Below are 41866 nucleotides of genomic sequence, written 5' to 3'. Positions count from 1 at the left end.
GCCCCCTGCCGATACGCGCCGACGACCATGTGGTGGATGCGTTCTCGCCGAGTCTAGGCGCGTGCTGCGGCCCGGCGCAGGCAATTGCCCGGCGGGGCCATGGGGCCGGTGCCCGGCGGGCCGTCGAGCGTCCGCCCCGCGCGGTCCGGACAGCGCTGCCGGTGAGACCATGGGTGCCGTGAGCACACCGCACGTCAATGAGTCGCTGCAGCAGTCGGGGCCGGGTTTGTCGGCCGCGGCGATCGACGCGGCCGCCGCACGCATCGAGCCCGCGGTCGCCCACACCCCGCTCGAGGCGGCCCCGCGGATCAGCCGTGATGTCGGCGCGCAGGTCTACCTCAAGCGCGAGGATCTACAGACCGTCCGGTCCTACAAGATCCGCGGTGCCTACAACGTGATGGCGCAACTGTCCCCACAGGAGCGGTCGCGCGGGGTGGTTGCCGCGAGCGCGGGCAACCACGCCCAGGGGGTGGCCTACGCCTGCCGCACCATGCAGACGCCCGGCCGTATCTACGTGCCGACCACCACCCCGAAACAGAAGCGCGACCGGATTCGTTGGCACGGCGGCGATTACGTAGAGCTATTGGCGGTCGGCGACACCTACGACGCGGCCGCGGCCGCCGCCCAGGCCGACGTCCTGCGTACCGGTGCGGCCTGGATTCATGCCTTCGACGATCCGCGGACCGCCGCGGGTCAGGGCACGATCGCCCGGGAGGTCGTCGATCAACTCGGCCGCGCACCGGATGTCGTCGTCGCACCCGTCGGTGGTGGTGGTTGTCTGGCCGGGATGGCCACCTACTTCCGTTCGGTCTCGCGCGAGACCGTCATCGTCGGGGTCGAGCCGACCGGTGCCATCTCCCTCGCCGCCGCCCTGGTCGCCGGCGGACCGGTGACGCTCGATCGGATCGACCCGTTCGTCGACGGTGCGGCCGTCAAACGCATCGGCGCGCTCGGGCACCGCGCGATGGCCGATCTCGACGCATCGGTCACCGCCCACCCGGTCCTCGACGAGGTCCGCGCAGAGACCACGGCGCACACTCCGGTTCGGATACTGCCCGACGAGCCGGTGTCGTTGCCCGCGGGATCGGCACACATCACCCACGTCGACGAGGGCGCGATCTGCACGACGATGCTCGAGCTCTATCAGAACGAGGGCATCATCGCCGAGCCGGCCGGAGCACTCGCGGTGACCGGCCTCTCGCAGCTGAAGCTGCCCGACGACGCCGTCGTGGTGTGCCTGGTCTCCGGCGGCAACAACGATGTCTCCCGCTACGGCGAGATCATCGAACGCTCGCTGGTCCACCAGGGGCTCAAGCACTACTTCCTCGTCGACTTCCCGCAGGAGCCGGGGGCGCTTCGGCGTTTCCTCGACGAGGTCCTCGGACCCGACGACGACATCACCCTGTTCGAGTACGTCAAGCGCAACAATCGCGAGACCGGCGCGGCACTCGTCGGTATCGAGCTCGGGGACCGCGACGGACTCGCCGGCCTGATGGACCGGATGGATCACTCGCGACTCAATTGTGAACGGCTCGAACCGGATTCGCCGGCATATCAGTATCTGACCTGACAGTGCATATCAGTACCTGACCTGACCGTGACGGCTACGAGATCTCGGCCGATCACGGGTGACGGTTATGAGCGGCGGCGGCCGATCACCACGTTGTGGCCGGGGCTGCGTATCCCGTCGTCGACCGATTCCACCGGCTCCCACCACAACACCGGCTCGAGGTCTATGGGCACGGTGAGCGGCTCGTCGGCCAGCACGCAGACGACCGACCACTGCGCCTCGGACGCGTCATCGCCGCGGTGCATCGCGAACCATCCCCCGGTGTCGTCGTGGTCGGTGTCGATGGATTCGAAATCGCTGCGGGAGAAGGCATCTGTGGACTTGCGCAGCGCGATCAGGTCGCGGTAGAAGTCCCGAACCCGGGAGTGTTCCGGCGTGTCGGGTTCCGACCAGTCCAGTTTGGAGCGCAGAAACGTCTCCGGATCCTGCGGGTCGGGGATGTCGTCGGTATCCCAACCGTGGTCCGCGAATTCGGCCTTGCGGCCGTTGCGGGTGGCCTCGGCGAGCTCGGGTTCGGGATGGGAGGTGAAGAACGCGAATGGCGTACCGGCGGCCCACTCCTCACCCATGAACAGCATCGGGGTGAACGGCGACAACAGCACCAGCGCCGCCTTGATCGCGAGCCGGCCGTGGTCGAGGTAGTGGCTCGGCCGATCACCGATCGCCCGGTTGCCGATTTGATCGTGGTCGCAGGTGTAGGCCACCAGCGCGGTGGTCGGGACCGTCTCCGGGATCGGTCTACCGTGGTGTCGGCCGCGGAAGGAGGAGTACGTCCCGTCGTGGAAGAAGCCGCCGCGCAACACCTTTGACAGACACTCGAGACTGCCGAAATCCGCGTAGTAGCCCTGTCGTTCGCCCGAGACGGCGGTGTGGATCGCGTGATGGATGTCGTCGTCCCATTGAGCGGTCAGACCATGGCCGTTGACCGTTCTGGGCAGGATCAGTCGCGGATCGTTGAGGTCGGACTCGGCGATGAGGGAGCAGGGACGGCCCAGCGAATCCGACAGTGCGTCGGCACCGACCGCGAGGGCTTCGAGCAGCGGATAGGCGCGGTGATCGACGAGGGCGTGTACCGCGTCCAACCGCAGTGCGTCGACGTGGAATTCGGTGAACCAGCGCAGCGCGTTCTGCAGGATGTAGGTGCGCACCTCGTCGGAGGACGGACCGTCGAGGTTCAGCGACGCACCCCAGCCGGTCGAACCGGCACCGAGGTACGGCCCGAAATCGGGGAGGTAATTGCCCGACGGCCCGAGGTGGTTGTAGACGACGTCGAGGACCACGGCCAGCCCCCGGACGTGACAGGCGTCGACGAAGCGGGCGAAGGCATCCGGGCCGCCGTACGGTTCGTGCACCGCATACCAGCCGACGCCGTCGTAGCCCCAGTTGTACTCACCGTTGAAGGCGTTGAGCGGCATGACCTCCACCGCATCGACGCCGAGCTCCACCAGGTCGTCGAGGTGCCCGATGGCCGAGTCGAGGGTCCCCTCGGGGGTGAAGGTGCCGATGTGGAGCTCGTAGAGCACGGCACCGCGGATGTCGCGACCGGTCCACTGCGCGTCGTGCCAGATCGACGGGTCGACCACATGGAACGCGGAGAGGCCGTGGACGCCGTCGGGCAGACGTACCGACCTCGGGTCGGGCAGCGCGCGCTCCTCGTCGTCGATGAGGAATCCGTACCGCAGGCACACGGGATCGGTGTGTCCGAGTTCGCCGAGCGCCGTGGTCAGTACGGCCGGGTCGATCCGGTACCACCCGGGTGCGTCGGTGCCGATCATCGGCAGATCACGTGTGCCGGTCGGAGTGACGACCCGGGTGCGCATCCGTGTCGCCGCGGGCGCCCAGACCCGGAGGTCGGCCAGGCCGCGAGGCGGTAGGAAGGGAGTCGCGTCGATTCCGTTGGAACGATTCCCGTGTTTCTCCTCACCTTGGACGCGTGACCAAGTTACTGTGTCGGCACCCACACATGCGTGGCCCTCCACATCGGGGGGACCATCCTGAGGCTCGTCCACACACCTCACCGTATTGCGTGAGGTGCGAGGCCGCAGGCCACGCCAGGTGTGACCCGCGGCATACGACCCGTTCGGCGGTGCTGTATATTACTGCGGGCCAGGCCTGCCAGGGGGGCACGCGACGGATGACGTACGACGCAGGGATGGGTGTTGAGCAGCACTGACGCAGTGGCTTCGGAAGACGAGGCAACAGGGACGCGCAAGCCCGGGGGAGTGCGCAAGTGGTTTCGCGAACACATCGTGGCGAGTTTCGAGACCTTCGGTCGTCAGCTCGCGATGTTCGTCGAGGTGTTCAAGGTCCTCATCGAGGACATCCTCAAGCGCCGCTTCCCGTTCGGTGAGTTCATCCGCCAGTGCGCCTTCATGTCGAGCACCTCGGTGTTCCCGACCTTCCTGGTCGCCATCCCGATCGGCGTGATCGTCTCGATCCAGGTGTCCAACATCGCCGGGCAGATCGGTGCGACGTCGTTCTCCGGTGCCGCCACCGGACTCGGCGTCATCCGGCAGGGCGCCCCGTTGGTCACCTCGCTGTTGCTCGCCGGTGCGGTCGGTTCGGCGATTGCCGCCGACCTCGGCTCCCGGACCATCCGCGACGAGATCGACGCGATGCGCGTGATGGGTGTGAACCCCGTGCAGCGACTGATCTCGCCGCGCCTGCTCGCGACCATGGTCGTCAGTTTCCTGCTCTGCGGTTTCGTGTGTTTCGTCGGCTTCATCACCGGTTACGCCTTCAACGTTTATTTCCAGGGCGGCACCCCCGGTAGCTACACCGGCACCTTCGCCTCGTTCGCCTCGGTGTCGGACCTGTTGTTCGCCTTGATCAAATCGGTCATCTTCGGCGCGATCGTGGCGATCGTGGCCTGTGACCGCGGACTCAACACCAAGGGCGGGCCCGCCGGTGTCGCCAACTCGGTGAATGCCGCCGTGGTCAATTCGGTGCTGCTGTTGTTCACCGTCAACGTGGTGCTCACCCAGTTGTTCGCCATCGTCGTCCCGGCAAAGGTGGTGTGAGATGGCCGCATCCCGGTACGTCCCGCCCGTACTCCGGCCCGTCGAGGCCGCCAAGGGTGTCTACCGCGGGCCGCGTGACGCGCTGGCACGCATGGGGCACCTCATCACCTTCCTGGTGCGGTCGATCGGTGCGGTGCCCATCGCGTTCACCCACTACCGCAAAGAGGTCTGGCGTCTGCTCGCCGACGTGGCGTGGGGTAATGGCGCGATCGTGGTCGGCGGCGGCACCGTCGGCGTCATGGTGATCCTCGGCGTCATGGGCGGCGCGACGGTCGGTATCGAGGGTTACACCGCACTGAATCTCCTCGGGATGTCACCGGTGACCGGTGGTCTGTCGGCATTCGCGACGACCCGCGAGATCGCGCCGCTGCTGGCGGCGACCGCGTTCACCGCGCAGTCGGGTTGCCGCTTCACCGCACAGCTCGGGTCGATGCGGATCAGTGAGGAGATCGACGCGCTGGAATCCATCGCGATCCGGCCCCTGCCGTATCTGGTGACCACCCGGATGTCGGCGGCGGTGCTGGCGATCGTACCGCTGTACTCGGTCTCGTTGGCCGCGAATTACCTTGCGTGCCAAGTTATGTTCCAGGTCCAGAGTGGGCAGGGGCCGGGAAACTACCTCGCCTATTTCAACGCCTTCCTGGTCTCGAGTGACATGGTGTACTCGTTCATCAAGGTCATCATCTTCGTGCTGTTGACCACGTTCATCCAGTGCTACTACGGGTATTTCGCCTCCGGCGGTCCGGAAGGCGTCGGGGTGGCCGCCGGACACGCGATCCGGCTGGCGATCATCGTCATCGTCTTCGCGAATCTGGTCATGACGCTGGTGTTCTGGGGAACATCGCCCGGCATCAAGATCTCGGGGTGAGGGGCAGCCATGCTGATAGCCACCGACGGCCGTAACCCTTCGCTGGTGCAATATGTGTTGCGCGGCAGTGCATTCCTGATCGTGTTGGTGATCCTGTTCGTGCTGCTGTTCATGCGGTACGAGGGCGTGTTCAGCTCCACCGTCGCGGTCAACGCCAAACTCACCGACGTCGGTGACGGCCTGACCTCGGGTGCCGATGTCCGCTACAACGGCCTCATCGTCGGGTCGGTCAAGAACGTCGCTCTCACCGACGAGCCGGGCCAGTCCGGGGTGAACCTGCGCCAGGTCGACATGGACATCACCCCGGCACAGTCCGAGGGCATCCCGGCCAACGTCACCGCGCGCACGGTGCCCTCCAACCTCTTCGGTGTGAACGCGGTCGAGCTGGTGCAACCGGACCATCCGTCTGCCGACCATCTCTCGGCGGGAGCGTCCATCCCTGCCGACCGATCGCTACAGACGATCAAACTGCAGGACGCGCAGAACCAGCTGCGGACGCTGTTGCAGGCGGTGCCACCGGAGCAACTCGCCGGTGTCCTCGGCACCATCGCCGACGCGCTGCGCGGCGGCGGGACCACTTTCGGTCTGTTCGTCGGCGTCCTGCAGAACTATTTCGACACCATCAACGCGCAGTTCCCCCCGGGTGCGCCGTCCGGATTCGACAACTTCAACCAGTCCGTACAGGGCCTGTCGCGATCCGCGCCGCAGCTGTTGGATACGTTGGGCCGCAGCGTGATCCCGGCGATGACCATCGCGCAGTCGCGGGACGACCTGACTACGTTGCTCTCGGCGGCGCAGGGCCTGACCGACGAGGTGCAGGCACTGTTCGCGGCCAACGGTGACGGCGGCAAGCGCATCGTCGCCGACACCAACACCCTGCTCGGTGCGGCGGTCTACGAGCCGAATGCGTTGCCGCAGGCGCTGAGTGCACTGAACAATCTCGCGGCCAAGGTCCTCACGGTGTTCACCGGTGTCAACGGGCACGCGCAGCTCAACATCGGCGTGAGTTTCAGTGCCTTCCAGCGCTATACCCGCCAGAACTGTCCCGTGTACAACGGTGGGCCCTACGGTCAGCTGCGCGGTCCCGGGTGTGTCGGTCCGGGCACCGGCACCGGACCGACGAGTTCGGGTCCGCTGATGATCTATCCGTCCGACGGGATGCGCCGGATGTCGCCGGCGGGCATGGTCACCACCGGCGCCGACAACCTGACGCTGACCGCCGCACTCGATCGTGCGCCCAGTGCGGCCGACACCTTGATGCTCGGCCCGCTGGTGCAGTCGGTCTCGACCCAAACCGGTTCGACCCAGACCGGCACCTCGGGAGGGGGACGATGAGCGCCGCGCAGTCGAGTATCCGCAAACCGCTGATCGGGTTCGCGCTGTTCGCGGTCGTCGCGTTGCTGCTGACCTACATCATCTATTCGACGCTGGAACGATCGGTGTCGGGCAGTACCAACAACTTCAGCACGTTTTTCACCGACGCCTCGGGTCTGGCCAAGGGCGACGACGTCCGTATGGCCGGTGTGCGGGTGGGTCGCGTCGATTCGATCGATCTCGTCGACGGCCGCGCCAAGGTCACCTTCGAGGTGCAGGACAACCAGCCGATGTACACCACCACGCAGGCCGCGATCCGGTACCAGAACCTGATCGGCCAGCGGTATCTCGCGCTGTCCCTCGCCGACGGGACCCCGCAACCACTCTCGGTCGGGTCGACGCTCAAGGAGCCCTCGGAGGACTCCTTCGACGTGACCAAACTGCTCGCCGGATTCCAGCCGGTCTTCGACACCTTGACCCCCGAGCAGGTCAACAATCTCTCCAACGGTCTGGTCCAGGCGTTCCAGGGCGACACGGTGTCGTTGTCCAACACCGTCGCCCAGGTCGGCAAGTTCGCCTCCGACATGTCCAACCGGGACGTGGTGATCGGGGCGATCATCGACAATCTCAGCGGGGTGCTGCGTGACCTGTCGCGGCAGGGCGACCAGATCGGCACTCTCGTCGACAGCGTTTCCGACGTCATCAAGAACCTGAACGCGAATTCGGCGGCCTTCGGTACCGCCGTCACCCAGATCGGAAACACCGCAGCGGGATTCGCCGACGTCCTCACCCAATCCCGGGGGAATCTCGCCGACGCGGCCACCTCGGCCAACCAGGCGACCAGGATTCTGATCGGCAACGGCTCCAAACTCGACGGGATGGCCAAGAACCTGCCGATCTTCCTCGGACACTTCCCGCTCGTGCTCGGCCAGGGGGCCTACCTGAACATCTACGCCTGCGACCTCGACATCGCGATCGGTGATGTGTTGTTCCCGCCGGGGATCATCAACAAGATCGGTGGCACCAACCACTCGGTGGTGTGCCGATGAGAAGCCGCATGCGTCGGAGCTTCGACGACCACCGACTCCTCTGGTACGGGTTGGCCGGCACGGTGGTCATCGTGCTGCTCGTCCTGGGTATCACCGGAATCGGCAAGGCCGACATCGGCAAGAAAACCTATTCGGCGGACTTCGCCCAGGCCGGTGGCGTGCGACCGGGCGACAAGGTCCGGGTGGCCGGCATCGACGTCGGTGAGGTCGGCTCGACCGAACTGCAGGGCAACCACATCCACATCACCATGAAGGTCGACAAGGACGTCGACGTCACCGCCAACGGTTCGGCCGAGATCAAACTCTCGACCCTGCTCGGCCAGCGCTACATCGATATCTCGCTGGGCAATTCGCCCGATCCGGCGGCCAACAACGTGATCACCGAGACCAGGGTTCCCTACGATCTGCAGAAGACCATCGAGAAGGGCACGCCCATCCTGCAGGGCATCAACGACGAGGACCTCGGCCAGAGCATCCGAACGTTGAACCAACAACTCGCCGGGGCGCCCGCGGTCACCAAACCGACGCTCGACTCGCTGACGCAGATGTCGGAGATCATCACCGACCGTCGCGATCAGATCAATCAGCTGATCAGTGACACCAAGTCGGTGACCGCCATCGTGCAGGACAATTCGGCGCAGCTGGCGATCATCGTCGGTCAGGGAGCACAACTGGCGAACAAGATCGTCGCCCGCGAAGCCCTGGTGACCCGGCTGCTCGACGGCGTCGCGCAGATCACCGAACAGGCCCAACTCGTCGCCTCCGAGGACGCCGACCAGTTCGCCCCGATCATGGCCAACCTGAACACCATCACCCAGGGTCTGGAGAAGAACCGCGACAACCTCCGCAAGATGCTCGAGGTCCTGCCGGTCACCGCGCGCCTGACCAACAACATCCTCGGCGACGGTCCGTACGCCAACGGCTACCTGCCGTGGGGCATCTTCCCCGACAACTGGCTCTGCACGGCACGGGTGGTGGACGGATGCTGAACGCGCACATGGTTTCTCGGAAGGTCACGCGGCGGTCGATGATCCTCGCGGGGCTGATCGTGCTCGCCGTCGGTGTGCTCTCGGGGTGTTCGCTGATCCCGGCCGGCTGGAAGACCGCGACCGGTCAGGCCATCGAGGTCACCGCGTTCTTCCCGAACACCGCGGGCCTCTACACCACCAATGACGTTGCGGTACTGGGTATGCCGGTCGGTCAGGTCACCAAGATCGAGGAGCAGGGTAACCGGGTCATGGTGAAATTCACCATCGACAAGAACGTGCCCGTTCCGGTCGACGCGACCGCAGCCATCGTCAACACCTCGATCGTCACCACCCGGCACAGCGAGCTGACCCCGGCATACTCCAAGGGCCCCAAGCTGACCGACGCCGCGGTGATGCGCAACGAGGGCATGAGTCCGGTGTCGGTGGGTGACCTGTTCGACGCGGTCGACAAACTCGTCAGCAATCTCTCCGGCCAGGCGCCGGGAGAGGGGCCGGTCGCCGACCTGATGGACGTGACCTCGGGCATCACCAGCGACAACGGACAACGGCTGCAGGAGGCGATCAATCAGCTCGGCAGCGCCTCGCAGGTGGTGTCGGGTAACGGCGACGCGATCGTCGACATCGTCAAGTCGGTCCAGCAACTCACCGCCGCCCTTGTCGCGAATTACCCGAAGATGAAAGACTTCTCGAACTCCATCAATCAGGTCAGCGAGATGCTCGGACGTCAGTCACCGGGTCTGGTGGCGACTCTGGGCGATCTGAATCAGACACTGCTCAACACCTCGGAGTTCCTGCACAACAACGCAGGCACGATCGGCGCGTCCACCGGGCGACTGGCCGCACTCGCGGAGAACCTGAGCGACTACTCACGTCAGGTCGTCGAGACCATCGACCTCGGGCCGCTGCTCTTCCAGAACCTGAGCAATTCCATCTCCGCCGAACAGGGTGCCTGGCGTGCCCAGGTGCTGCTGGACAAGTCGTTGCTCGACACCCAGCTGGTGTCCCAGTTCTGCAAGGCGATCAATCTACACAAGAACGGTTGCGAGACCGGTCAGCTCCAGGGCTTCGGGCCCGATCTCGGGGTCTTCTCGGCATTGGAGGCCCTGACAAAATGAGCCCAGCATCCCTCTCTCGTCCGTCTGTCTCTCGCCGATCATTCTCCAGACGCCTTCTGGCGCCGGTTCTTTCATGGACCCGCAAGCTGGTGGTGACTGGGATCGTCGCGACCGTGTTGGCCGTCACCGGTTGTTCGGCGATACCCGGTCTGACCGTCGAGCAGATCCCGCTGCCCGCCCCGGGCAATCTCGGCGACACCATGACGTTGAACGCGAGTTTCGACAATGCGCTGAATCTGCCGACCCGGGCCAAGGTGAAGCTCTACGGCATGGACGTCGGCGAGGTCACCGGTATCCGCGCCGAGAACTACAAGGCGATCGTCACCATGGATGTCAGCACCTCGGCCAAGGTGCCCAAGGGCACCGGCGCCGAACTGCGGCAGGCGACCCCGCTCGGTGACGTGTTCGTCGCGTTGCTCCCACCGTCGAATTCCGACGCCGGCTACATGTCCAACGGCCAGACGCTGACCGGCCCGCGGTCGGCTGCGGCGACCGTCGAGGATCTCCTGGTCAGTCTGAGTGGATTCGTCGACAGCGGTTCACTCGGTTCCACCCAGCAGATCATCACCGAACTCAGCGCCGCGGTGTCGACCTCGCCGGACGATCCGCAACAACTCAACGGTGCCATCGCCGGATTGACCACGGCCCTGCGCAAACTGAACCAGAACTCCGCCGAGGTCGACGCCGCGATGCGCAACACACAGGTGCTGACCGGGCAGCTCGCGGCGGGACGCGCGCAGATCATGGCGTCGATCAACAAGCTCTCGCCCGCCTTCGACACCATCAACGACGAGATGCAGACGATCCTGACCACGCTCGACAAGACCAATCAGGTCACCGCCGCCACGAACGATTTCCTCGGCAGCGACGGACAGAATTTCGTCGAGCTCACCGGTCATCTCGCGACCCTCCTCGACGAACTCAAGCAGGGCGCGACGATCCTCGGACCGTTGTCGGACAATGTCGCCGAGTTGACCCCCAAGTGGGCCAAGTCGACCAGTTCGAGTGCGGCGTCGTTGTCGGCGAAGGTGTACTACCTCAACCCGGGCGCCGGGTTCGATTCGGCCAGCCGTCTTCCCGAGCTCGGCGATGTCGGTGCGGCGGGAGAGTCGTTGCAGCAGACGCTGACCCGACTGCTGGCCCGGCTGACTGCGACCCAGGGGTGCTGCGGATGAGTGGATTCATGGGGTGGCTGCGCAAACACTCGATCGTGCTGGGCAACCTGGCGCTGATCGGGGTGATGCTCATCGGGCTGGCCTACTTGTCGTTCGGCGCGCTGCGGTGGGCGCCGTTCCAGGGCCACTACACGCTCACGATCAATTTCCCGATCTCCGGTGGCCTGCAGGACACCTCGCAGGTGACCCTGCGCGGCGTCCCGATCGGCGACGTCAAATCCATTCAGGTGCAACCACAGTCGGTGAAGGTGGTGGTGTCGGTCGACGACGACGTGCACATCAACCGCAACACGACGGTCTCGGCACTCGGCTTGTCGGCCGCGGGTGAACAGTACGTTGATTTCTCCCCGCCCAGCGCCGAGGGGCCCTACCTTCGCGACGGCGACACCATCAACGTGAACCAGACCAAGGTGACCACGCCGTTCCCGCAGTTGCTCGAGACCTCGCTCGGCGTCATCGACCAGATCGATCCGGCCAAACTCGCGTCGATCGTCGACAACCTCGACGTCGCGCTCAATCCCAAGGGCGACACCAACGACCTGCGCGTGCTGTTCGACGCGGGCGGAACGATCTTCGCCGACCTCTACCGCGTGTTGCCGCAGACCACCAAGTTGATCTCCGAGACGGGCACGATCCTGCAGACCACCTCGCAGATCCAGCCCGATCTGCAGGGCACGGTGTCCTCGTTGAGTTCGGTGGTCAACGCGGCGGTTGCCGCCGACCGTGAGCTGCGCACGTTGCTGGGCAAGGGCCCGCAGCAGTTGTCCAGCCTGTCCGGCTCGATCAACGAGATCCAGGATCCGATCACCGATGTGCTCGGTCAGCTGCTGGACGTGACCCGCCAGGGTGCCCTGCGCGCACCGGCGGTGGTCAATCTGCTGCCGTCGATCAGGGACGCGTCGATCAAGTCCCTCACCATGTTCCACGACGGCGCCTGGTGGGCGTTCGGTTCGATCTACCCGCGTCCGTACTGCGACTACGCGGTCACCCCGGTGCGCCCCACCAAGATCCTCGAGTTGTCGGTGCCGACGAATCTGTACTGTGTCACCGAGGATCCCAACCAGCAGATCCGTGGCTCGGCGAACGCACCCCGTCCGCCGGGGGACGACACCGCTGGACCGCCGCCGAACTACGACCCGAATGCGCGGACGGTTCCGCTGGACAAGTGACGCCCGCCCTCCGGGGGCTCGCACCGCACCCGACTCCTCGCCGAGGGGAGTCGGGTGGGTCGGATCGGTGGGGACCGAGTGGGCGGCGAATGAGAACGGAAACACGCGATGACAGGTGAGCAGGACGACGTGCGCAACGAGGCGGCCGATGACGGCCGAGAAGGCACGGCGACGGATGAGCCGGGCGCCGTGGAGGATTCCGGCGAACCGGACTCAGCCGTCGCCGACGGGACCGACGCCTCCGATGCCGCGCCGACGAAGGCGTCGCTGACCAAGAAGCCGATCCCGCGTACCAAGAACGCGCGGTCCGGATCGTCGCGGCGCCCGGATCCGGAGGATGCGGATGCCGACAGGGCGGATGCGGCGAGTTCCGGCGAGCCCACGGCATCGTCTGCCGCCGCCACCGGAGGTGCTTCCGCGCGAGGCGCATCCGCCGGCGGTGCGTCCGCAGCGGCCACACCCGCACGTGGCAAGCAGATCTCGATCACGCTGTCGGCGCGCGCTCTGTGGCGATCGCTGGTGGCCTTGGTGGTCGTCGCCGCGATCGTCGGCGTGGGCTTTCTCGGCTGGTTCTTCCACCGCGATCAACAGCGCCTCAACGCCTTCGACGACGCCAAGAGTGCCTCGGCGATCTTCGCCAAACAGCTGACCAGCAGCATGAACGCCGACACGGTCGCCAACATGAAGGACATCGTCGGGCCACTGACCACCGGCGAGTACCGCAAACACCTCGAATCACAACTCGGCGACACCACCAAGGCGATCCAGTCGATCAACGTCAAGAACACCAAGATCGATGTCCAGAAGGTGTCGGTGATCGACTTCGGCCCCGACCACGCCTCAACCATGGCCGTGGTACAGGTGACCGGTACGAGTACTCTTGCGCCGCAAGGTGGTACGTCGCTGTTCATGTATTCGCTCAAGCTCGACAAGGTCGACGGCAAGTGGCTCGTGTCCGATCTCGACGCCATGCAGGCCGGCCTGTCCGATGCCGGTGAGGCCGGTGCCGGCGGCGCGTCCACGCCGAACGCAGGGCAGGCGAGTGCCCCGGTACCCACACCTGCGCCCGCTCCGGCACCCGGCGGCTGAGGTCGTCGGGGTCCGGTCAGATTCCCGAACGGGTCAGGATCGCCACCGGACCGGCGGCTCGTAGGGCCGCGAGGTCGACCGACCCGGCGTGCTCGGACCGTGACCCGGCATCGATCCAGGTGCCGGGCGGCAGGGCGAGCGTGGTCGTCGCGGCACGGTCGTCGTCGAGACTGTGGGTGAAGCGGGCGGTCACCACGATCACCCGCGGATCGCTCTCGCCGCGCACACCGCGGCCGAAGGCGATCGCGTGGTCGGCGGCCGACCCGTCGACCTGGAGCGGGCGATAGTCACCGTCGGGGCCGAACGCCGGGCGGTGTTCTCGGCGAACGCGCAGGGCGGCAGCCACCAGCCGCGTCTTGGGATGATCGAGCGACCGGCGGAAGTCCACGGGTCGACGATTGTCGGGATCGACCAGTGAGTCCTCGTACCACTCGGTGCCCTGGTAGATGTCGCCGACACCAGGTCCGAGAAGTGCGATGGCCTTGCGTGCCAACACTTCCTGTTCCCATGCCGGACCGATCCGAGTGACCAGGTCATCGATCATCCCGGCCACCGGTTCGGTGGTGAGCGCGCCGATCCAGGCATCGAGCGCATCCTCGAAGGCCTCGTCGACCTCGGTCCACGTGGTCCGCACACCCGCTTCGCGGGCGGCTTTGCGCGCATAGGCGCGCAGGCGATCACGCAACTCGTCGTCGACCTGCCCGTCGAGCGGCCACACCCCGATCACGTTCTGCAGCAAGAAGTATCCGGTCAGATGATCAGGTGGCGGAGCGGTGTCCCAGATCTGGCGGACCAGCAGCGACCACCGCTCGGGGACTTGCGCGAGCAGCGCGATGCGCGCCCGCACATCCTCGCCACGCTTGGTGTCGTGGGTCGAGGAGGCCGTCATGGCGCGCGGCCAGTCCTGCGCCCGGACGACGTTCAGTTCGTGGAAATGACGCAGTGACAGCGCCGGGTTGGCCGGGTCGCCGCCGACCTCCTGCGCCGACACGAGACGGGCCGTGCGGTAGAACAAACTGTCCTCGACGCTCTTGGCGGTGACCGCGCCGCACGTCTGTGCCAGCCGGGAGGTCGGGGCACCGGGCGTGGCGGTGGCGCGCACGATGAGCGTGACGGCGTCGGCGAGATCCGGTCGACGGCGTGCGATCTCCTCGGCCACACCGAGCAGACGGGATCGCAGCGACGGATAGTCGGCCCGGTAGACACCGAGATCGGCGATCATCTCGGCGACCGCGTCGGTGAGGGCGGCCGAATCGGCGGTCGGATCCGAATGGGTCAGTGCGCGCACGAGCCTGCGGTGTTCGGCGGGGAACATCTGCGCGAGCGTGGTCAGCTTGCGCTGCCGTTCGGTGTCGTGCAGCCAGTGGGCGTCGGCCGGCACCCCGGTGGTGTGTTCGTGGATCTCGCTGAGCTCGACGATCCCCGACGGGGCGGTGAACACCGACTCGATGAGCCGCAACTGGTCGTAGCCGGTGGTTCCCTCCACCGGCAACGTCGGCTCGAGGGCCTCGTCGGCGGCGAGGATCTTCTCGATGTAGAGCAGACGATCGGTACCGATGTCACCGCGCAATCGCTCGAGATAGGACATCGGGTCCCACAGCCCGTCTGGGTGATCGACGCGGACACCGTCGATCAGGTCGGCGTCGAGCAACTCACGAATCCAGGCGTGGGTGGCGTCGTAGACGGCGTCGTCCTCCTGGCGCAGTCCGGCGAGTTCGTTGACCGTGAAGAATCGGCGGTAGCCGATGACCCCGGAGTTCCACGGGACGAGTCGATAGTGCTGTCGCGCATGGACATCGGTTGCCGTCCCGCCGAGACTTCCCGGTGCGGTGGGGAATTCGTGGTCGTAATAGCGGAGAATGCCGTGCTGGTCGACGGTCAGCGGAGCCAGGTCACCGTCGGCGGCGAGGACCGGCAGGGCCAGCTTCCCATCACTGCCGTTGTCGGAGGAGAAATCGGCGTCGAAGTACCCGGCGTACCGTGAACCGGGGCCGTGCCGCAAGAGGTCGGCGAACCAGGGGTTGCGCAGGACCTCGGCCACTCCGGTGTGGTTGGGGACGATGTCGATGAGGATGCCCAGACCGACCGCGCGCGCCGCCGCGCGCAGTGCGGCCAGACCCTCGCGGCCACCGAGGGCGGGCGACACCTGTGGCGGGGGTACCCAGTCGTAGCCGTGGGTGGAGCCGGGCATCGCGGTGCCGATCGGCGAGAGGTAGACGTGGCTGACACCGAGGTCCGCCAGATGCCCGAGGATGCCGATGACCTCGACGAAACCGAAGTCCGGGGTCAACTGAACCCGGTAGGTGGCGATGGGTTCCGGGCGTTTGCCGCCGGCGGCGACCGGCGCACCGTCACCGGTGTGCGAGCCCGGGTGCGTACCGGCCATCGAGTCAGTGCTGCTTTCGCAGGACGAGTAGTGAGCGGGCCTGAACCGCGAATGTGGTGCCGCCACTGGCGTCCTCGATGTCGGAGTCACCCGTGGGTTGGGCGGTGTCGAGGACACCGGTCCATCCCGACTCCAGGATGGCCGGCAGCGTGAACTCGATCGGCTCGTAGTGGGCGTTGAAGCAGATGATGAAGCTGTCGTCGACGATCTTCTCGCCGCGCTCGTCCTTCTCGCCGATCCCGTTGCCGTTGAGGAACACCGCGAGACTCTTGCCGAACCCGCTGTCCCAGTCGGCGGTGGTCATCTCCTCGCCCGAGGGGGTGAGCCAGGCGATGTCGAGGTACTGCTGACCCCATCGGATGGGCTTGCCCGCGAAGAATCGGCGTCGGCGGAACACCGGGTGTTTGGTGCGCAGCGCGATGGCCTTGCGGGTGAATTCCAGGAGATCGGAGTTCTTCTCCGCCAACGACCAGTCCATCCAGGACAACTCGGAATCCTGGCAGTAGACGTTGTTGTTGCCCGACTGTGTGCGCCCGATCTCGTCCCCGTGCGCGAGCATCGGAGTGCCCTGCGAGAGGAACAGTGTGGCAAGGATGTTGCGTTGCTGCCGGGCACGCAGCGCATTGATCTCCGGATCGTCGGTGGGACCCTCGACCCCGCAGTTCCAGGACCGGTTGTGGCTCTCGCCGTCGCGGTTGTCCTCGCCGTTGGCCATGTTGTGTTTCTCGTTGTAGGACACGAGATCACGCAGAGTGAAACCATCATGGGCGATGACGAAGTTGATGCTCGCGAGCGGGCGCCGGCCGGTCGCCTCGTAGAGATCCGACGATCCGGTGAGGCGGGAGGCGAACTCGCCCAGGGTGGACGGTTCGCCGCGCCAGTAGTCCCGCACGGTGTCGCGGTATTTTCCGTTCCATTCGGTCCACAGCGGCGGGAAATTGCCGACCTGGTACCCGCCTTCGCCGACGTCCCACGGCTCGGCGATGAGCTTGACCTGACTGACCACCGGATCCTGTTGGACCAGATCGAAGAACGCCGAGAGCCGGTCCACGTCATGCAGTTCGCGGGCCAGCGTCGAGGCGAGATCGAACCGGAAACCGTCGACGTGCATCTCGAGCACCCAGTAGCGCAGCGAATCCATGATCAGCTGCAGGGTGTGCGGATGGCGGCCGTTGAGACTGTTGCCGGTCCCGGTGTAATCCATGTACATCTCGGGATTGTCGTCCACGAGACGGTAGTAGGCGGCGTTGTCGATTCCGCGGAAAGCCACGGTCGGCCCGAGGTGATTGCCCTCGGCGGTGTGGTTGTAGACCACATCGAGGATCACCTCGATACCCGCCTTGTGGAAGGCGCGCACCATGGCCTTGAACTCGGTGACCGCGCTCCCGGGCTGGTCGTGATTCGACGCATACTCGACGTGCGGCGCGAAGAAGCCGAAGGTGTTGTACCCCCAGTAGTTTCGCAAACCCTTGTCGAGCAGCACGAAGTCCTGCATGAACTGATGCACCGGCATCAGCTCGATGGCGGTCACACCCAACGACTTCAGGTGATCGATGATCACCGGATGACACAGCCCGGAGTAGGTGCCGCGCAACGCCTCCGGGACGTCGGGATGGGTGGCCGTCATGCCCTTGACGTGGGCCTCGTAGATCACCGTCTGGTGGTACGGCAGTCGGGGCGAGTGGTCGTTCTGCCAATCGAAGTACGGATTGATGACCACCGACAACATGGTGTGCCCCAACGAATCCAGCTGCGGCATCGACGGCGACGGTTGTGGCTCGGTGACCGGCTCCGGGGCCTGCGGCACGACGTCGGTGGTGTCGTCGGCGGTCAGCGGACCGGCGTCCGAAGGCCCTTCGCCACCCGACTGTTCGGTACCCGGCGCTGCTGCATCGGACCCCGCGGAGCCGAGTGCGCCCGTCTCGGTGGGGCTCGATTCGGTTGCCGACCCGCTCGACTCCGCACTGCTCGACTCTGCACTTGTCGATGCTGCGTTGGTCACTGCCACGGCACCCGTTGTCACAGAGTCGGACTCGTCGGCGGCCGTCGAATCGACGGTGGTGTCGGTGTCGGTGACCTCGGCAGCCTCGAACTCGGCGGTATCCGCTTCGTCGAGAGGGCTGTCCTCATCGTCGGAGCTCTCGTCGGTCCCGGTGCCGGCGTCATCGGCGTTGGTGGTGTCGGGCAGCGGATAGGAGAACAGCGACGCATCACCGTCGAATTCGCCGTGATAGGCCTTGCCGTAGGGATCGAGAAGCAGTTTGCTGGGGTCGCAACGTAATCCGCGTCCGGGATCGTACGGTCCGTGGACGCGGTAGCCGTAGAACTGGCCGGGACCGACATTGGGCAGGTAGCAGTGCCAGCAGTATCCGTCGACCTCTTCGATGCGGATGCGGCGTTCGCTGCCGTCGCGATCGATCAGGCACAGATCCACCGCCTCGGCGACCTCGGAGAACAGGGAGAAGTTGGTTCCCACTCCGTCGTAGGTGGCACCCAGCGGGTACGCCTGACCGGGCCACACCGGAATCGGCGCGGGCTCCGGCTCGACCATCGCCTCCGCCTGGGCGACGTCGGCGATGAGACTGTCCCTCGGATGCGGTCGGGTGCTGCTGCTCAGCGGGGCCGCGGTGGTGGCGGTACCCCTCCCGGTGGCAGACGACTCGGTGCCTGCAGTCTCGGTGGCAGCGGTCTCGGTCCCGGGGGCGTCATCGGCGGTTGGCGGTACGGTCATACCCACCTTCTGTCGGTCATGCACCGACAGTAGTCGCGATACGGCGCGCATTCATCTCGGAAGCAACCCACTCACCTCCGGTGCCTCACCCTCCCACGCCGCCGGCCCAGGGCAGCGCTCGTCGAAGCTGCACGCCGAGCCCGTCGGTGAGACTGCGCACGTAGGTGGCGCTGAGGTGGTGCCAGTCCTTGTACACGATGATGTTGCCCACGATGGCGGGACAACGTTCGGGAGTGCACACCCCGTCCGACAGATCGAGGGCGTGGAACAGCGGGTCGGTGGCGGCGAGCGCCTCTGCCGGGTCGCGGGCGTCGAGAGCCGAGGCGCGATCGGTTCCGCAGGACTCACCGTTGCCGCCGTCGGCGAGGCAGGTGGGGGTGTCGATGGCGCCCCGCGCGTCATGCGGCCACGGCGTGTCCCGCATACCGAGAACGGGGATGCCGGCATCGGTGAATCGTTCGAACACCGGCACGTACGTGTCCGGCAACACGTCGCCGGCAGCTGCGGTATCCGGGCGGGTCGAGGTGGTGAACACCGCGTCGGGGCGATCGGCGAGAATCCGGGGGATCACCCTCTGCACCCAGTCATGGCACTGCGGGTACGGCACGCCGTTCTGCATCGACGGCAGCTCCTCGGTCGAGAGCGGGCACCCCATCTTCAGGTAGGTGGTGACACGGAAGTGGTGTCTCTTGCCGAGCAGGTGCAGCGCGCTGATCCACATCTCGGCGTGCGAACCGCCCGCGAGTGCGATGGTCCGCTGCGCGTTCGGGTCGCCGTACACCCCGACGTGGATCGACGGGTCCTCGAAGCTGCTCATGTAGCCGTCCGTCGAGGTCTCCGGAAAGTCTTCGATGACGGCGAGCGGCGTCGGCTGCGGATCGAGTGCCGGCACCGGCGCACCGTCGAGCAATGCGCGGGCGCCGGGGTAGTCACGCGGATCGAGGTCGGCGGTGTCGACGGTCAGCGTCGAGACGTGCCGTTGCCACATCCCGATCGCGACCGCCCCCGACATGCTGAGCACGAGGAGGATCGAGGTGAGCACAGCGGTGTAGGAGGGCAGACGCCGTGTTGCTCGGCCCCGGCCACCGGGTGCGGTACCTGTGCGCAGCGGGTCCTCGATGTAACGCTTGGTCAGCCATGCCAGACCGATCGAGACCGCCAGCAGGCATGCGCCGTCGAGGAACGACGCATGCTCTTTCCCGCGCCAGTTGAGGAAGAAGATGAGCAGCGGCCAATGCCACAGATAGAGCGCGTAGGCGATGGTCCCCAACGAGACCGGCACTGAGGAGGCCAACAGCCGGCTGATCATCGGCAGCGGATGCACCGGACGTGCGTGTCGGGCACCGGAGCGCTGTTCGAGCGTGGCCGCGCCCGCCCAGATGAGGATCAGGGTGGACCCGACCGGAACCAGCGCCCACGGGCCGGGGTAGGAGTCCACCCCGTCGATCCACCATCCACAGGTGATGATCAGTCCGAGCGCGATCGCGCCGGCGAGGGTGCGCACCGCGCTCGGGATACGCCATCGGGGCAACCAGACCGCGAGCAGTCCTCCGGCCAGCGGCTCCCACAGACGGGAGAGGGTGTCGAAGTAGTTCCACTGCTGGTTCACGCCCATGCGCATGTCGGCCCAGTAGAACGAGATGGCCGACGCGCCGAGCAACGCCACCCCTACGCACACGCGGATGCTGTGCGGTGCGGCGATCGGTGCGATCACCCGCGCGGCGAGCTTGACCAGCCCGGCGAAGCCCAGCGCGACCAGGAGCGTGGCGAGAAAGAACTGTCCCTGCACCGACATCGACCAGATGTGTTGCAGGGGACTGTTCGCCGAGCTCGCCGCGAGGTAGTCCTGCGAGTTCAGTGCCAGATACCAGTTCTGGTAGTACAGGGCACTTGCCGTGAGCTCGCGACCGATGTTGGCCCATCGGGTCGGCGGCAGCAGGAGCACCGTCAGGATCAGCACCGCACCCAGGACGGTCAGCAGAGCCGGCAGCAGGCGGCGGAGGAGTCGGCGCAGACGGGGCCACGGGTTGATCGTCGCGGCAAGGCCGATCTCGCCGGACTGACTTGCGATGGTGTGCCGCAGGAGCGAACCGATGAAGAAGAAGCCCGACAGTGTCAGGAAGACGTCGACCCCGCCGGAGACCCGGCCGAACCAGATGTGAAAGCACGCCACCAGCGCGATCGCGATGCCCCGTAACCCGTCGAGATCGGTGCGGTAGGACTGCGCCGCAGGGGTCGCCGACCCGGGCCGGGTGCGGACTGCCTGGGTGGTGGCCACGATGGGAGTCGGACTTTCGTGCGGGGGAGGACATGTGTGCGCACCTTCGACGCTACCGGCGTCGACGGTTCTACAGGTGCCCGGCCACGCGGGCGCGACTGCGGGCGCCGTCGATGATCACCGCGAGCGCGCCGGTGAATTCCTCGTCGAAGTCCCGGTCGGACGGCTCGATGACTCCGAGCCGTTCCATCTGGGCTCGGGTCTGTTCCTCGATCGTCAGTCCGATCACCAGCTGGCAGATCGCGGTCGCGACCGCGCGGGCCCCGTGCTCGTCGAGACCACCGAGTGCGGCGGCAGCGGCCACGTCATCGGCGACAGCCCGCCCGGATAATGCGCTGGCCCAGCTCGACGAGACGACCTCGGCGCTGTCGGGGACGGCCAGCAGCGCCGTGCGCATGCCGGTCGCCAGTGCCTCGAGGCGTTCGTCCCACCGCAGGTCCGGACCGGGTTCGGCGATGTCGGTGAGGATGTCGTCGGCCAGTGCCGCCAACAGCGTCTGCTTGTTGGGGAAATGCCAGTACAGGGCGTTGGGGCGGACGCCGACCTCGGTTGCCAGCCGGCGCATGGTCAGGTCGGCGAGGCTGTGTCGGGTGAGCACGTCGCGGGCGGCGGCGAGGATGTCGGCGCGATTGTTGCTCACCCGGACAGCGTAGAGCCACGAGGCCGGACACCGCCGAGGCGGTCCTGTACACCGTCCAGGGTGGCCCTGTACAGTGTCCAGGCGAGGCTTACGGAGAGGCTGCCCCCTCCCGCACCTGTGGGCCGCCGGCCTCGGATCGACACGTCGCCCGCATCGACACATCGAAGGAACGTCCCCGTGGATCAGATGAGCATCAGCCGCATCGATGCGGACCACATCTGGCATCCCTACGGTGCGTTCCCACCGTCGACCCGGCCGCTCGTCGTCACCGGCGCATCCGGCGTGCGACTGGAGCTGGCCGACGGACGCACGGTCGTCGACGGGATGAGCTCGTGGTGGGCGGCCATCCACGGTTATCGTCACCCGGTCCTCGACGCCGCAGTGCGGCGTCAGCTGGACTCGATGTCGCACGTCATGTTCGGCGGACTCACCCACGAGCCCGCGGCGCGACTCGCCGAGCTGCTCGTCGACCTCACCCCCGAGCCGCTGCGCAAGGTGTTCTTCTGCGATTCCGGTTCGGTCTCGGTGGAGGTCGCGGTCAAGATGGCGTTGCAGTACTGGCGCGGTCGCGGCGAACCGGGCCGTACCCGGTTGCTCACCTGGCGCGGCGGCTACCACGGCGACACCTTCACCCCGATGAGCGTGTGCGACCCCGACGGCGGCATGCACAGCATGTGGACCGACGTCCTGGCCCGCCAGATCTTCGTGCCCGCGCCGCCGGAGGACGCCGACGACTCCTACGACGCCGACCTCGCCGACGTCGTCGCGGCCCATCGTGACGAACTCGCGGCGATCATCGTCGAACCGATCGTCCAGGGTGCCGGGGGCATGCGGTTCCACGACCCGGCGCATCTGCGCGCGCTGCGCCGCATCTGCGACGAGCATGGCGTGTTGTTGATCTTCGACGAGATCGCCACCGGCTTCGGTCGTACCGGATCGATGTTCGCCGCCGATCAGGCCGGTGTCGCCCCCGACATCATGTGTGTCGGCAAGGCGTTGACCGGGGGATACCTGACCCTCGCAGCGACCCTGTGCACCGAGGAGGTTGCCGAGGTGATCAGTTCCGGCGAGGCGGGCGGACTCGCCCACGGCCCGACGTTCATGGCCAATCCGTTGGCGTGCGCGGTCGCCGTCGCCTCGACCGAGCTGCTGGCGTCGCGCCCGTGGCGTGACGACGTCACCCGCATCCGGGACGGGCTGCGCCGCGGACTCGACCCGCTGCGCCACCTCGACGGTGTCCGCGACGTCCGGGTCCTCGGCGCGATCGGTGTCGTCGAACTCGACCGACCGGTCGACATGGCGGCCGCCACCACCGCCGCGCTCGACGCCGGCGCATGGCTGCGACCGTTCCGCACCCTGATCTATGCCATGCCGCCGTTCCTCTGCTCCGACGACGACGTCGACGTGATCACCCGCGGCATGGCATCGGCGGCGCGGGCCAGTATCGCCGCAACCCGAGAGGTGGTGTCGTCGTGACCACCACGGACACGATCATCGGCACGACCGGGCCCGCCCTTGACTGGCTGCATGCGGCCCAGCGGGCCACCGCGCAGGCCGGGCTGCATCGGGACCCCGTCGTCCGCGACGGTGGTGCGGGCCTGCTCGATCTCGCCTCGAACGACTACCTGGGGATGTCGCGGAATCCGGTGGTGCTTGCCGCGGCGCGCACGGCGATCGACGAGTGGGGTGCGGGCTCGACCGCCTCGCGACTGGTCGCGGGCACCACCCGGGCGCACCTCGACCTCGAAGGCGAGATCGCCGAATTCCTGGGATTCCCTTCGGCTCTGGTGTTCTCCTCCGGCTACCTCGCCAACGTCGGGGCGATCACCGCGCTCGTCGGGCGCGGCGACCTGATCGTCAGCGACACCGGTACCCACGCCTCCCTGATCGACGGCTGCCGGCTGTCGCGTGCGCGTGTGGTGGTCGTCGATCGCGGCGATCACGACGCGGTCCGCGCGGCGCTCGCAGCCCGGGACGAGGAACGCGCACTCGTCGTCACCGACTCGATCTACAGCGTCGACGGCGCCGCCGCTCCCGTGCGCGAACTCTACGACGCCGCACGAGCGCACGGCGCGGCGCTGCTGGTCGACGAGGCGCACGGCCTCGGGGTGCGCGGCCCGGGCGGGCGCGGCGTCATCGCCGAGGCCGGCCTCTCCGGTGCGCCGGATCTCGTGGTGACCACGGTCGCCTCGAAATCGCTGGGCGCACAAGGGGGAGTGGTGCTCGGACCGACGGTGCTGCGCGGCCACCTGATCGACCGGGCCCGCACCTTCATCTTCGACACCGGCCTCAATCCGGGGGCGGTCGGTGCCGCCCGGGCCGCCCTGGCATTGCTGCGGACGGACCCGGACATGCCACTACGGTTGCGCGACAACGTCCTTCGCATCGCAGGTCGTCTCGGCCTGGCCCTGCCGCTCGACCCGCACGGAATCCCGCAGACCTCCGCGGTGCTCTCGGTGATCGTCGGTGATCCGCAACCCGCGCTCGCCGCCGCCGCCGCCTGCCGGGCCCGCGGGGTGTTCGTCGGATGCTTCCGACCGCCGTCGGTGCCACCGGGTACCTCGCGTCTGCGGCTGACGATGCGCGCCGACCTCGACGCCGCCGACGTCGATCGTGCCGCCGACGTCGTCCTCGCCGCGCTCCGGGAAGCGGGTGTTCGATGACCGGTGGTCGGGTTGTCCCACAGGGTCTTACGGGTTCACATGGCCTTGCGGATCGTTGCCTGGTGATCACCGGCACCTCGACCGACGTGGGTAAGACCGTCGTCACCGCAGCGCTCGCCGCGACGCTGGCGGCCCGCGGTGTCGATGTCGCGGTGTGCAAGCCCGCCCAGACCGGCGTCGAACCCGACGAGCCCGGTGATCTCGCCACCGTCACTGCCCTTGCCGGAGCGCTGCCGACCCACGAGTGCGTGCGGTTCGCCGACCCACTCGCCCCCGAGACCGCGGCCCGACATGCCGGGGCGCCGCAGGCCGACCCCGGCACGATGGGCCGTCAGATCGCCGGATTTGTTGCGGCGCATCAGATGACGCTGGTCGAGGGGGCCGGCGGGGTGCTGGTCCGGTTGGCTCCCGAACACACGATCCTCGACGTGGCCGCCGCACTCGTCGCCGACGTGCTCGTCGTCGTCGACCCCGCACTCGGCACCCTCAATCACACCGAACTGACGGTTCGGGCCATTAGGTCAGCGGGGCTGCGGCCGGCCGGGCTCGTTCTCGGATCGTGGCCGCGCACACCCGATCTCGCGATGCGCTGCAATCGCGAGGATCTGCCCCGGCTGACCCGGGTGCCGGTGGTCGGGGTGCTACCCGCCGGTGCCGGCGGCCGTAGCCGGGCCGACTTCACCGAGTCCGCACCCGGCTGGTTCGACCCCGGCTGGATCGAGAGCCTCACCCCTGCAACGCCGGCGCCGTCACCTCAGTCCGTACCCGCACCACCATCCGTGCCCTCACATCAAGGAGTTCACCCATGACCCAGGCCACCGTACAGTCCGACGTCGCGGCCGGGACCGACACCGACGACATCCTCGCCGTCGCCCGCGCCCAGGTCCTCGAACGCGGTGAAGCGCTGACCCGCGATCAGGTGCTCACCGTGCTCCGACTCGGCGACGACCGGCTCACCGAGCTGCTGCAACTGGCCCACGACGTCCGCATGCGGTGGTGCGGACCCGAGGTGGAGGTCGAGGGCATCATCTCGCTCAAGACCGGCGGGTGCCCCGAGGACTGCCACTTCTGTTCGCAGTCGGGCCTTTTCGCGTCTCCGGTGCGCAGCGCCTGGATCGACATCCCGTCGCTGGTCGAGGCCGCCAAGCAGACGGCCAAGACCGGTGCCACCGAATTCTGCATCGTCGCGGCGGTCCGCGGCCCCGACAAGCGCCTGCTCTCGCAGGTGTCCGCCGGGATCGAGGCGATCCGCAACGAGGTCGACATCCAGATCGCCTGCAGCCTGGGCATGCTCACCCAGGAACAGGTCGACCAGCTCAAGGACATGGGCGTCCACCGCTACAACCACAACCTGGAGACCGCCCGCAGTCACTTCCCGAACGTGGTCACCACCCACACCTGGGAAGAGCGTTGGGACACGCTGCGCATGGTCCGCGACGCGGGCATGGAGGTCTGCTGCGGCGGCATCCTCGGCATGGGGGAGTCCCTCGAGCAGCGCGCCGAGTTCGCCGCCGACCTAGCCTCGCTCGAGCCCGACGAGGTGCCGCTGAACTTCCTGAATCCGCGTCCGGGCACCCCGTTCGGCGATCTCGACGTGCTCCCCGCAGCCGAAGCGCTCAAGGCCGTCGCCGCGTTCCGGTTGGCCCTGCCGCGCACGATTCTGCGGTTCGCCGGCGGCCGGGAGATCACCCTCGGCGATCTCGGGGCCAAGCAGGGCATCCTCGGCGGCATCAACGCCGTCATCGTCGGCAACTACCTGACCACGTTGGGTCGCCCTGCCGAGGACGACCTCGATCTCCTGCAGGACCTGTCGATGCCCATCAAGGCGCTCAACGACAGCATCTGATCCACACCGAGGACGAACGTGACTAGGCTCGCCAGCGTGAGTGGTGCGATGACAACAAGCCTGACCTCCGGTGCGGTGCCGATCCCGGGCCCGCTGGATCAGCCGTGCCGGTACGGCGTGTACACCGGGATCGAGGTGGAGATCGAGTCGGCCGACGCGATACCGCCCGCGGCCCGGCTCGGCCTCGAGCCGCCCCGATTCTGCGGGCAGTGCGGGCGGCGCATGATCGTGCAGGTCCGCCCGGACGGATGGGATGCGCGATGCTCGCGGCACGGCCGCGTCGACTCCTCCGCCCTGGGTCACCGATGACCGCGCCGGGGACGGTGTCCGCCGGACCCCGCAGGCACCTCGCGCACCGCACCCCGGCGACGCTGGCGGCGTGCGCAGTGGTGATCGGAGTGCTCGGGGTGGTCGCCGGTGGTCTGTGGGCTGTGATCACCCCGTCGATGAGCGCGCTGAAGGGCGCGCATCAGGTGTATCCGATTGACAGCATCGCCGGTGTCTCGGCATTCGCCTTCGTCATGCTCGGGTACGGCGCGCTGGGCGGTGTGCTCGGGTGGCTGGTGGCCCCGGGCTGGCGCGGGCTGCCCGGGTACGCGACCGTCTTCCTCACCACGGTGCTCGGGTCGGGCATCGCCGGATGGGCCGGGACGCTGATCGCAGCGCGTCGCTTCACCGACCCCGACTCGGTCGCGGTGGGCGCCCTCTTCCGCGCCGTCCCGCAACTGTGGCTCGACGGCGCCACCCGCGGAACCCCCAGTGGTCCATGGGCATTGGCGATCTGTGCGCCGCTCGCGGCCACGGTCGTCTACCTCGTGTTCGCTCTGGCGAATCGCCACGGAGATCTCGGCGTCGGCGACGTGGCGCCCGAAACCCCGGAGCCGCAACCGGTTCCCGCGCAGCCCGCCCCGCCCGCGTAGTCGCCGACGGCGCCCGTCCCGACGCCGACAGCGCCCGTCTCTACGCCGACGGCGCCCGTCACCACGTCGACGGCGCCCGTCGTCACTGCTACGCACCCCTACAATCGACCCCATGCCATCATCCGCGCGCGCCGAGGAGTCCGACGAGGCGTCCGTCTCGCCCTTGCGTGTTGAGGTCCTGACCGCGGTGTTCCAGGTCCGCGACATCGACCGCACCGCCCCGGAACTCTGTGTGCTCCTGGCCCGCGGCGAGGGATCGACCTGGTGTCTCCCCGGCGGGCGGGTCGGCGCCGAGGACACCCTGGAAACCTGCGCGCGGCTGGTCGTCGCCGACATGGTCGACATCGACACTCTCGCGCACCTCGAACAGCTTTCGGTGTTCTCCGCGCCGCATCGCGTGCCGGGTATCCGCACCATCGCGTCGACCTACCTCGGACTCGTTCCCAGCGATGCGCGCACCACCTCTCCGGATCGCGCCGACTGGCACCGTGTCGACGCGTTGCCCGAACTGGCCTTCGACCACGGCTCTGTCATCACCAAGGCCCGCCATCGGTTGGCCGCGAAGCTCTCCTACACCAACATCGCTTTCGCGTTGGCGCCGAGCAGGTTCCCGATGTCGGAGCTCTCCGAGATCTACGGCGCCGCTCTCGGCTACCGGGTCGACACCACCAATCTCCTGCGGATCCTCAGTCGCCGGGGTGTCGTCGTCGCCACCGGCACGTTGGGCCGGACGGGCCGGTCGGGGGGACGGCCACCGGCGTTGTATGCCTTCGCCGACAACGAACTTCGAGTCACCGACGAGTTCGCCACCCTCAAGCCGCCCATGTGAATTCACGAGTGTGAACTCTGACGGCTGTGCGCTCGTCCGGCGGTCGCCTCAGAGCTCGTCGAGCACGACCAGCCCGTCCTGGATGGCGCGGGCCACCAGCGATGCCTTGGTGCGTGCGGTGCGTCCCGCCTGGGCGTACTTGCTGCGAATCCTGGCCAGGTGGGTGTTGACGGTGCCCACCGAGATGTTCAGATCCGTCGCCGCCTCCGACTTGGAGTCCACGAGCAGCCAGGTACGCAACACCTCGACCTCGCGGCACGTCAGCGGGACCGCGGGATACTGCGGTGTGTGCGCCGCCTCGGGCACGAGGACAGGGCGCAACGCCTCCGGTTGTGGCATCGGGGGGACGATACGACGCGCGGCGAGACGTTCGAGCGCCTCCTGACGGCGGCGAACCGCCTGCAGAGGTGTGGAGTACGCCCGCCGCACCGGCATCACCGGGCGCGGTGCGGCGATGGGGACGATCGGGGCCCGGGATTCTCCGGCGGGGGTCAGGCTTGCGGTCATGGTGGTCAGGCCTCCTGTGAACATGCAGGTGAGGGGATGTGCGGCGACGCAGTACCGACGCTACGTTCGACGAGTCTCCGGCAAACGCGTAGTGGACTACTTGGAATGCGCTTGGAACTACTCGTGTGCGCCGGAATGTCCGCGCACGGGCCGGTGTTACGATGATCACCAGGTTTTCGATCAGTAGTCGAAAACCGGTCTCGGAGCACAGCCCGTGCCGCGAGCAGCAATGCCCGAGCGGCATGAAGGACGGAGTGGCAGATGAGCATCACCAGCGACCGCATCGCCGTCGGCGACACCACGCCGGCACTGATCGACGCCCGGTGGGTGGACGGTCCGGGGGGATACACCGGTGTCGAACCGACCGCGGAGTGGGCCGAGGAGATCCGACGCCTCGCACGTGCCCGAAATGCCACGCTGCTCGCCCACAATTATGAGCTGCCGGCCATCCAGGACGTCGCCGACCACGTCGGCGACTCGCTGGCCCTGTCGCGCATCGCCGCGGAGGTCGACTCCGACGAAATCGTCTTCTGCGGTGTGCATTTCATGGCCGAGACCGCGAAGATCCTGAGCCCCGACAAGCGTGTGCTCATTCCCGACGCCCGCGCCGGCTGTTCGCTGGCCGACTCGATCACCGCCGACGACCTGCGCGCCTGGAAGGAAGAGTTCCCCGACGCCGTCGTGGTCTCCTACGTGAACACCACCGCCGAGGTCAAAGGCCTCACCGACATCTGCTGCACCTCGTCGAACGCCGTCGACGTGGTCGCCTCGATCGATCCCGAGCGTGATGTGCTCTTCCTGCCCGATCAGTTCCTCGGGGCACACGTCAAGCGTGAGACCGGCCGCGACAACATCCACATCTGGGCCGGCGAATGCCACGTGCACGCCGGGATCAACGGCGATGAGCTGACCGCGCAGGCCAACGCCCACCCCGACGCCGACCTGTTCATCCACCCCGAATGTGGTTGCGCCACATCGGCGTTGTATCTCGCCGGTGAGGGTGCGGTTCCCGACGACCGGGTCAAGATCCTCTCCACCGGCGGGGTGATCGACGCCGCCCGCGCCACCGGTGCCAAGCAGGTCCTCGTCGCCACCGAGATCGGCATGTTGCACCAGCTGCGAAAGGCCGCCCCCGGCATCGACTTCCAGGCCGTCAACGATCGCGCTTCGTGCCCGTACATGAAGATGATCACCCCGGCTGCGCTACTGCGTGCGTTGCGGGAGGGCCGCGACGAGGTGTTCGTCGCCGACGACGTCGCCGAGCGTGCACGTCGCAGCGTCGAGCGGATGATCGCGATCGGCAATCCGGGCTCGGGGGAGTGACGCGATGAGTGCCACGTTCGTCGGGCAGGAAACGGCCACGGGCCGAGACGAACTCGAGATCACCGACGAGATCCGCGCACTCATCCGCACCGCACTCGACGAGGACCTGCGCTACGGACCCGACGTGACCACCGCGGCCACCGTGGCGCCGGACGCGAGCACCGACGCCGCGATCGTGTCCCGCCAACACGGCGTCGTCGCCGGAATCCCGGTGGCGCAGGCGGTGTTCGACGAGGTCATCGGTGTAGGGGCGTACACGGTGACCGAGGTTGTGCCCGACGGCACGCGAGTGGCACCCGGCGACACGGTCCTCGCGGTACATGCACCGACCGCGTCTCTGCTCACCGCCGAGCGCACATGTCTGAATCTGCTGTGTCACCTGTCGGGGATCGCCACCGCGACTGCGGCGTGGGTCGACGCGGTCGCCGGTACCGACGTCAAGATCAGGGATTCCCGGAAGACCTTGCCCGGCATGCGGTCTCTGCAGAAGTACGCCGTCCGCGCCGGCGGCGGTGTCAACCATCGGATGGGCCTGGGTGACGCCGCACTGATCAAGGACAACCATGTGGCCGCGGCCGGGTCGGTCCGCGCCGCGCTGGAGGCCGTGCGCGCGGCCGCGCCGGAGCTGCCGGTGGAGGTCGAGGTCGATTCGCTCGAACAGTTCGACGAGGTCCTCGAATTGTCGCCGCAACTGGTACTCCTGGACAACTTCGAGCCCTGGGCCACCCAGATCGCGGTGCAGCGCCGCAATTCTCGGTCCCCGCAGACCAAGCTGGAGAGTTCCGGCGGCCTGTCGCTCGACGTCGCTGCCGAATACGCCCGCACCGGCGTCGACTATCTCGCCGTGGGAGCGCTCACCCACTCGGTGACCGTGCTCGATCTCGGGCTCGACATCATCACCTGAAGCCAACCGGCGACTGGGGCGCCGAGCGCCTCGACCATCGGGGCGAACGACGAGCCTCGGGACCCCTCGCGCCGATCGGTGTGCGAACCCCCGGCCGAACCCGTGGTGACTGCGTCGACGGTGCTCTGATGCGTCGAGTGTGTTCCTATTCCACGAAAGTGCTATTTGTGCTGCCCCTGTCGGGGAATGTCCAACGCGCATGATGCTCCCTACGGTGTGGGGAGCATCACATCCGTGGTGTACACACCTGACTGAGGAGGACAACCATGTCGCGGTTCGAGGGCAAGGTCGCGCTGGTCACCGGCGGAGCTTCGGGTATCGGCGCTGCGGTCGGCCGAAAACTCGTCGACGAGGGAGCCTCCGTGGCTCTGCTGGATCTCAACGCCGACGGCGTCGCGTCGGTGGCGAAGGGCCTCGGGGACACCGTCGTCGGGGTGGCCGGCAACGTGGCACAGGAGGACGACGTCGCCGGTGCTGTCGCACTCGCCGTCGAGCGGTTCGGCCAACTCGACGTCGCATTCAACGTCGCCGGCATCGCGCGGATCGGCACCACCGTGGACGGGCCGACGTCGGACGGGGACGCCACGATCGATGTCGTGCTCAAGGGCACCTATCTGGTCACTCGACATGCTGCACGAGCGATTCGCGACGGTGGCCGCGGCGGCGCCATCGTCAATGTGTCGTCGCTCAATGCCCATGTACCGCTATATGGAGGCAGCTCGTACGCGGCAGCCAAGGCGGGCGTCGAGAGTTTCACCAAGAACGCGGCGCTGGAACTCGGAGCCGACGGAATCCGCGTCAACGCCGTCCTGCCGGGACTCGTCGATACGCCGATGACCGCACCGTTCCTCGGTATCGAATCGGTGGCCACGGACTATCTGAATCGGATCGTGATGAACCGGGCGGGCACACCCGAGGAGATCGCCGACGCCTGTCTCTTTCTGGCCGGCGAACAGGCGAGCTACATCAACGGCACCAGCCTCGTCGTCGACGGCGGCTGGGAGATCACCAATTATCCCGACCTGAAGGCCTTCACCTGACACCGCGGGGTCACCGGGTCGGGACGAATGCGATCACCTGGAGGTCCTTCCCGGAGAACCTGCCCGACTCGCGAAATCCGTTCGCACGCAGACTATCCGACGGAACCGACGCGTTCTCCCGATCGGTGAGCACCCATACCCGTGGGCAACCCCGCGCCCGCTGACCGGTCGTGTCGGTGGGCAGTGACCGGTCCCAGAGTGCCCCGCGATCGAGGGACGACCCGGCAGTGACGTCGAGCATGATGTCTCGCCCGCGCACGAATCCCTGCGGATAGCCCTCGGCGATGTAGCGGGACGTGCCGTCGGCGTGCGCGACATCGCCCTCGACGAGGCAGTCCTCGTTCGTAACGTGTTCGGCGAGATACTGTGTGGCCGAACGATAGTCGATGCCGTACGGCTTCGTCAGCGGTGTGTGCAGGTAGACGACGGTCGGTAGGGCCAGAACGACGAAGGCCGCCGTCCAGACGGCCACCATCGGCACCCCGGCCCGGATTCGGTTGTCTGCGAGGCGAATCACGCCCGCCGCGAGTAGCAGTGCCACCGCGGGCGCGACGAACCACAGGTACCGCGTCACGAACGACGGGCTGATCAGGGAATACAGGCCCAAGAGAATCGGTGGCACGATCAGCCACGGCCACGCAATCACCGGCAGCGTCAGGCCGGGCGGTGGTGGCTGCGTCGCAACGGAACCCCGGTCCGCACGTGCACGGACGATACCGACGAGCGTGCACACCCCCACGACGAGGGCCAACAACGTCAATTGCGGTGCGTTGGGGAAAGCGATGTCGTTGACGCGAAGCACCGGGTTGTAGTGGTAACCGCCGATCCAGGCGACCTGGCCGGATTGGTCGGCGACCGCGAGCACGAGTGGGGAGACGACGATCACCGCGGCAACCATGCACGCCAGCACGATGGGGATCGCGCGACGAGTCGATCGCGAGATCAGCACACTGAGCGCGTGAGCGGCCAACAGCGGGGCGCTCAGGATCGAGAAGGCCATGCTCGTCACCAGCAGCACACCATAGGTCAGTGCTGCGGGCCACCAGCGCCGACCGTCGAGGATCGCGCGCACCAGCGTGACCAACGCGAGGGTGGCCCAGACCGCGGCGGCAACGGTGAAGGCATACGGGCGGGCTTCCGTCGCGGTCTGAACGGTACTCGGCAGGAATGCGAAGAACACCGCGGCGACGAGTGCCGTGGTCGGCCCCGTCAGCCTCCGGGCGAGCACATTGATGCCTGCGCCGGCGAGTCCGATGGCCACCACGCCGGGTAGACGGGTCCACAACTCGGTGTCCGGGACGAGGCGCAACCACCCGTCCATGAACCAGTAGTAGGCGCCGTGGACAGCGTCGACATTGCCGAGGAGCCGCATCAATTGTGCGGGCGTGCGCCGCGCCGCGCCGAGCGTGGCCATCTCGTCGTACCAGAATTGCGGAATCCAGGAACCGACGAAGGACACCAGTGCCGCCAGCGCGCCGGCGGCCACCGCTGCAGATGTGTCAGATGAATGTCGGCCCGAAATGTGGGTCACGTTCATGACCCTCCACGTAATCACATCTCGTAAAGAGGTTCTCGGTCCGCATCGCCGAGATCGACGACGCCACCCGCCGCTGCCGAATGGCATTGTCGTGATTTCCTTCCGGAATTCCGAACAACACAGGAATCACTCGCCCAAGGAATGCCGCGGATCGGTAGATGTTTCGACGAGGTCTGGCGAGCACGGCGCTCACGCCCCGATCGCGCGCCCGATCACCGGCCACGAGGCGCGCAGGTCCGCGGCGAACACGCCCCAGGAGTGCGATCCCAGTGGGCGTGCCGAGAATGTGTGCGCAATCCCCAAGGCGGTCAACCGATTCGACATGGCTGCAGTGCACACTCGTGTGTACGCCTCGATCTGACCGCCGCCGGCGAGTCCGCCGAGGGTCTCGGCCGGGCCACCGTCGATCGGGCCGGGCATACCGGTGGCCGCCGACAGGAACACCGCCGTGCCACGCAGCTTGCCCGCATTGACGATCGGGTCATTGGCCACCCAGTCCGGTCCGCCCGGCGGTCCCCACATGTTGAGCATGTTGCCGCCGCCGCGGGTGACCACGGCGGTTACCGCGCCGACACCGAGCAGGTCGGTGGTACCGGGACATCCGCTGTAGGACGCGACCGCGCGATACAGGCCCGGAGCCGATTCGGCGATCGCCAGGGCCGGACCTCCCGACATCGACACCCCGGTGATCGCGTTGACCCCGTTGGTGTGGAAGGCGCCGTTGACGATCGGGGGGAGTTCCCGTGTCAGGAAGGTTCGCCACTTGTTGCGGCCCAGGATCGGATCGTCGCGCTGCCAGTCGGTGAACATCGACGCGCGACCTCCGACCGGGAAGACGGCCGTCACGGTCTTGCCTGCGAAGAAGGCACGGGCGCCACCGTTGTTGATCCAGGAGATCCCGTCCTCGCCGCCGCCGAGTCCCGGCAGCATGTAGACGGCCGGTCCCGCAGGTCGACCCGGCGGGTGCAGGACCTGACTGGTGATCACCTTGCCCATCGCCGACGAGTACACCTCGAGCACCGACTCGGTCGGGGAGAGGTCGTGGACGGCGACGAGGTGTGCCGCCTGCGCGCGAGCCGGCACCTGCGCACCGACGGTCGCGGCCAGCAGCAGCATCGCCGCGATCATCCCGATGCGGCGGGCCCACGAGGAGGCGGTGGGTCCGGCGCCATGGGGTTCGGGTCGTCTCAGACCAGGTCGTCGAGTTGTCATCCACGTGCTCCGTTCGGTTCGTGTGGCTCCCGACGCATATCTGTGAGGTCGCTGTGAGCATATCTGTGACGGATGGGGTCAGAGTTACCTATGGTGCGATTTCGTTAGAGGTGCGTAATGAATCCGAGTCCTTGCATCCGCAAGGTTTGCGCTGCTCGCTCCCATGAGGTGCAGGTGAAATCCGCTCGCCTCGTGCCCGTATCCTGGATGGGTCATTTCCTCCAGTCATGCCAGGAGAGATCCATGCTCGCCCGAACCGACCTGCGCGGTAGCACCCCGACGCTTGCTGAACTGCGTCGTGCGTTGCCCCGCGGGGGCACCGACGTCAACGCCGTTCTCGACACGGTGGGGCCGGTGGTTCATGCCGTCGCCGAGCGCGGCACGGCTGCGGCGCTGGACTACGGGGAACGCTTCGACGGTGTACGGCCCGCGTCGGTGCGGGTGCCGTCGTCGGTGATCGGTGACGCACTCGCGGCGTTGGATCCGGCGGTCGCCGACGCGTTGCGCGAGTCGATCACCCGCGCGCGGGCTGTGCACGCCGATCAGCGCAGACAGACCTCGCGGACGCAGGTCGTCGACGGTGGTGTGGTCAGCGAGAAGTGGATTCCGGTGCGGCGCGTCGGATTGTATGTGCCCGGCGGCAATGCCGTGTATCCCTCGTCGGTGATCATGAACGTCGTTCCGGCGCAGGAGGCAGGCGTGGGGTCGCTGGTGGTGGCCTCGCCGCCGCAGAAGGACTTCGGTGGATGGCCGCATCCGACGATTCTGGCCGCGTGCGCGTTGCTCGGGGTCGACGAGGTGTGGGCGGTCGGCGGAGCGCAGGGCATTGCCTTGTTGACCTACGGCGGAACCGACACCGATGCCGCCGATGCGCCCGGCGCCGTCCTCGATCCGGTGGACCTCATCACCGGGCCGGGCAACATCTACGTGACCGCGGCCAAGCGGTTGTGCCGCGGGGTCGTCGGGATCGATTCGGAGGCCGGGCCGACCGAGATCGCGATTCTCGCCGACGAGACCGCAGTGCCCGAACTCGTTGCCGCAGACTTGATCTCCCAGGCCGAGCACGATGTCCTGGCCGCCTCGGTACTCGTCACCGACAGCGTCGAACTCGCCGATGCCGTCGACGCGGCCCTCGACGGCCAGGTGGCGCAGACCAAACACCGCGAACGAGTGGCAACCGCCTTGGCCGGCAAGCAATCCGGTGTCGTGCTCGTCGACGATCTCGACGCCGGTCTGGCGGTGGTCGACGCCTACGCTGCCGAGCATCTCGAGATCCAGACGCGCGACGCGGCCGCGGTGGCCGACCGGGTGCACAACGCGGGCGCGATCTTCGTCGGTAACTACGCGCCGGTCAGCCTCGGTGACTACTGCGCGGGTTCCAATCATGTTCTGCCGACCTCGGGTTCGGCGCGATTCGCGTCGGGGTTGTCGGTACAGACCTTCCTCAAGGGCGTCCACGTCATCGACTACGACGAGGCCGCGTTGCGTGACGTCGCCGACAAGGTCGTCACCCTGGCCCAGGCCGAAGACCTTCCGGCACACGGGGATGCGATCACCCGGCGCTTCATGGAGGGTGCGCGGTGACGGCGGAGGGCGTAGCGAGCGGGCCGAGTGTGCCTGGCGCCGGGAGCGCAGCGAGCGGGCCGAGTGTTCCCGGCGCGTCGATCTCGGTCGACGAGTTGCCGTTGCGGGACAACCTTCGTGGGAAGAGTGCCTACGGTGCACCGCAGTTGACGGTTCCGGTGGTGCTCAACACCAATGAGAACCCGCATCCGCCGTCGGCGGCGTTGATCGCCGACGTCACCGAGTCGGTCCGTGCTGCGGCGGCGGAGTTGCATCGATACCCCGACCGGGATGCGGTCGCGCTGCGTACCGAGTTGGCGGAGTATCTCACCCGCGCCACCGGCGTGCGGTTGTCGGTCGAGAACCTTTGGGCGGCAAATGGTTCCAACGAGATCCTGCAGCAGCTGCTGCAGGCCTTCGGGGGGCCGGGGCGGACCGCGTTGGGGTTCGTGCCCAGTTATTCGATGCATCCGATCATCTCCGACGGCACCACCACCACGTGGCTGGAGGCCAAACGCAACGCCGATTTCTCGCTCGACGTCGATTACGCCATCGGTGAGGTCGCCGCGCGCCGCCCCGACGTCGTGTTCCTCACCTCGCCCAACAACCCGACGGGTGCGTCGATCCCGAATGCCGGGTTGCGCGCCATCGTCGATGCCGCGCCGGGCATCGTCATCGTCGACGAGGCGTACGGGGAGTTCTCCGAGCAACCCAGTGCGGCCGAATTGATCGACGAGTTCCCGGCGAAGGTCGTCGTGAGCCGCACGATGAGCAAGGCGTTCGCCTTCGCCGGCGGACGGCTCGGGTATCTGGCCGCGTCGCCGGCGATCGTCGAAGCCCTGCAACTCGTGCGGTTGCCCTATCACCTGTCGGTGCTGACCCAGGCGTCCGCGCGAGCGGCGCTGCGCCACGGCGAGGAGACCCTGGCGGGGGTCGCCACGATCATCGCCGAACGCAAGCGCGTCGTCGCCGAGCTCGCCGCGTCAGGTTTCGAGGTGATCGACTCCGACGCCAACTTCATTCTGTTCGGACGGTTCGCCGACGCCCCGGCGTCGTGGCAGCGCTACCTCGATGACGGGGTCCTCATCCGTGACGTCGGGATTCCCGCATACCTGCGGGTGACGGTCGGTCTGCGTACCGAGAACGACGTCTTCCTCGAGGTCAGTCGACGCCTGGCCGCAACCGATCTGGAGAATGGCTGAGTGAGCACCACACAGGAGTCGAGCACAACCGGGGCCCGCATCGGCAGGGTCGAGCGCACCACCAAGGAGTCGTCGATCGCCGTCGAGATCGACCTCGACGGCACCGGTCGCACCGACATCTCCACCGGCATCGCGTTCTTCGATCACATGCTCACCGCGTTCGGTGCGCACGGCAGCTTCGATCTGACGGTCAAGGCGACCGGTGATGTCGAGGTCGAGGGCCACCACACCATCGAGGACACCGCGATCGTCCTCGGTCAGGCGCTCGGTCAGGCGCTCGGGGACAAGAAGGGCATCCGTCGCTTCGGTGACTGCTACATCCCGATGGACGAGACCCTCGCACACGCCGTCGTCGACGTGTCGGGCCGGCCGTACTGCGTCCACACCGGCGAGCCGGAGCATCTGCTGACCGCGGTCATCGGCGGGTACCCGGGCGTCCCGTACTCGACGATCATCAATCGGCACATCTTCGAGTCGATCGCGCTGAATGCCCGTATCGCACTGCATGTTCGGGTGCTCTACGGACGCGATCAGCACCACATCACCGAGGCGGAGTTCAAAGCCGTCGCCCGGGCGTTGCGCGAGGCCACCGAGGCCGATCCGCGGGTGACCGGGGTGCCCTCGACCAAGGGTGCTCTATGAGCGGGCCCGACGTCGTCGTCCTCGATTACGGGTCGGGGAATCTGCGGTCGGCGCAGCGGGCACTGGAGCGGGCCGGCGCTGCGGTCACCGTCTCGGCCGATTTCGACACCGCCCTGAACGCGACCGGTCTGGTCGTGCCGGGCGTCGGGGCCTTCGCGGCTTGTATGGAGGGACTGCGTGCGGTGAAGGGTGACCGGATCATCGGGCGTCGCCTCGCCGGCGGCCGTCCGGTCCTCGGGATCTGCGTGGGCATGCAGATCCTGTTCGATCACGGTGTCGAGTTCGGGGAGGAAGCCGACGGGTGTGGTGAATGGCCCGGTTCGATCACCCGGCTGCCCGCGCCGGTGCTGCCACACATGGGATGGAACACCGTCGATGCCCCCGACGATTCGGTGCTGTTCGCCGGGCTCGACGCCGACACCCGCTTCTACTTCGTGCACTCCTATGCCGCGCAGTCCTGGGAGATGGACAACGACGGCACCGCACTCCGCGCACCCCGGTTGACCTGGGCCGACTACGGTGGGAAATTCCTCGCCGCCGTCGAGAACGGTCCACTGAGCGCCACCCAGTTCCATCCGGAAAAATCCGGTGACGCCGGGGCGCACCTGCTCGCCAACTGGATCGGGGCCCTCTCATGACCGACTCGGGTGCCGGCGGTGATCCGGAGTACCGCTTCTCCTACGGTCGATTCGTCCTGTTCGTCCTCGGCGCGGGTGTCATCGTGCTGGTGATCTGCATCCCGGTGGTGCTGGCGTTGGCCAAATGGAATGCGATCGCCGGGCTGGTCGCGTCGCTGGTCAGCATCGTGCTGATGATCACGGCGATCGGCATCACCTCCAAACGCTTGATCGGCAAAGCCGAACGCGCGCTGCGCGCCCAGCACCGCAGCAACCCCCCGACCTCCTGAAAGGACCCGCGCAACCCCATGGGAACAACCCTCGAACTGCTTCCGGCCGTCGACGTCGCCGATGGTCAGGCGGTGCGCCTGGTCCAGGGCGCCGCCGGTACGGAAACCTCCTACGGTTCACCGCGGGAGGCCGCGCTCGCCTGGCAGAAGGACGGCGCGGAGTGGATTCACCTCGTCGACCTCGACGCGGCCTTCGGACGCGGCAACAATCGTGACCTGCTCGCCGAGGTCGTCGGCGAACTCGACGTGAAGGTCGAATTGTCTGGCGGCATCCGCGACGACGAGTCGCTCGAGGCCGCACTGGCCACCGGTTGTACGCGGGTGAATCTGGGCACCGCCACGCTGGAGAATCCGCAGTGGTGCGCCACGGCGATCGAGCGATTCGGCGACCGAATCGCCGTCGGGCTCGACGTCATCCGGGAAGGCTCGTCGTACCGGTTGCGCGGGCGCGGCTGGGTGACCGACGGCGGCGACCTGTGGGAGGTGCTCGAACGGCTCAACGGCGATGGATGCGCCCGCTACGTCGTCACCGACGTTTCCAAGGACGGCACGCTGGGGGGGCCGAATCTCGACCTGCTCGCCGAGGTCGCCGCGGCCACCGACGCGCCGATCGTCGCGTCCGGTGGGGTGTCGGCGCTCGACGACCTCGTCGCGATCGCCGGTCTGGTGGAGCAGGGCGTGGAGGGTGCAATCGTCGGAAAGGCGCTCTACGCCGGGCGTTTCACCCTGCCCGAGGCGTTGACGGCGGTCGGCCGACGGTGACCGCGGGCGCCGACCTGGATCTGTCCCGACTGCTCGAGGTGGCCGGGGGAGTCCTCGACGGGGTCAGCGACGAGTTCATCGCCGGTCTGGGAGCGCCGAGCGCGGTCCGCAAGGGTGCCACCGACTTCGCCACCCAGGTCGATCTCGATCTCGAACGCCGGATCGTCGGCGAGCTGACCGAGCTGACCGGTATCGGGGTGCACGGTGAGGAATTCGGCGGTCCGCCCGTCGACGAGGGCGTGGTGTGGGTCCTCGATCCGGTCGACGGTACCTACAACTATTCGGCCGGTGTGCCTTTGACGGGCATCCTGCTCGCGCTGCTCGTCGACGGCGAGAGCGTGTTGGGTCTGACGTGGTTGCCGTTGTCGCGGCAACGTTTCGCCGGGCACCTCGACTCACCACTGCTCTGCAACGGCGAGCCGGTGACCCCTTCCGGCGCAACGTCGTTGGCGCAGTGCGCGATCGGCTTCGGGCCGTTCAACGTCGGGCACGGCGGCCGGTATCCCGGTGCGCGCCGCGCCGACCTGATCCGGGCGCTGTCCGGGCGGGTGGCCCGGCTGCGGATGACCGGTAGCACCGGAGTCGACATGGCCTATGCGGCGTCGGGGACCTTCGGCGGCTCGATCGCCTTCGGTCGTCACCCGTGGGACAACGCCGCCGGCGCAGCCCTGGTTCGTGCTGCCGGTGGCGTGGCCACCGATCTGTCCGGACAACGGTGGACCGTCGACTCGCCGTCGTTGGTCGCCGGGTCACCGGGGATTCATTCGGCGCTGATGGACGTTGTGTACGAGGTGATCGGTGACGAGTGGTCCGCCGATGCCGCCCGACCCGAGGAGACCGACCGATGACTTTGGCCGTGCGTGTGATCCCGTGCCTCGACGTCGACAACGGACGCGTCGTCAAGGGCGTCAATTTCGCGAATCTGCGTGATGCCGGTGATCCGGTGGAGCTCGCGGCCCGCTACGACGCGGAGGGTGCCGACGAGCTGACGTTCCTCGACGTGACCGCGTCGAGTTCGGGGCGCGCCACCATGATCGAGGTCGTCGGGCGCACCGCCGAGCAGATCTTCATCCCGCTGACCGTCGGTGGCGGCATCCGCACCGTCGCCGATGTCGACACGATGCTGCGGGCCGGCGCCGACAAGGTCAGCGTCAACACCGCGGCGATCGCCCGGCCCGAGGTGCTCGAGGAGATGAGCAGGCGTTTCGGTTCGCAGTGCATCGTGCTGTCTGTCGATGCGCGTACCGTGCCCGACGGCGAGCAGCCGACCCCGTCGGGCTGGGAGGTCACCACGCACGGCGGCCGCCGGGGTACTGGCATCGACGCTGTCGAATGGGCAAGGCGCGGACAAGAACTCGGCGTCGGGGAGATCCTGTTGAACTCGATGGACGCCGACGGCACCAAGCAGGGCTTCGATCTGCGCATGCTGACCGCGGTCCGTGCGGCCGTCGAGGTGCCGGTCATTGCCAGCGGTGGCGCGGGGGCGGTCGAGCATTTCGCGCCGGCGGTCGCGGCGGGCGCCGATGCGGTGCTCGCGGCCTCGGTGTTCCACTTCGGCCAGCTCACCATCGGTGAGGTCAAAGCGTCGATGGCGGCCGCCGGGATCACCGTGCGGAACGCACGCGACACTCCCGTGCGGAACGCACGCGACACTCCCGTGCGGAACGCACGCGACACTCCCGTGCGGAACGCGCGCGACACCCCGATGGAGGTGTGAGGCAATGGCTCTCGATCCAGAGTTGGCGAGTCGGCTCACCCACAATGCCGACGGCTTGTTCAGCGCGGTCGCCCAGGAGCGCGAGACCGGCACCGTGCTGATGGTGGCGTGGATGGACGACACCGCACTCGAACGGACCCTGGCCACGCGGCGCGCGACCTACTTCTCGCGGTCCCGTCAGGAGTATTGGGTGAAGGGTGAGACCAGCGGTCACACCCAGTATGTGCACGACGTCCGGCTCGACTGCGATGGCGACACGGTGTTGTTGATCGTCGATCAGGTGGGCGCGGCCTGTCACACCGGCAATCACAGTTGCTTCGACACCCCGTCGTTGCCGTTGGCCCAACCCGACGCGACCGGCGCGGGGTAGTGCCTGGGAGAATCGGGGCGGACACTCATTTGACGAAAGGTGGCGACGAGTCATGCCATTGATCCAGATCTCGCAGACCCCCGGGCTCTCGGACCGGGTGAAGCGCGAGACCATCGCGGCGGTGACCGAGGCATACGCGCGAGCCACCGGCAAGAGCCCGGATTCGGTGTGGGTCACCATCAACGAGATCCCGCGCACCCAGTGGGGCGTGGGCGGCGAGCCCCTGGGATGAGTACGCCCGCGATGAGCACCTCCACCCACGACCATGCGGCGGGTTCGGCCACGACGAGTCTGGCCGAGTTCCTGGATCTGGCTGCCGACCATCGTGTCGTGCCGGTGACCCGCAAGGTCCTTGCCGATTCGGAGACACCGCTGTCGGCTTACCGCAAGCTCGCGGGCGACCGCGCGGGCACCTTCTTGCTCGAGTCCGCCGAGAACGGGCGGAGCTGGTCGCGGTGGTCGTTCATCGGCGCGGGTGCGCCGTCGGCGCTGACCGTTGTCGACGGCAAGGCCAGTTGGTGGGGGGCGG

General features: G+C 67.4%; 38 protein-coding genes and 1 pseudogene. 31 read left to right on the top strand and 8 right to left on the bottom strand.

Going from position 1 to position 41866, the window contains the following annotated elements; genetic code table 11:
* Positions 1-169 precede the first annotated feature (169 nt).
* Positions 170-1570, top strand: coding sequence for a threonine ammonia-lyase IlvA (gene ilvA / locus B1964_RS13200; RefSeq protein WP_006370477.1), 1401 nt, complete (start codon positions 170-172; stop codon positions 1568-1570).
* 65 nt (positions 1571-1635) lie between these two features.
* Here the strand turns inward: ilvA and treZ are convergent, their stop codons facing one another.
* A complete protein-coding gene (treZ, locus tag B1964_RS13195; protein WP_079930089.1) occupies positions 1636-3429 on the bottom strand; it encodes a malto-oligosyltrehalose trehalohydrolase in 1794 nt (597 codons plus the stop codon).
* A gap of 363 nt (positions 3430-3792) precedes the next feature.
* Between treZ and B1964_RS13190 the strand changes: the two genes are divergently transcribed.
* The 9 genes from B1964_RS13190 (at position 3793) to B1964_RS13150 (ending at position 13358) form a co-directional block, all read left to right on the top strand.
* Positions 3793-4590: an ABC transporter permease gene (locus B1964_RS13190; RefSeq protein ID WP_014360331.1), complete on the top strand. Its 798-nt coding sequence runs from the start codon at positions 3793-3795 to the stop codon at positions 4588-4590.
* A gap of 1 nt (position 4591) precedes the next feature.
* Complete coding sequence (locus B1964_RS13185; protein WP_006370474.1) at positions 4592-5458, top strand: ABC transporter permease; 867 nt, start codon at positions 4592-4594, stop codon at positions 5456-5458.
* 9 nt (positions 5459-5467) lie between these two features.
* Positions 5468-6793 carry an MlaD family protein gene (locus B1964_RS13180; protein WP_079930083.1) on the top strand — a complete coding sequence of 442 codons (1326 nt, stop codon included), beginning with the start codon at positions 5468-5470 and terminating at the stop codon, positions 6791-6793.
* Entirely contained in the window at positions 6790-7821 is a 1032-nt protein-coding gene (locus B1964_RS13175; protein ID WP_079930082.1) for an MCE family protein, read from the top strand. The genes B1964_RS13180 and B1964_RS13175 overlap by 4 nt, the downstream gene beginning before the upstream one ends.
* Positions 7822-7829: 8 nt before the next feature.
* Positions 7830-8810 (top strand): MCE family protein, encoded by a 981-nt coding sequence (locus tag B1964_RS13170; protein ID WP_079930081.1) that lies wholly within the window; start codon positions 7830-7832, stop codon positions 8808-8810.
* On the top strand, positions 8804-9925 hold the full coding sequence (locus tag B1964_RS13165) for an MCE family protein (protein ID WP_079930080.1): 1122 nt from the start codon (positions 8804-8806) through the stop codon (positions 9923-9925). The genes B1964_RS13170 and B1964_RS13165 overlap by 7 nt, the downstream gene beginning before the upstream one ends.
* 89 nt (positions 9926-10014) lie before the next feature.
* Positions 10015-11100, top strand: a complete 1086-nt coding sequence (locus tag B1964_RS13160; RefSeq protein ID WP_079930079.1) for an MlaD family protein — start codon at positions 10015-10017, stop codon at positions 11098-11100.
* The gene (locus tag B1964_RS13155) at positions 11097-12269 is read left to right on the top strand and encodes an MCE family protein (RefSeq protein ID WP_014360325.1); all 1173 of its coding nucleotides are present in this window, start codon (positions 11097-11099) and stop codon (positions 12267-12269) included. Before B1964_RS13160 ends, B1964_RS13155 begins: the two co-directional genes overlap by 4 nt.
* Positions 12270-12377: 108 nt before the next feature.
* A complete protein-coding gene (locus B1964_RS13150) occupies positions 12378-13358 on the top strand; it encodes a hypothetical protein (protein WP_079930078.1) in 981 nt (326 codons plus the stop codon).
* A 16-nt stretch (positions 13359-13374) separates the two neighbouring features.
* Here the strand turns inward: B1964_RS13150 and treY are convergent, their stop codons facing one another.
* The 4 genes from treY to B1964_RS13130 form a co-directional block, all read right to left on the bottom strand.
* Positions 13375-15744 (bottom strand): malto-oligosyltrehalose synthase, encoded by a 2370-nt coding sequence (treY, locus tag B1964_RS13145; protein ID WP_079930077.1) that lies wholly within the window; start codon positions 15742-15744, stop codon positions 13375-13377.
* A gap of 4 nt (positions 15745-15748) precedes the next feature.
* Entirely contained in the window at positions 15749-18475 is a 2727-nt protein-coding gene (glgX, locus tag B1964_RS13140; RefSeq protein ID WP_079930076.1) for a glycogen debranching protein GlgX, read from the bottom strand.
* An 85-nt stretch (positions 18476-18560) separates the two neighbouring features.
* Positions 18561-20753, bottom strand: coding sequence for an acyltransferase family protein (locus B1964_RS13135; RefSeq protein ID WP_079930075.1), 2193 nt, complete (start codon positions 20751-20753; stop codon positions 18561-18563).
* 70 nt (positions 20754-20823) lie between these two features.
* Positions 20824-21393, bottom strand: a complete 570-nt coding sequence (locus tag B1964_RS13130; protein WP_020170949.1) for a TetR family transcriptional regulator — start codon at positions 21391-21393, stop codon at positions 20824-20826.
* Between the two features lie 177 nt (positions 21394-21570).
* Between B1964_RS13130 and B1964_RS13125 the strand changes: the two genes are divergently transcribed.
* From B1964_RS13125 to B1964_RS13095, 7 genes are all read left to right on the top strand, one after another.
* Complete coding sequence (locus B1964_RS13125) at positions 21571-22869, top strand: adenosylmethionine--8-amino-7-oxononanoate transaminase (protein ID WP_079930074.1); 1299 nt, start codon at positions 21571-21573, stop codon at positions 22867-22869.
* Positions 22866-24056, top strand: a complete 1191-nt coding sequence (locus B1964_RS13120) for an 8-amino-7-oxononanoate synthase (protein WP_079930072.1) — start codon at positions 22866-22868, stop codon at positions 24054-24056. The genes B1964_RS13125 and B1964_RS13120 overlap by 4 nt, the downstream gene beginning before the upstream one ends.
* Positions 24057-24118: 62 nt before the next feature.
* A complete protein-coding gene (gene bioD / locus B1964_RS13115) occupies positions 24119-24865 on the top strand; it encodes a dethiobiotin synthase (RefSeq protein WP_079930071.1) in 747 nt (248 codons plus the stop codon).
* Complete coding sequence (gene bioB / locus B1964_RS13110; protein ID WP_079930070.1) at positions 24862-25902, top strand: biotin synthase BioB; 1041 nt, start codon at positions 24862-24864, stop codon at positions 25900-25902. Before bioD ends, bioB begins: the two co-directional genes overlap by 4 nt.
* 48 nt (positions 25903-25950) lie before the next feature.
* Complete coding sequence (locus B1964_RS13105) at positions 25951-26211, top strand: hypothetical protein (protein WP_079930087.1); 261 nt, start codon at positions 25951-25953, stop codon at positions 26209-26211.
* Positions 26208-26822, top strand: coding sequence for a DUF2567 domain-containing protein (locus tag B1964_RS13100; protein WP_079930065.1), 615 nt, complete (start codon positions 26208-26210; stop codon positions 26820-26822). The genes B1964_RS13105 and B1964_RS13100 overlap by 4 nt, the downstream gene beginning before the upstream one ends.
* Positions 26823-26934: 112 nt before the next feature.
* Positions 26935-27651, top strand: a complete 717-nt coding sequence (locus B1964_RS13095; RefSeq protein WP_079930064.1) for an NUDIX hydrolase — start codon at positions 26935-26937, stop codon at positions 27649-27651.
* Positions 27652-27699: 48 nt separating this feature from the next.
* Here the strand turns inward: B1964_RS13095 and B1964_RS13090 are convergent, their stop codons facing one another.
* Entirely contained in the window at positions 27700-28158 is a 459-nt protein-coding gene (locus B1964_RS13090; protein WP_079930085.1) for a LuxR C-terminal-related transcriptional regulator, read from the bottom strand.
* Between the two features lie 261 nt (positions 28159-28419).
* On the opposite strand from B1964_RS13090, the gene nadA reads away from it, so the two are divergent.
* The 3 genes from nadA (at position 28420) to B1964_RS13075 (ending at position 31425) form a co-directional block, all read left to right on the top strand.
* Positions 28420-29481 (top strand): quinolinate synthase NadA, encoded by a 1062-nt coding sequence (gene nadA / locus B1964_RS13085; protein WP_079930063.1) that lies wholly within the window; start codon positions 28420-28422, stop codon positions 29479-29481.
* A 4-nt stretch (positions 29482-29485) separates the two neighbouring features.
* Positions 29486-30385: a carboxylating nicotinate-nucleotide diphosphorylase gene (nadC, locus tag B1964_RS13080; protein ID WP_079930062.1), complete on the top strand. Its 900-nt coding sequence runs from the start codon at positions 29486-29488 to the stop codon at positions 30383-30385.
* Positions 30386-30651: 266 nt separating this feature from the next.
* Positions 30652-31425 (top strand): SDR family NAD(P)-dependent oxidoreductase, encoded by a 774-nt coding sequence (locus tag B1964_RS13075; RefSeq protein WP_079930061.1) that lies wholly within the window; start codon positions 30652-30654, stop codon positions 31423-31425.
* A gap of 10 nt (positions 31426-31435) precedes the next feature.
* On the opposite strand, the gene B1964_RS13070 is transcribed toward B1964_RS13075, so the two are convergent.
* Both B1964_RS13070 and B1964_RS13065 read right to left on the bottom strand, forming a co-directional pair.
* Positions 31436-32962 carry a glycosyltransferase family 39 protein gene (locus tag B1964_RS13070; protein ID WP_253193985.1) on the bottom strand — a complete coding sequence of 509 codons (1527 nt, stop codon included), beginning with the start codon at positions 32960-32962 and terminating at the stop codon, positions 31436-31438.
* 189 nt (positions 32963-33151) lie between these two features.
* A complete protein-coding gene (locus B1964_RS13065; protein ID WP_079930059.1) occupies positions 33152-34174 on the bottom strand; it encodes an alpha/beta hydrolase family protein in 1023 nt (340 codons plus the stop codon).
* 243 nt (positions 34175-34417) lie between these two features.
* Here B1964_RS13065 and hisD point away from each other — a divergent pair, with 243 nt between their 5' ends.
* The 11 genes and pseudogenes from hisD to B1964_RS13010 all read left to right on the top strand — a co-directional run.
* Positions 34418-35758 (top strand): histidinol dehydrogenase, encoded by a 1341-nt coding sequence (hisD, locus tag B1964_RS13060; protein ID WP_079930058.1) that lies wholly within the window; start codon positions 34418-34420, stop codon positions 35756-35758.
* Between the two features lie 29 nt (positions 35759-35787).
* The gene (locus tag B1964_RS13055; RefSeq protein WP_079930057.1) at positions 35788-36939 is read left to right on the top strand and encodes a histidinol-phosphate transaminase; all 1152 of its coding nucleotides are present in this window, start codon (positions 35788-35790) and stop codon (positions 36937-36939) included.
* Positions 36940-37581, top strand: a complete 642-nt coding sequence (gene hisB / locus B1964_RS13050; RefSeq protein WP_079930056.1) for an imidazoleglycerol-phosphate dehydratase HisB — start codon at positions 36940-36942, stop codon at positions 37579-37581.
* A complete protein-coding gene (hisH, locus tag B1964_RS13045; protein ID WP_006371439.1) occupies positions 37578-38219 on the top strand; it encodes an imidazole glycerol phosphate synthase subunit HisH in 642 nt (213 codons plus the stop codon). Before hisB ends, hisH begins: the two co-directional genes overlap by 4 nt.
* Complete coding sequence (locus tag B1964_RS13040; RefSeq protein WP_006371438.1) at positions 38216-38488, top strand: hypothetical protein; 273 nt, start codon at positions 38216-38218, stop codon at positions 38486-38488. Before hisH ends, B1964_RS13040 begins: the two co-directional genes overlap by 4 nt.
* Positions 38489-38506: 18 nt before the next feature.
* A complete protein-coding gene (gene priA, locus B1964_RS13035) occupies positions 38507-39250 on the top strand; it encodes a bifunctional 1-(5-phosphoribosyl)-5-((5-phosphoribosylamino)methylideneamino)imidazole-4-carboxamide isomerase/phosphoribosylanthranilate isomerase PriA (RefSeq protein WP_079930055.1) in 744 nt (247 codons plus the stop codon).
* On the top strand, positions 39247-40098 hold the full coding sequence (locus B1964_RS13030; protein WP_006371436.1) for an inositol monophosphatase: 852 nt from the start codon (positions 39247-39249) through the stop codon (positions 40096-40098). The genes priA and B1964_RS13030 overlap by 4 nt, the downstream gene beginning before the upstream one ends.
* Entirely contained in the window at positions 40095-40967 is an 873-nt protein-coding gene (gene hisF, locus B1964_RS13025) for an imidazole glycerol phosphate synthase subunit HisF (RefSeq protein ID WP_006371435.1), read from the top strand. The genes B1964_RS13030 and hisF overlap by 4 nt, the downstream gene beginning before the upstream one ends.
* Positions 40968-40971: 4 nt before the next feature.
* Positions 40972-41337: a phosphoribosyl-AMP cyclohydrolase gene (hisI, locus tag B1964_RS13020; RefSeq protein WP_006371434.1), complete on the top strand. Its 366-nt coding sequence runs from the start codon at positions 40972-40974 to the stop codon at positions 41335-41337.
* 52 nt (positions 41338-41389) lie between these two features.
* Positions 41390-41569 carry a 4-oxalocrotonate tautomerase family protein gene (locus B1964_RS13015; RefSeq protein WP_006371433.1) on the top strand — a complete coding sequence of 60 codons (180 nt, stop codon included), beginning with the start codon at positions 41390-41392 and terminating at the stop codon, positions 41567-41569.
* Positions 41566-41866 (top strand): annotated as a pseudogene (locus tag B1964_RS13010) (anthranilate synthase component I); the annotation flags it as partial. The gene B1964_RS13015 and the pseudogene B1964_RS13010, both read left to right, overlap by 4 nt.

The organism is Gordonia sp. i37, from assembly GCF_002043085.1.
Lineage (GTDB): Bacteria > Actinomycetota > Actinomycetes > Mycobacteriales > Mycobacteriaceae > Gordonia > Gordonia polyisoprenivorans.
The sequence above is the reverse complement of the archived record's forward strand: the minus strand, read 5'-3'. Positions and strand labels throughout refer to the sequence as shown.

Excerpts from the sequence above, each read along its gene's own strand:
- bioB (WP_079930070.1), top strand. The coding sequence starts at position 24,862 with ATGACCCAGGCCACCGTACAGTCCGACGTCGCGGCCGGGACCGACACC.
- hisD (WP_079930058.1), top strand. The coding sequence starts at position 34,418 with ATGCTCGCCCGAACCGACCTGCGCGGTAGCACCCCGACGCTTGCTGAA.
- B1964_RS13075 (WP_079930061.1), top strand. The coding sequence starts at position 30,652 with ATGTCGCGGTTCGAGGGCAAGGTCGCGCTGGTCACCGGCGGAGCTTCG.
- B1964_RS13185 (WP_006370474.1), top strand. The coding sequence starts at position 4,592 with ATGGCCGCATCCCGGTACGTCCCGCCCGTACTCCGGCCCGTCGAGGCC.
- B1964_RS13015 (WP_006371433.1), top strand. The coding sequence starts at position 41,390 with ATGCCATTGATCCAGATCTCGCAGACCCCCGGGCTCTCGGACCGGGTG.
- hisI (WP_006371434.1), top strand. The coding sequence starts at position 40,972 with ATGGCTCTCGATCCAGAGTTGGCGAGTCGGCTCACCCACAATGCCGAC.
- B1964_RS13100 (WP_079930065.1), top strand. The coding sequence starts at position 26,208 with ATGACCGCGCCGGGGACGGTGTCCGCCGGACCCCGCAGGCACCTCGCG.
- hisH (WP_006371439.1), top strand. The coding sequence starts at position 37,578 with ATGAGCGGGCCCGACGTCGTCGTCCTCGATTACGGGTCGGGGAATCTG.
- glgX (WP_079930076.1), bottom strand. The coding sequence starts at position 18,475 with ATGACCGTACCGCCAACCGCCGATGACGCCCCCGGGACCGAGACCGCT.
- nadC (WP_079930062.1), top strand. The coding sequence starts at position 29,486 with ATGAGTGCCACGTTCGTCGGGCAGGAAACGGCCACGGGCCGAGACGAA.
- B1964_RS13165 (WP_079930080.1), top strand. The coding sequence starts at position 8,804 with ATGCTGAACGCGCACATGGTTTCTCGGAAGGTCACGCGGCGGTCGATG.
- B1964_RS13170 (WP_079930081.1), top strand. The coding sequence starts at position 7,830 with ATGCGTCGGAGCTTCGACGACCACCGACTCCTCTGGTACGGGTTGGCC.
- nadA (WP_079930063.1), top strand. The coding sequence starts at position 28,420 with ATGAGCATCACCAGCGACCGCATCGCCGTCGGCGACACCACGCCGGCA.
- B1964_RS13105 (WP_079930087.1), top strand. The coding sequence starts at position 25,951 with ATGACAACAAGCCTGACCTCCGGTGCGGTGCCGATCCCGGGCCCGCTG.
- priA (WP_079930055.1), top strand. The coding sequence starts at position 38,507 with ATGGGAACAACCCTCGAACTGCTTCCGGCCGTCGACGTCGCCGATGGT.
- B1964_RS13070 (WP_253193985.1), bottom strand. The coding sequence starts at position 32,962 with ATGAACGTGACCCACATTTCGGGCCGACATTCATCTGACACATCTGCA.
- ilvA (WP_006370477.1), top strand. The coding sequence starts at position 170 with ATGGGTGCCGTGAGCACACCGCACGTCAATGAGTCGCTGCAGCAGTCG.
- treY (WP_079930077.1), bottom strand. The coding sequence starts at position 15,744 with ATGGCCGGTACGCACCCGGGCTCGCACACCGGTGACGGTGCGCCGGTC.
- B1964_RS13040 (WP_006371438.1), top strand. The coding sequence starts at position 38,216 with ATGACCGACTCGGGTGCCGGCGGTGATCCGGAGTACCGCTTCTCCTAC.
- B1964_RS13150 (WP_079930078.1), top strand. The coding sequence starts at position 12,378 with ATGACAGGTGAGCAGGACGACGTGCGCAACGAGGCGGCCGATGACGGC.
- B1964_RS13065 (WP_079930059.1), bottom strand. The coding sequence starts at position 34,174 with ATGACAACTCGACGACCTGGTCTGAGACGACCCGAACCCCATGGCGCC.
- hisF (WP_006371435.1), top strand. The coding sequence starts at position 40,095 with ATGACTTTGGCCGTGCGTGTGATCCCGTGCCTCGACGTCGACAACGGA.
- B1964_RS13095 (WP_079930064.1), top strand. The coding sequence starts at position 26,935 with ATGCCATCATCCGCGCGCGCCGAGGAGTCCGACGAGGCGTCCGTCTCG.
- B1964_RS13175 (WP_079930082.1), top strand. The coding sequence starts at position 6,790 with ATGAGCGCCGCGCAGTCGAGTATCCGCAAACCGCTGATCGGGTTCGCG.
- B1964_RS13155 (WP_014360325.1), top strand. The coding sequence starts at position 11,097 with ATGAGTGGATTCATGGGGTGGCTGCGCAAACACTCGATCGTGCTGGGC.
- B1964_RS13090 (WP_079930085.1), bottom strand. The coding sequence starts at position 28,158 with ATGACCGCAAGCCTGACCCCCGCCGGAGAATCCCGGGCCCCGATCGTC.
- B1964_RS13180 (WP_079930083.1), top strand. The coding sequence starts at position 5,468 with ATGCTGATAGCCACCGACGGCCGTAACCCTTCGCTGGTGCAATATGTG.